This is a genomic window from Vibrio sp. YQ_11 (assembly GCF_043103065.1).
Classification (GTDB): domain Bacteria; phylum Pseudomonadota; class Gammaproteobacteria; order Enterobacterales; family Vibrionaceae; genus Vibrio; species Vibrio parahaemolyticus.
Genome location: NZ_JBICJM010000043.1, coordinates 52,399 through 110,069, shown reverse-complemented (window position 1 = coordinate 110,069; position 57,671 = coordinate 52,399). Strand labels below are relative to the sequence as shown.

Annotated in this window: 51 protein-coding genes (1 of these 51 running past the window's edge); 26 read left to right on the top strand and 25 right to left on the bottom strand. The window is 39.0% G+C overall.

Features of this window, described 5'->3' with window-relative positions; all coding sequences use genetic code 11:
- The 7 genes from ACF8EG_RS16505 to ACF8EG_RS16475 all read right to left on the bottom strand — a co-directional run.
- Window positions 1–582 carry the 5' end (the start) of a hypothetical protein gene (locus ACF8EG_RS16505; RefSeq protein WP_258486550.1) on the bottom strand. The gene continues 1,008 nt to the left of window position 1, outside the view, so 582 of the gene's 1,590 nt are visible here — the first part of the coding sequence; the start codon lies at window positions 580–582; its stop codon lies beyond the left edge, outside the window.
- A 136-nt stretch (window positions 583–718) separates the two neighbouring features.
- Entirely contained in the window at window positions 719–1,357 is a 639-nt protein-coding gene (locus ACF8EG_RS16500) for a lytic transglycosylase domain-containing protein (protein ID WP_138937620.1), read from the bottom strand.
- Window positions 1,357–1,851, bottom strand: coding sequence for a hypothetical protein (locus tag ACF8EG_RS16495; protein ID WP_138937621.1), 495 nt, complete (start codon window positions 1,849–1,851; stop codon window positions 1,357–1,359). The genes ACF8EG_RS16500 and ACF8EG_RS16495 overlap by 1 nt, the downstream gene beginning before the upstream one ends.
- A 16-nt stretch (window positions 1,852–1,867) precedes the next feature.
- Window positions 1,868–2,566 (bottom strand): hypothetical protein, encoded by a 699-nt coding sequence (locus ACF8EG_RS16490; RefSeq protein WP_258486552.1) that lies wholly within the window; start codon window positions 2,564–2,566, stop codon window positions 1,868–1,870.
- 351 nt (window positions 2,567–2,917) lie between these two features.
- On the bottom strand, window positions 2,918–4,330 hold the full coding sequence (locus ACF8EG_RS16485; RefSeq protein WP_258486562.1) for an ATPase, T2SS/T4P/T4SS family: 1,413 nt from the start codon (window positions 4,328–4,330) through the stop codon (window positions 2,918–2,920).
- A gap of 2 nt (window positions 4,331–4,332) precedes the next feature.
- On the bottom strand, window positions 4,333–5,304 hold the full coding sequence (locus tag ACF8EG_RS16480) for a type IV secretory system conjugative DNA transfer family protein (protein ID WP_025767438.1): 972 nt from the start codon (window positions 5,302–5,304) through the stop codon (window positions 4,333–4,335).
- Window positions 5,267–5,833, bottom strand: a complete 567-nt coding sequence (locus tag ACF8EG_RS16475) for a hypothetical protein (RefSeq protein WP_025767437.1) — start codon at window positions 5,831–5,833, stop codon at window positions 5,267–5,269. Before ACF8EG_RS16475 ends, ACF8EG_RS16480 begins: the two co-directional genes overlap by 38 nt.
- A gap of 80 nt (window positions 5,834–5,913) precedes the next feature.
- Between ACF8EG_RS16475 and ACF8EG_RS16470 the strand changes: the two genes are divergently transcribed.
- Window positions 5,914–6,999, top strand: a complete 1,086-nt coding sequence (locus tag ACF8EG_RS16470; RefSeq protein WP_138937624.1) for a hypothetical protein — start codon at window positions 5,914–5,916, stop codon at window positions 6,997–6,999.
- Between the two features lie 3 nt (window positions 7,000–7,002).
- On the opposite strand, the gene ACF8EG_RS16465 is transcribed toward ACF8EG_RS16470, so the two are convergent.
- From ACF8EG_RS16465 to ACF8EG_RS16450, 4 genes are read right to left on the bottom strand one after another with little or no spacing between them, the layout of a single operon-like run.
- Window positions 7,003–7,374 (bottom strand): hypothetical protein, encoded by a 372-nt coding sequence (locus tag ACF8EG_RS16465; RefSeq protein ID WP_176311737.1) that lies wholly within the window; start codon window positions 7,372–7,374, stop codon window positions 7,003–7,005.
- Window positions 7,375–7,376: 2 nt separating this feature from the next.
- Entirely contained in the window at window positions 7,377–7,676 is a 300-nt protein-coding gene (locus ACF8EG_RS16460) for a hypothetical protein (protein WP_138937626.1), read from the bottom strand.
- Between the two features lie 8 nt (window positions 7,677–7,684).
- The gene (locus ACF8EG_RS16455) at window positions 7,685–8,338 is read right to left on the bottom strand and encodes a hypothetical protein (RefSeq protein WP_176311736.1); all 654 of its coding nucleotides are present in this window, start codon (window positions 8,336–8,338) and stop codon (window positions 7,685–7,687) included.
- Window positions 8,339–8,353: 15 nt separating this feature from the next.
- Complete coding sequence (locus ACF8EG_RS16450) at window positions 8,354–10,102, bottom strand: hypothetical protein (protein ID WP_258486577.1); 1,749 nt, start codon at window positions 10,100–10,102, stop codon at window positions 8,354–8,356.
- Between the two features lie 230 nt (window positions 10,103–10,332).
- Here ACF8EG_RS16450 and ACF8EG_RS16445 point away from each other — a divergent pair, with 230 nt between their 5' ends.
- The 4 genes from ACF8EG_RS16445 to topA are packed head-to-tail and all read left to right on the top strand — an operon-like array spanning window position 10,333 to window position 22,727.
- Window positions 10,333–12,177 carry a hypothetical protein gene (locus ACF8EG_RS16445; protein ID WP_180208838.1) on the top strand — a complete coding sequence of 615 codons (1,845 nt, stop codon included), beginning with the start codon at window positions 10,333–10,335 and terminating at the stop codon, window positions 12,175–12,177.
- Window positions 12,178–12,233: 56 nt separating this feature from the next.
- Window positions 12,234–18,899 (top strand): hypothetical protein, encoded by a 6,666-nt coding sequence (locus ACF8EG_RS16440; protein WP_392419571.1) that lies wholly within the window; start codon window positions 12,234–12,236, stop codon window positions 18,897–18,899.
- Window positions 18,900–18,950: 51 nt separating this feature from the next.
- On the top strand, window positions 18,951–19,478 hold the full coding sequence (locus tag ACF8EG_RS16435; RefSeq protein ID WP_145471882.1) for a hypothetical protein: 528 nt from the start codon (window positions 18,951–18,953) through the stop codon (window positions 19,476–19,478).
- Window positions 19,479–19,502: 24 nt separating this feature from the next.
- Window positions 19,503–22,727: a type I DNA topoisomerase gene (gene topA / locus ACF8EG_RS16430; RefSeq protein ID WP_180208836.1), complete on the top strand. Its 3,225-nt coding sequence runs from the start codon at window positions 19,503–19,505 to the stop codon at window positions 22,725–22,727.
- A 38-nt stretch (window positions 22,728–22,765) separates the two neighbouring features.
- On the opposite strand, the gene ACF8EG_RS16425 is transcribed toward topA, so the two are convergent.
- On the bottom strand, window positions 22,766–23,524 hold the full coding sequence (locus ACF8EG_RS16425; protein WP_258486596.1) for a hypothetical protein: 759 nt from the start codon (window positions 23,522–23,524) through the stop codon (window positions 22,766–22,768).
- Window positions 23,525–23,589: 65 nt separating this feature from the next.
- Between ACF8EG_RS16425 and ACF8EG_RS16420 the strand changes: the two genes are divergently transcribed.
- From ACF8EG_RS16420 to ACF8EG_RS16400, 5 genes are read left to right on the top strand one after another with little or no spacing between them, the layout of a single operon-like run.
- Window positions 23,590–23,943 (top strand): hypothetical protein, encoded by a 354-nt coding sequence (locus tag ACF8EG_RS16420; RefSeq protein ID WP_025767426.1) that lies wholly within the window; start codon window positions 23,590–23,592, stop codon window positions 23,941–23,943.
- Window positions 23,944–25,152 (top strand): hypothetical protein, encoded by a 1,209-nt coding sequence (locus tag ACF8EG_RS16415; protein WP_258486598.1) that lies wholly within the window; start codon window positions 23,944–23,946, stop codon window positions 25,150–25,152.
- Complete coding sequence (locus ACF8EG_RS16410; RefSeq protein WP_180208834.1) at window positions 25,149–25,730, top strand: hypothetical protein; 582 nt, start codon at window positions 25,149–25,151, stop codon at window positions 25,728–25,730. The genes ACF8EG_RS16415 and ACF8EG_RS16410 overlap by 4 nt, the downstream gene beginning before the upstream one ends.
- Before the next feature lie 16 nt (window positions 25,731–25,746).
- On the top strand, window positions 25,747–26,343 hold the full coding sequence (locus tag ACF8EG_RS16405) for a hypothetical protein (protein WP_145471878.1): 597 nt from the start codon (window positions 25,747–25,749) through the stop codon (window positions 26,341–26,343).
- A gap of 17 nt (window positions 26,344–26,360) precedes the next feature.
- Window positions 26,361–27,782: a hypothetical protein gene (locus ACF8EG_RS16400; RefSeq protein ID WP_145471877.1), complete on the top strand. Its 1,422-nt coding sequence runs from the start codon at window positions 26,361–26,363 to the stop codon at window positions 27,780–27,782.
- A gap of 28 nt (window positions 27,783–27,810) precedes the next feature.
- Here ACF8EG_RS16400 and ACF8EG_RS16395 read toward each other — a convergent pair whose 3' ends face one another.
- From ACF8EG_RS16395 to ACF8EG_RS16365, 7 genes are all read right to left on the bottom strand, one after another.
- Entirely contained in the window at window positions 27,811–28,041 is a 231-nt protein-coding gene (locus ACF8EG_RS16395; RefSeq protein WP_258486600.1) for a hypothetical protein, read from the bottom strand.
- Window positions 28,042–28,151: 110 nt separating this feature from the next.
- On the bottom strand, window positions 28,152–29,168 hold the full coding sequence (locus tag ACF8EG_RS16390) for a hypothetical protein (RefSeq protein WP_258486601.1): 1,017 nt from the start codon (window positions 29,166–29,168) through the stop codon (window positions 28,152–28,154).
- Entirely contained in the window at window positions 29,155–30,267 is a 1,113-nt protein-coding gene (locus ACF8EG_RS16385) for a hypothetical protein (protein WP_258486604.1), read from the bottom strand. Before ACF8EG_RS16385 ends, ACF8EG_RS16390 begins: the two co-directional genes overlap by 14 nt.
- On the bottom strand, window positions 30,264–31,262 hold the full coding sequence (locus ACF8EG_RS16380; RefSeq protein WP_258486607.1) for a hypothetical protein: 999 nt from the start codon (window positions 31,260–31,262) through the stop codon (window positions 30,264–30,266). Before ACF8EG_RS16380 ends, ACF8EG_RS16385 begins: the two co-directional genes overlap by 4 nt.
- Window positions 31,263–32,435, bottom strand: coding sequence for a hypothetical protein (locus ACF8EG_RS16375; RefSeq protein WP_258486609.1), 1,173 nt, complete (start codon window positions 32,433–32,435; stop codon window positions 31,263–31,265).
- Entirely contained in the window at window positions 32,425–34,638 is a 2,214-nt protein-coding gene (locus tag ACF8EG_RS16370) for a hypothetical protein (protein ID WP_258486610.1), read from the bottom strand. Before ACF8EG_RS16370 ends, ACF8EG_RS16375 begins: the two co-directional genes overlap by 11 nt.
- A gap of 2 nt (window positions 34,639–34,640) precedes the next feature.
- Complete coding sequence (locus ACF8EG_RS16365; RefSeq protein ID WP_258517436.1) at window positions 34,641–35,165, bottom strand: hypothetical protein; 525 nt, start codon at window positions 35,163–35,165, stop codon at window positions 34,641–34,643.
- A 73-nt stretch (window positions 35,166–35,238) separates the two neighbouring features.
- Between ACF8EG_RS16365 and ACF8EG_RS16360 the strand changes: the two genes are divergently transcribed.
- Together ACF8EG_RS16360 and ACF8EG_RS16355 are read left to right on the top strand one after the other, a co-directional pair.
- The gene (locus tag ACF8EG_RS16360) at window positions 35,239–35,721 is read left to right on the top strand and encodes a hypothetical protein (RefSeq protein ID WP_138937642.1); all 483 of its coding nucleotides are present in this window, start codon (window positions 35,239–35,241) and stop codon (window positions 35,719–35,721) included.
- Window positions 35,722–35,724: 3 nt separating this feature from the next.
- Window positions 35,725–35,934 carry a hypothetical protein gene (locus ACF8EG_RS16355; RefSeq protein WP_025767413.1) on the top strand — a complete coding sequence of 70 codons (210 nt, stop codon included), beginning with the start codon at window positions 35,725–35,727 and terminating at the stop codon, window positions 35,932–35,934.
- Between the two features lie 64 nt (window positions 35,935–35,998).
- On the opposite strand, the gene ACF8EG_RS16350 is transcribed toward ACF8EG_RS16355, so the two are convergent.
- The 4 genes from ACF8EG_RS16350 to ACF8EG_RS16335 form a co-directional block, all read right to left on the bottom strand.
- The gene (locus tag ACF8EG_RS16350) at window positions 35,999–36,658 is read right to left on the bottom strand and encodes a hypothetical protein (RefSeq protein WP_025767412.1); all 660 of its coding nucleotides are present in this window, start codon (window positions 36,656–36,658) and stop codon (window positions 35,999–36,001) included.
- Between the two features lie 13 nt (window positions 36,659–36,671).
- Window positions 36,672–39,419, bottom strand: coding sequence for a TraM recognition domain-containing protein (locus ACF8EG_RS16345; RefSeq protein WP_180208830.1), 2,748 nt, complete (start codon window positions 39,417–39,419; stop codon window positions 36,672–36,674).
- A 78-nt stretch (window positions 39,420–39,497) separates the two neighbouring features.
- The gene (locus ACF8EG_RS16340) at window positions 39,498–39,890 is read right to left on the bottom strand and encodes a hypothetical protein (protein WP_145471868.1); all 393 of its coding nucleotides are present in this window, start codon (window positions 39,888–39,890) and stop codon (window positions 39,498–39,500) included.
- On the bottom strand, window positions 39,871–40,365 hold the full coding sequence (locus ACF8EG_RS16335) for a hypothetical protein (RefSeq protein WP_148299836.1): 495 nt from the start codon (window positions 40,363–40,365) through the stop codon (window positions 39,871–39,873). Before ACF8EG_RS16335 ends, ACF8EG_RS16340 begins: the two co-directional genes overlap by 20 nt.
- A gap of 97 nt (window positions 40,366–40,462) precedes the next feature.
- On the opposite strand from ACF8EG_RS16335, the gene ACF8EG_RS16330 reads away from it, so the two are divergent.
- Both ACF8EG_RS16330 and ACF8EG_RS16325 read left to right on the top strand, forming a co-directional pair.
- The gene (locus ACF8EG_RS16330) at window positions 40,463–43,099 is read left to right on the top strand and encodes a DotA/TraY family protein (RefSeq protein WP_180208829.1); all 2,637 of its coding nucleotides are present in this window, start codon (window positions 40,463–40,465) and stop codon (window positions 43,097–43,099) included.
- Window positions 43,100–43,114: 15 nt separating this feature from the next.
- Window positions 43,115–44,578, top strand: coding sequence for a hypothetical protein (locus ACF8EG_RS16325; protein WP_392419567.1), 1,464 nt, complete (start codon window positions 43,115–43,117; stop codon window positions 44,576–44,578).
- A 51-nt stretch (window positions 44,579–44,629) separates the two neighbouring features.
- On the opposite strand, the gene ACF8EG_RS16320 is transcribed toward ACF8EG_RS16325, so the two are convergent.
- Window positions 44,630–45,031 (bottom strand): hypothetical protein, encoded by a 402-nt coding sequence (locus ACF8EG_RS16320; protein ID WP_138937650.1) that lies wholly within the window; start codon window positions 45,029–45,031, stop codon window positions 44,630–44,632.
- Between the two features lie 86 nt (window positions 45,032–45,117).
- Window positions 45,118–46,590, bottom strand: coding sequence for a CHC2 zinc finger domain-containing protein (locus ACF8EG_RS16315; RefSeq protein ID WP_193286236.1), 1,473 nt, complete (start codon window positions 46,588–46,590; stop codon window positions 45,118–45,120).
- A gap of 2,042 nt (window positions 46,591–48,632) precedes the next feature.
- On the opposite strand from ACF8EG_RS16315, the gene ACF8EG_RS16310 reads away from it, so the two are divergent.
- From ACF8EG_RS16310 to traF, 12 genes are all read left to right on the top strand, one after another.
- Window positions 48,633–49,070, top strand: a complete 438-nt coding sequence (locus tag ACF8EG_RS16310; RefSeq protein WP_193286237.1) for a hypothetical protein — start codon at window positions 48,633–48,635, stop codon at window positions 49,068–49,070.
- Window positions 49,071–49,186: 116 nt separating this feature from the next.
- Window positions 49,187–49,603, top strand: a complete 417-nt coding sequence (locus ACF8EG_RS16305) for a hypothetical protein (RefSeq protein ID WP_180208825.1) — start codon at window positions 49,187–49,189, stop codon at window positions 49,601–49,603.
- Window positions 49,604–50,101: 498 nt separating this feature from the next.
- The gene (locus ACF8EG_RS16300; RefSeq protein WP_180208824.1) at window positions 50,102–50,359 is read left to right on the top strand and encodes a hypothetical protein; all 258 of its coding nucleotides are present in this window, start codon (window positions 50,102–50,104) and stop codon (window positions 50,357–50,359) included.
- Between the two features lie 71 nt (window positions 50,360–50,430).
- The gene (locus tag ACF8EG_RS16295; RefSeq protein WP_180208823.1) at window positions 50,431–50,721 is read left to right on the top strand and encodes a hypothetical protein; all 291 of its coding nucleotides are present in this window, start codon (window positions 50,431–50,433) and stop codon (window positions 50,719–50,721) included.
- A gap of 562 nt (window positions 50,722–51,283) precedes the next feature.
- Entirely contained in the window at window positions 51,284–51,724 is a 441-nt protein-coding gene (locus ACF8EG_RS16290) for a hypothetical protein (RefSeq protein ID WP_283658476.1), read from the top strand.
- Between the two features lie 331 nt (window positions 51,725–52,055).
- Window positions 52,056–52,415, top strand: coding sequence for a hypothetical protein (locus ACF8EG_RS16285; protein ID WP_180208821.1), 360 nt, complete (start codon window positions 52,056–52,058; stop codon window positions 52,413–52,415).
- Window positions 52,412–52,729, top strand: coding sequence for a hypothetical protein (locus ACF8EG_RS16280; protein ID WP_180208820.1), 318 nt, complete (start codon window positions 52,412–52,414; stop codon window positions 52,727–52,729). The genes ACF8EG_RS16285 and ACF8EG_RS16280 overlap by 4 nt, the downstream gene beginning before the upstream one ends.
- Before the next feature lie 134 nt (window positions 52,730–52,863).
- A complete protein-coding gene (locus tag ACF8EG_RS16275) occupies window positions 52,864–54,123 on the top strand; it encodes a DNA cytosine methyltransferase (RefSeq protein WP_283658475.1) in 1,260 nt (419 codons plus the stop codon).
- Between the two features lie 155 nt (window positions 54,124–54,278).
- Entirely contained in the window at window positions 54,279–54,677 is a 399-nt protein-coding gene (locus ACF8EG_RS16270; RefSeq protein ID WP_025767397.1) for a hypothetical protein, read from the top strand.
- Between the two features lie 60 nt (window positions 54,678–54,737).
- Window positions 54,738–55,493, top strand: a complete 756-nt coding sequence (locus tag ACF8EG_RS16265; protein WP_138937660.1) for a hypothetical protein — start codon at window positions 54,738–54,740, stop codon at window positions 55,491–55,493.
- 108 nt (window positions 55,494–55,601) lie between these two features.
- Complete coding sequence (locus tag ACF8EG_RS16260) at window positions 55,602–56,231, top strand: hypothetical protein (protein WP_180208818.1); 630 nt, start codon at window positions 55,602–55,604, stop codon at window positions 56,229–56,231.
- A 205-nt stretch (window positions 56,232–56,436) separates the two neighbouring features.
- A complete protein-coding gene (gene traF, locus ACF8EG_RS16255) occupies window positions 56,437–57,570 on the top strand; it encodes a conjugal transfer protein TraF (RefSeq protein ID WP_180208817.1) in 1,134 nt (377 codons plus the stop codon).
- The last annotated feature ends 101 nt before the right edge of the window (window positions 57,571–57,671 follow it).

The window sequence follows — 57,671 nt, the reverse complement described above, 5'->3', positions numbered from 1 at the left end:
AGCACGCTCTGCTCTCATGTTTTCTTTTCTAATGGCTTGCTTCGCTAAGGCTAGTTCTTCTTCGTAGAATTTAGCTTGGTCTTTTAGAGCATCTTGCTTCTCTAGACGACGCTGGTGGTTAAACTCAAGTTGCTTGGTTTCTGTTAGAGCGATTAGTTCATTCCATCCATAACGCTCTACTTCGTGACGCACATTTGTATGAACGTAATGTAAACCAGCGGTTTTAAACTCATCTGCCCAAGCAGTGATAAGAGTTTTATTTCGGACATCAACCAACACTGCAACGCCGTAAAGCTGCCCCCACTTATCGTAGATAGTGCTCCATCGTGGCTCATGCTTATATGACGAATATCGGACAGGAAATGCACGAAATCGATTATCAGCAAAACGCACATCCCACCCAGAGCCTAGAAGTACTGAATTTGATTGCTCAAAGCCATATGAGTGATGCTGTTTATGTGTCCCATTCTCTATATAGTTCGCACTCGAGCTTGGAGTGGCTAACACCGGAAACATCGCAGAGGGTGCAAGAGTGATAGCTGATAACACAATAGGCGCAATGATTTTTGTTCTATTACTCATTCCGTGTCCATTCTATTAATGATATTTATTGTATATATATTAAATTGAATCTGTAAAGAATGAAAGGTTGAAGTTGGTTCATTTCAAAAAAGGAGGGCATCTAAACGAAAAAAAACCGCTTGGTAAGCGGCTTTAACTACTGATTTGACTCGATGGTACGTTTAAAAACTTGCAATGCATCTAAGATGTGTCTTTTGTATTTGTAATGATGTCTAGGATAGTCACCCCTCTTATCGTAATGGTAGTTTCCAACTGCTGTCATCCAGTCCTTTTCTGACGGCTTTAGCTCATCATATTCAATTCTCAAAAGATGACCTGTCATCCTAATGCCAACGCATGGATCTTTACGTATATCTTCTGCTGTTAGCCTTACTCCCATATTGCGATAATCTAGAAGTCGAACATCATTTATGCCTGATGGACCATGATCTTTTGTTGTATTCGGATTCACCAAAGATCCTCCGATTGGTCCTCTTTCATGATATACAATTGCATAAATCAACCACTCCGGCACCTCGAAATATTCGCTAGCTTCAACCATACAATCTGCAAATTTTGCATAGCGCTTCAATAATGTTTTAGAAAGTATGATTTCCCTATTTCGAATAACATCACTACCAACAATCTTGCGTTGTTGCAGTGAGTTAGACCTCTCTAGTTCATGATTTTTAAAAAATGCATTACTAAAGGGATCGAGAGAACCGCTTGCGTTCGCAAGACTTACATGACATTGGAGCGTAATGCCTAACAAAGATAATGCAGTGAGCTTAAACATTAGCAATACCGATATAAATATCCGGCTAGGTCTGCCTGAACAGAAAGTACAGGTGGTAAAATGGGTTGATCGGAGATATTCAGTTCATGCCATGCATTAGCCATTTCATTGAGCTTTAGCTCTCGGTGGGCTGTACATTGTCCCTTATCAACATCTACATAAATTGTCTCTGCACTTTCGTTTACAACGAAGTCTATTGGGTATTGCCTTGAGATTCTGCTCAGTACATTCGTGAAGTGCTCTGTATCCGCACGCCAATTAATCCCCATATCTTTAAGATTTGGGTTGGTAAATGAGATTTGCATCATTGGGGCAATCTGTTCTAATGCCACGTCCAAAGGCATGTTTCTACCTCTCGCATTGACGATCTCTGTAGAGTCTGCGACTACGCCTTTATCAGAAGAATTTGAAAATGATACAGCTTCATGAATTGTTACCGCTGCTGATGCATTGAAGCTTAGGGCTATTAAGCTAGAAATTAAGATTACTTTCACGTACTGACTCCTTGAATTAAACAGCTTCTTTCAAACTGTCTATCGAAAACTTTTCTTCGCTATGGATTACCATGCCGAATTGGTGATAAACATATGAAGCCAAGTCGTTGTGGCTGACTACCGATTTGACACCTTTAGAGAACGATGTAGTAATCTCAAAAATATCCAGTTGCTTATCTATCTTGTCGACAGGAGTTTGGGTTCTTCTTGCTGTTGAAATTGATAGTTTTAGTTGTGCTAGAATTTGCTTTTTAAGTGCCAAAGGTATTGATGGGTCGAGAACTACATCAGAAACGAATTCATGCGCTGAAGCGTTCCTAACGCCAAGGACTACAACTGTTGACTTACTTAGATATGACACTAGCTCCAATTCATCACTATCTAACGTCTTATCTATCGAGAGCATGATATGGCTACATGATAATTCTTGACTGAATTTCAATGCATGGACTAAATCTTGAAAATCACCAAACTTTCCAATTGAAAGGTTCATCACAATTGGTTTATTCGCGTCCTCTGTAAGTTGCTTATCAAATGTGGAGTTTGATCGTTTGTCATAGATATTGACTAATTTCAATGAATCTCTCGTATGATGTCTGATTAACAAATCTGCTAAATAATGATTTATCAACTGACCTTTAGGAAGTCGGGAGCCAGTTGTTAAGTACATTCCACATTTTGGCAAGTTAGTATGTGACTCAATCTGCCTATTCATGATTAATAGTCCTTACCTTTTAACATTGAGCGGGTGTGGCGCTTGCTTCTTGGTGTTGGGTAGTACACTGCAGACCTTTTTCTTAGTAGGAATCCGAACAAGTCAAAAATTGTAATTCGTTTACGCATACAAAACCGAACTACAACGACTTGAACAACCATTATAAAAATGAACTTTGAAAGTCCAATAAAGTTGATTAGCGGAACAAATAATTGGAGTAGAAAAATAAAAGACTGAAGTCCAACTACCACCCAAAAAATAATGGGAAATCCCCAAAAAATGACTGTTTTCTTCGTGTTAGAACAATAGGTTTTATCAGGGTTCATTTCGAAGTCTTCATCGAGCTTGTAATCAGCCATTTTCATCAGCCCCATGAGTTTCAGCTATATGATTAAAAGTAGACTTAAGTATTTTTCCACTTTCATACAACTCTTTAGCGTGTGATAACATTGTCTGACCGTGAGTTTCTACTGCCTTGCGTATCGCATTTAACAAGTTACCCTCTGTGCTCAATATTTCCGACTTTACTTCAGGAGTAAATAGCAATGTCTCTTGGATTGGCACAACTTCTTCGCCATTTTTTGCAAGATACTGGACAATAAAAAGGTGCGCAGTGTTCACAATAGAACGAATAATTGCATCTTTATCACCACCTACTTCATTAGCAATTCGTGAAAAGATCGAAACGATACTATCGGCATGGAGTGTTGTTAATCCCATATGCCCAGACTCTGCGATTTTAGGTAATGTTATAAATGTCTCTCTATCACGAGACTCACCCAAGTAAATTACTTCCGGGGTTCGACGTAAGGCGTTTCTTAATCCATCATAGAAGGATGTGAAGTGACCAAACTCTCCCACAGAATGTTGTCTAATTGGATTTGGTCCTTCAATTTCAGTAAGAATGTACTCAATTGGTGACTCATAGGTCAGCATCAGTCTTGAATTATGTATATCTTGACGAATTTGAGTAGCAATAGCGGCACAAAGTGTAGACTTACCGGAACCTGTTTCACCAGCCACACAAACCAAACCACTTTTGGGAGTACAGTTCCTAACGATGAAGTCACTTGTACCTAGTTGCTCATGGGTAAGCGGTCGCGTAGTTAGCCGTCGCATAGTAAGTGAAAGACCAGTGCGTCCCGACGTTTCTTGATATGCACTTAAGTTTATTCGGTATCTGAATCTAACTGTCGGCTGATTTTCTCCTGGGTCATATTCAAAACCATACGCATCATCGTAATCTTCACCGGGAGAAAGTACTTTGTTAATGATTTTATCGCCATTTTGTTGATACATATGACGAATAATTTCTTCTATTTCGTTACGCATAAATCCACGATGGAAAAGCTTTATCAATTCCTTCTTGGCTTTGCGGTAGGTAAAATCTCCACTAGAGAATATCACATCATCAAATTTACCGTTTTGCTCCATTATCCTTAGCAATGTATCAATCTGATGACCCATAAATATATCTGACTTACACATTTCGATATATTCCGGGTTTTGGATCAATGGGTCGCGATAATAGCGTGGAGTGATGAATGCTAGGTTTGGATAATCACTAGCAGGTAAGCCATTTAAGAGATCGCTAAAGTCATCATCGTTATGTTTTTTGTGAGATGATTTTGCTTTTTCATCAATGATAGCAGCGAATTCCATTGAATCAGTTCCAACTGACTCAGTAGGTACACTGCTTGCTCCCCCATTTTGAGGCAATGGACTATCAACTGTCGCGAGGAAATCAGGCATAAAGTCTGTCATAACTATAGCCCCGTTCCGTATTGAAGAATTTGATGGTATCTGACAGGTAACAAATCCTCCAATACAGGAAGTTCTGGTATTACACGCCATTTTCGAAAATCATGCTCAAGCTTGGGAACTACTGATATTGATACCCATTTGTTCCCTATGTACATTAAATCGTCATCACCAGAGACAGGGTGAGAAGAGGTTTTGTACTCAGGCGCTGTGATATATCCTGCACTATGAAGAATATGATATCGTTGAATGCCTATTGAATCGAAAATAAACCTTGCCAGTTGTAAATCTAGGTTTAACTTTGCCGATTCAACGCCGTCGTGCCATCCTGATTTAAAGTTCTTTTGCCACTCTTCTTTTTGTTTTGGGTTTGAAGGTAAAAGATTTTTTGAGTATAGCTGTGGTTTTTTTGCATTGAACCTTACATAGTCACGCCAAGTCGGGATGGCATCTACAAATCTAGGTTCGCTTCTGATGTGAAACGCTCTATCTGCTATATAAAATGTTTGATGCTTCGAGTCCTTATATCTCTTTTGACCATTTGACTCCGTTACTACTGGTGGCATTACATAGTATTGTTTGTATCGCAGCATATACGGAGAAATGTCATAAATCGTATCTAAGCGTTCATATAGGCTTTTATCTTCTGCACTCAACCCTGATAAATCACCAGCTAAATTTTTCTTAAATTCTTGCTGCGCCCAATACTTTCCTGCTTGCATCCCGATTGATCTAGCTTCTTGAGCAATACCGCGAGTCATTAGGCTCTCGCCAGCAAAACTAGAACGTCCTTTAGTAGTGTATTCTGAATTTTCGTCGAAGTTGCCTTGCTCGATTTCAAAGAAATAATCATAAATATTTGAATTCGCAGACGATGATGTACTAATTCCTGCAGTAGTGACAAGCAGACAAAATGAGCAAAGTGCACTGCGTAATGATTTAGTTAGAAGTGTTGAATGAAACGAAAATTTTTCCATTTTTCATCTCTCCCATTTCAGCGGTTCCATTCATAGATAAAGCGTCTTTGTTTGGGTATATATCGATACTAATTCGACCTTTTGCTTGGTCGTGAATATCATAGATCCAATCTTGTGCACTACGCTGTCCCTTCGCTAATGTAACCCATACCGTTGTATGAGCAGGTCGTGAACCGAAATCGATTTCATAATTGGTTAAATCAGCGATGAGCTTCAATGGATCTTTGACATCAGTTTGTATGTCCCGAAATGAGATGGGCTTATCCAGACCAGGAGCAAACCTTAATCGCTCTTGCGTGATTTTGTAGATATCACTTGGTGTGGAATCCAATTGCAACAATGCAGATTGAGTCGTTAGCGTCATTTCCTTCGCTTCAATTGCTTTCGCAGAATACTTTTCTAGGGTTTCTAACAAACTCTTTTGTAAAGCAATTTTTTCTTTTTCCAATTCAGTTTGCTTTGGATTACTCGCACACCCTTGCAACAGTGCTATCGCAGCGACTACCGACCATTTCAATTTTGGTGACATTTCCATTTCCGTGTGACTTTGCTATTACATTTTATGATATACTAATTAAATCATAATATCGAATCAATCAAAGTATGATTTTGAACGAAAAACCAGTCAACCATCAATGCGACATACTTGTTCAGCACATTCTTAGAGATAGCGGCAACCTCCAAGACAATAAGTTTTGGAATGAGTTGGGATCTGACTATCAAAAGAAAGTAACTAGTTTGATTAGACAATTTGAGGATGACAGTCACACACCCGCTCTAACAGGTAAGTTCTCTGATTGGGTCCAAATTGCTGATTTTTTAGTGGTAGTTAAATCTCGCGTATTAAAGTCAGCTTCTTACCGAGCTGTAAAATCCCCTATTACAAAGATTTTAAATTACGGACTTAAAAATCAGTTTCTTGATGATGACCTTTTACGAAGTGCCCTACTAAAGCTAAAGGAGTCCAAAGGTGTTCCAGCAAACATAAAAAGTAAGTCCACCAGTGGAAAGAAAGCTCGAAGCCTAAAGCCTGATGATATCTACATTTTAAGAAGCTATGCCCGGACAAACCCTAACTACAAGTTCGCGGTTTCTTGGCTAGAATTCAACGTACTAACGAACTGTCGCCCAAACGAATTGGAAAGCGCAACATTGGTTCTGCCTTCACACTCAAATACAGAGCCATTTCTAAAGGTAAAAAACACGATAAAAAATAACAGAACGAAAGAAGCTATTGAAAGTGGCGCTCAAGATGAATTCAGACATATACCTTTAGACAACTGTTCTTTCCATGACCTAGTATTCATCGACAACTTTTTATCCAGTTATCGAGAGCGTCGGACGTTGAGTGATTATCAGGACATCTACAATACCGAACGAAATCTCCTTGGAACCGCTTCAATCAAGGCTGTAGGTAGAAGGTTTTCACTTTCACTAGGTAGAACTCAATGGGCTGCAAACGCTAAGGCTACGGACAAATCAAAAACAGAAATATCCACTTCAATGGGTCATTCCAATGAGGAACAAGCTACTAGGAATTACGGAAAGAAAGTTCATGGCTGGCAAAGAGTGCCTTCTAGAAGTGGGTCAAAGACCGATAGTCAGCACTCCCCATCTCAAACAGATTCAAAGATGATGCAGATGGGGGAGGACCAAGTCTTAGATATAGATATTGATGATGAAATGGTTAATTAGGCGTTAAGCTATTGCCTTTTGTAAGTTCAAGCTTGAATTTTCAGCCAATACCTGGCGAAGCTTAACCTTTTGACCTGAACTTAATGAGCCATAATCGCGCATATTTCTTTCTAATAATGCTAAGTAATCTTCTTTATCTTCATCGAACTGTTCTGTGTACGCCCGTTGACCACGCAGCTTAATAAAAATACCGTTCAGATTTGGGACCGAGGGTAATTCTAGGTTCTCAGGTATACATTCATACGAAAAAATAACCTTAATTCTGTCAAGGCTCACCGTATTAATATACTCTTTTGAAAATGAAACATTTAAGGCTTCACTATTACCTACGCAGTCAACAACATCAACGTCCATTAAGTACCAATTATTGCTCAAGCTTACCTCCCCTTTGATTGCTTGCTTTTATGAGCGTGGATAAACGTAAGTACATCTTTGATGTAATTATCCACTGCTAACTCAGTATTTCGTTTCGTTTCTAAAAACTCCATGTTTGCTTCAAAGAACTCATTAGTCATCTCAAGCTTCATTTCCGACATGAGAAGCATGTACATAACACCCTCACTCATTAATCGCTTTATCAAGTCCTGATATTCAAAAATTTTATAAAATGGCTCCATCATTTGAAGCACTACATTTACTTGCTGCATTTTTTGCTCAAAAGGTACTTGGTTGTCCATACGCCCCCCTATTGACTTAAGTCTGGTTTCATCTTCATTGCACCGCGCTGATATGCTGGCGTTTGAGACATATCCTCAAACTGTTTTCGGTAGCGTTCCATTTCATCCAACTCTTGTGGCGTCAATGTTGTCTCCTGTCTCCCGGCAATTGATGAAGCAACATTACTTGAGATCCCTCTCAACACTGTTGAACAAAGATTTTGTTGATTTGGGTTTGATGCAACCTTTTTCGACATATCATTTAGTGCGTCCCTCACATCGCTCGGTATAGCTTGACCAAATGGCGTTTTATTCAGGGCATTGAAAACAGCACTATATTTCTCTTCAGCATTCTCACCGAGGTTTTCTTTTAGCGTTTCCTCTATGGTTTTTTCTATATCAAAAGGCACTACCTTGGCTGGGTTTTTAACACAACCATATGTCCTGTCTTCGTTTGGCTTCAAAAGAGTACTATGCAAAAGTGCGTACATGGCAGACATAGGCAATGAAGTTGCAGCATTGTCCCTACCTTTTAAATATGGGCTATCTGATGGCAAGAGTGAATTAGCGATTTTACCAAGTCGTCGCGATCCATTTTCTACTCCTAACTTAAGGAGCTTTTTCCCTAAATGGCTAGCAATAAATTTGACACCCAACTTAGCTAGATATGGTGGAATTGCCATTATTTATGTTTCCTTCTAAAGCGTGATAAGTCTTGGTCCCGAGTTTGGGGTTCTATCTTCTGATTTACTAGGTAATTCAATGTATGGCTTTTCTTCATTTAACTCAGCTTCAGCTTGCTCTACAGCTTGTTTTACCTTTGGGGATACGCTTTCAATTTCATCAGTAAGAACACTCGTCCTCACAACATCAATTAGATTTTGTAGGTCTTGATTTGCTTCAATTACTCTTTTGTCACAACTACCCGCTAATACAAAATCCGAGCTTTGTTGATACGACTCTATACGTGATTCGAGCATGGATCTTGTCTTATCAGCGACATCAGAAGCATCGTGATAAGTAGTTAGAATTTCAGCTAAGCTATGCAAATCCCACTTTTGCTTTTGAGCAACGCTTAAGCTCATTTGTTCATTTGAAGCAGTTGTTTCAATTGTTGCTTTTTCAATAAATTCACTTAAAGATCCAGCCAAGGAATGCTTCAGGTTCTGTTTTAAATCAAATTGCTTTCCGCTTTTTGCCAATGTCAATGCTGTTTTCACTTCGTATTTTTCTTCAAAGAAATGAGATATTCCTTCTTTACCGAGGTGTTTGATAAGTTCTTTCTCAAGTTTGGCAGCATTATTCTTGATTTGAAATACTTCTGCATGTTCAGTGGCAGGGCGGTTATTTAATAGGAACCCTACTGCCGCTTGCTTATCTAAAATACGGTTAATTTGACCACGAATATTTGAAGGACCAATATCTATCTTGAACTGGTTTCCATCTAGTGATTTTTGCATTAGCTCAGTTTTGGCGTTAACTTGAGCTTCTACGTCTGAAAGTTCATCTGATAACGCGCTAATAGCTAACTTTATGACATTCATTTTGGATATGTTTGAAAGAAGATCATCGGGAATATCATTGGATGATTTGATTTCAAGGTGTGATAGTGATGTTGCTGGCACTACGCCTCTTAGTATATGAGGTTTAAAGAATGCTATCGCTTCATAAATTTCATCAATTAGCGCTTCATCTACCTCGACGTTAACTTCCTCTACCGTTCTTTCAGCATGGTTATATATTGCGAGTTTTACCTCATCAAAATGGATTGGTTCTTCTAAATTCCTCGCTATGTCATAACCAATGTTTAAATAACATTGATATTCCAACGGTGCTGAGTACTTTGTTGCTTTAAATGACTCTTGTGATGGAGATTTGATATCTACAAGAATGATCTTCCCATCGCATTCAACTATCAATTCTGGTTCTATAGATACATCAAAATCAGTGCCAATACCCGAGACTTCAGACAATTTCTGCATTAAGTCCTGTCTAACCTTAACTACAGAATACTGCTCTTTTAAACCTGCTACATAAACTTCGATTAGGTATTTCTCCATTAAGGAACCACCTAACTTTGGTCCTTTTGGAGCAACAGGATGCTCAAGAAGCAACTTTGATCTAGCTAGGCTTTCAACATCGTTATGACTAAAACCAATCTCATTTACATATTTGGAGCGTAAGTTTCGTAAGCCCTGCACCAAAGTACCTACTTCTGATGCAGCAAAGCTTGACAGCCTTTTTGCGAATTTCAATATACGGTTTGGGTTAGCTTTACAAAGAGAACATACCGCATCAAGCCAACTTTCAACTATTTCATCCGGGGTGTTCTTTAAGTGCTCCATTTGACCAATGAGCACTTTAGCTTCCCTTCTAGATTTCTGAACCATTTTCTCAAATTCATACTTTGAAGGTTGTCTTCCATCATCCATTGCAGCCACCGCCATACCAAAACACATTAGAATATACATTATGTAATACTTTTGAGAAATATCACAATAGGCATTATTTATCGCTAATTTATCACATTTGGTAACTATCAGTTTTGATTAAACCATCAGAAGTTATACAATGTATGATGAGATCGAGTTAATCGACACTCACAAGAAACATGATACCGGCAAGAGCCACTTAACAAACAAAAGGCGTGGTGCCTAAGAAATCAAGGACATAGACAATGGCAGGTTTAAAGAATCAATTAAGGTCTAACGCAAATGACCAAAAAGCTACTGATGGAAACAAACGTGAAGGTTTTTCGGGTAATCCAAAGACAATGTTTGTGAAAGTTACTGGGTTTGAATCTTTCGAAGATGTAGTAGATGGTGAGCCTAAGCAAAAATACCAATGCACCGGATATGATATTAGTGTTACTGATGCGAAGGAATTTACTTTCACTGTCGAACATGAGAAGTCAATGACTGACTTAATCAACGGAATTGAATCAAAACAATCTCCTGGTACTTATTTCCGCGAGCCATTAGACCCCAATTCAGAAAATGCCGTTGTAATGCTCAAGTCAGGTCAATCAGATCACAATGGTCATTTACATGCATACAGTGTGAAAGCTATCTCTCCTACTGCTAGCATGAGCATCGCTCCTATCACCTTAAACATCAATACTCGTCATAAGCGAGCAACTATTACATCAATCAACTCTGGAAAAGCTCTAAAAGTTGACGGTAATGACCCTAAAGGTTTGATGGATTCATTTAGAGCATTAATGGACGTAGATGACAACGTACCAATCAACGCTCGTGGTGGTGTGATGTTGCGCTTTATCCCAGCAAACGGAAAACTTGAAGACCATGCCTCATATAACTTTGAGCATCCTTACGAAGAAACCATTATCGAATTAAATAGCGGAGAGCAGGAAGTTATGCACTTACCTACTCGCACTATGGATCGATATGTTGATATTGTTAGCTCAAATCGAAATCATTCAAATAAAGCTGTCGCGGCTAAAGCCAGCGAATGTTTTGCCAATCTTCAAACCTTTATGGGTTGGGCTGCGAACCCTGAAGTTGAAGGCTTCTTTGAAGTAATTCCTACGGCAGAATACCGTTTAGGTGCCGGAATTAAAGACCGTTTATTTGAAAATGACGTAGTTCAATCGGATGATGAGATTGCTGCTGAAATTACTACGAAGCTTTCTCCTTGGGGCAAGATGCTTCACAGTCAGTTTAACATTTACAAAGACGTGACTAACCCTGAGCACCCTAGAGCACGCCAAAAGGTTGCCATTAAGACCGCGTTGATTCTTGAAAGCCTTGCCGCTCGCGACGACATGAAGTTCATTTCTGATCTTGCGCCTGTATTTAAGTTTACTAAAGGTCAACTACCACACCAAGTGAGTACTAAAGATTATACAGGTCAGTTTAGAAACGTAGCGTCACTCAATAGTCAGGACCATAAATACTTGGAATCTGATGGCAAAGTTAAAACACAACGTCACGAATACGCAATTGCTGTACGCAACGGTGATGACCTTTCTAAGTTCCGTCGTGTGGACACCAAACGTCAAGCTAACGCTGAAAGCTCAGATGCTAAAACTAAAGAAGTACAAAGTTCTAAAGCAGAGTTGCCACAACAAGATTCTCAGCCTTCAAATGATAAAAAAGCTGAATCCTCACAAGCAAAAGTGACTAAAACTAATCCTGCAAGCCCTTCACCAACAAATACTGTTGTTACATCAAAAGATACCGTAAGTGCCGCTGTTGCTGAAAGTAACGAATCTACAACTACTAAAGCCAAATCCGAAGGTTCACAAACAAAATCAACTAATTCTACCATTGAGTCAAGTAACTCAGTATCCGATGCGAATGAAGCATTTGCACAAGCTAAAGATGCTGATGTCGACCATCTCCAAGAGGCTCCACTCCCTAACTGGATTGAAGATCATCAAGATGACATTCAATTTGACGATTCGATCTTCGATAACATTGATGACTCTTTATTTAGTGGCATGGGGGATGGTTTTGAAGAAGAACTAGATCCAGAGCACCCAGGCATTTCCATGAATTAACCACTACCCTTGCCCACTTCTGTGTGGGCATTTGTTACTTTTAATAAGGACCAATTATGTCAACAGAACAAAAGGTAGCCTGGGTAGATGCATCAGCTCATGATGTAAAGGTTCTTCCCATTAAAATACCAAAGACCGGAAAAATGATTCTGGCTGTTTACGGTAATATCAGCCTTGAACAGAAACAAGAGCTAACAAAAAGTCTGAGATTTAAAGACTTACGACGTAATTTTCAGTCAATCAACCCGAGTATCGACTTCTTAGGCGTACCGTGGACTTTACCCAACGGTAAGCCATACGTTACGCCAAAGTTCATTGAACAAATCGCAAATGTGTTCCCTCAAGCAAAGATGCGTCAGATGGATAGCATGGAGCGAAACACCCATTGGATTGGTATGCTTAAAAGTGCCCATCGTGATGGCATTTATAAAGTAGCTCAAAACCCTGCTGTCTCGCACCTTCTAAACTCAAAAATATTCGTCGGTGCTAATGTTAACGGTCGACAAGTATATCGTACTGAAGAGGGAGCTAGATTCATTGAAAGACCTAATGGGGATATTATTTTACGTAAATCGGATAAGCACCCTTCTTCAGATTTCTTATACCACGATCTAAGTAAAGCTCACTCAATCCGTGAAGTCGGAAATATCCTTGCCACTGAATACATTAATAATGGTGGTTTGAATGCCGCTGATGTCGAGCGTGTGATTAACGCTTCATTTAATCCACCCAATGAAGCCACAAAAGGATATGGACGATTATTTTCCAACGTTCTTGATGGAATAAAGACGGAGTTGATTGGTCGTATTCGAGATGAAAAAGCGAACGAGCCTATCGATTACACTGGCTTTATCAATGATACAGAAGCATTATTCCGATTGCCTAGCACACCTACGAAATCTATTCGTAATATGGATTCATTTGGTAAACAAGACAATATGCATTTGTCACTAATGGCTCGCGGATTTTTAGGCTTCGTGGAGAAAAGTGGTCCCGTAAACAACGTCGAGGTCGTGGGTGAAGATGCTGTTGCACTAAATACATACATTCCAACTTCGGTGGCATCGACACTTGTTGTCGATAACCCAAATATCAATGATCAATTGGGCTTACATAGTTCTCGAAAACTCAATATCGTTCAACGAGATCTAACCAAAACCTCAACGAGCAAAAGTGGTGTTATCATTGCAGCTTCAAATGATTCCACCAGCGACAATACGCCCGAAATTATTGGTGGTATCACAGTTTCTCGCCCTGACCACAAGTTAGCAATGCGTACTTTGATGTCTAGTGGTGAAAGTGCTCACACTATGCTGGTCATCAACAGTGATCATAATGATTTGGGTATTGTCACTAATGAATCTATGCCACTTCATGAATATATATTTCGAAATTTTGAAGTACTTGGAATGGTTGATGTTGATAAAGATATCATTGGTACGAAAAGTGACTATGCATCAAAACGTATTTACTTTACAGGTGGTCGAAGGCTTATTTCTCTTACTTCGACGCCCCCGCGTAACATCAATAGCATTGATGATATCGAAGACTTGTTCAATTATTCTCAGTCGTTACATGAAAAGCTTTCCTATAGTGACAAAAAGCTTATTACTGAAGAAGAAGCTAAGGTTTCAACCAACATTTCTGAGTTGCTTACCTATTATACTGAGAACCAAATTGAAAGTAGTAAGCATCAGCTAAATGAATTGCAACGTCGATATGTGCCTATGACAAACATGAGTCGTGTTAGTGACGCTGTCATACCACTTCACATACACGATGCGATGAAAGTTGTTTATCAAAAACTCGTGACTGATGTTGGCAACCCTGACCATTTCATTTGTAAAGAAATGGGTTGGACCCCTGAACAGTTCACAAACGTTCTTGATGCCACTCAGATCGATGCTCTAATTCTAAGTGTATGGAACGCGAAGCGTAACCAAAATGAAATCCTTGCCGATGCTGCCGGATTAGGTAAAGGGCGTATCCTTGCCGCATTCATGTACTGGGCAATCAAGCAAGGTGAAACTCCTGTATTCATTACCAAGGATACTGGGCTAATCTCTGATATTGTTCGTGATTTCCGTAACATTGGAGTATGGGATGAGATAAACCCATTTCCAATTGCATCAACAGAGATTAAAGACTTGGCTAACGAGAAGCCATTATGGACAAAAAACGAGTTAGATTCTCTCGCAAAAGAACATAATTTAATTGGTCAATTTTCTAAGCCAGAAACATACCATGCTCAAACGGTTGAAGAAAAAAATAATAGGACACCTCGCCGCGTTAAAACAGTCAACAAACCTTACAAACCTATTGATGATAAATACAATATCATCTTAACCTCCTATTCTCAGATGGGTCAGTACTTCAATAAAGAACACCCTTCTATGAGAATTGGTACAAATGCAGCAAAACGTAAGACAAAGAATGACCAACTTCTTAGGTCTTTTGCAACTCGCGATTCAATGGCTAACAAAGCACGATTAGTGTTTGACATATTATCGAAGTCAAAAAATCCAATTCTTGTTATAGATGAATCACATAAAAGTACTACTGATTCACTTGGTGCTATCGTGATTCATGGCTTTACTCATATGCTGCTTAAAACTAAGCCAGATTCATTTATTCTCCGTTCTTCAGCCACTGCAGCTAAATACGCTGAATCAGCAGCCTTCATGGTTGACGTGTTGGGTCGCGATCGCATGACTCAAAGAGAGGCTTATAATGCTTTGTCTAACGGTGGTTTAGAAGCCTATACAGTTTCTTGTGCCCGAAATGGTGGAATGATTGTACGTGACCATGATCCAGGTACTCGCAAAACTATTAATCTTCTTGACGAAGAACGAGTTGAACGAAACCGTCTTGCAACAGACACATTGGCGCGAATATTAAATAAAGGCGCGGATTTCACCAACTTCCAAGCTGCTTCTTACATGAAAGCAACCTCTCAAACAACGAAAGGATCGGCAGGTGACTTTGGTTTTACTAGTCCGATGAATCTATTAGGTGATGATTTTAATATTGCCCTATTAGCTGATTTTGTTGCAGAGCGTTGTTTAAAATCACTTAACGAAGGTAATAAGCCTGTTGTCGCAATCGAAAAAACTCAAGGTACTGCGATGCAAGGCTTATTCGATATGATGCTTCAGGAATGGTACGAAGCCGATCCGGTTAATCGTGTAGATCTTAGTCGTTCCGAGATTCCTAAGAAGTTTCAGCTTGAAGAAATGCCAACCTTTAAAGAAACATTGAAGCGTTGGCTTGAAAGAGAACAATCGATCACCATTACTGAAGACATGACACAAGAAGACCTTGAAGAGTGGCGTATTGCTAACAATAAAGGTCCAATGGATACACCAAAGGTGATGAAAAAGCGTGTCCGAATTCATTGGCGTGACCGTCTAGAACCATCACACCCAGAGTACTTAGAACTTCATCGCTTGAATCAAGAAATCCTTGATGAAATCGAATTGATGCCAGACTTACCTTTATCACCTATTGACCATGTAGTAATGGCATTGGAAGAACATGGATATCGAAGTGGTGAAATATCTGGACGTTCAATCTCTATCCAGAAAGACCCGGATGGTACGTTATGGCTTGTCAGCGCAAAAGTTGGCGATAATAGTGAAGCAATCATAGACTTCCAAAGTGATAAGTCAGATGCCATTTTTTATACAAAATCAGGCACAACTGGTATTTCGCTTCACGCTGATATTGACCTCGAAAGGCAATATGGGATCGATGTACGTCCTCGTCATGTCTATGGTTGGTCAACTTTTTCTGATATTGCAGACGAAGAACAATCTGCAAACCGTGCTGATAGAAAAAACCAAAAATATCCGGCGCAACTATTCCGAATGATGACTGGACTCCCTCTAAATGAAGTTAAGATACAGAACGTAGATAGAAGGCGTCGAGATCTTACATCTTTGCGTACAGGTAGTAGTAAGTCATTCCGCGAGTTTGAAGGAGGTTCATTCATCAATGAGTTTGGAAGTAAGCAAATTCAATATTTCCTGATGGACAACAAGCATTATATTGATAGGCTTCGTCTTTCTTCTGAAATGGCAAATAAACTCCGCGCAGATCAACTAGTTGAGTCTAAGTCAACCAACAATAACAATACCTATATCAACAAGATTTTTGGTCGCATGTACTATTTAACTTGTGCAGAGCAAATCGATTTCTTCGATAGCTTCCGTGTTCATTACAACGCTGAATACAATAAAGAGTTAGCGCAAGGTAGAGATCCAATCAACACAACTACGATTTTGGCTGACATCGTTCCTATTCGAGAACAACAAATTTCTGGTGGCATAGATAAAGACACTTATCATAACGAACTTGACCGCCCTCTTTATGCTAAGTTCGTTGAACTAAAATATCAGCCAGTAAAACTCGATTTAGAAAAAGTACTGGAAAGTATTGATTTGGGTAAAGAGAACTGTGAGTGGTCAGATGCTAATGGTCGAATCATGGCTCTTGCATCTGATATGCATAAAGCTGGAATGAAAGAACAGTTCTTAAAGACGCTTTATGAGCATCAAACCAGTTTATGGGAGCACTGGAAAAATCCACCTACTTTTGAACAGGCAATTGATAAGAACAGCGAAAATAGTTCTGATTTTCTGGTAACTGAAAATGAACGGTTTGACCTGATTCAAAAATTCATTCCTCACATTAGAATCGGAGGCACATACAACACCCTTCGTGATGACTATCTAGTCATCCTCGATGCTCATCTTAGCAAAAACTACGACGATTCAATGGCTTTATGTGATCAATGGTCAGTGTCTGTGGCAAGAACTGAGAACAATGCAATTGAGAGAATTTCGTTCCGTGATCTTATGAGTACTTTCAATCATAAACCAGAAGAGATGAAAGAAGCTTTTGATGGTGAGTTCACTCCTGAACATGAAGCATACGATACATTTTTGAATAACTCGATCGAAGGTAGAAAAGAGCGTCGTTGGATACTTGATGGCAACCCTCTTGAAGCCTCACGCTTAAATTCACTTGACCATGTAGAAAAAATTGGTGCTATGCAAACGATTGTCAGTTCAAACGGTGACATCAACTTGTGTTTAGTAGCATCTCCTACATGGACACTAAATAAGCTAATGAATAAAAAGGTGAATTGTTCATTACAAACATTGAAAATTGTCCGAGATGTAATTGAACAAAACCGAGTTAAAAATGAATCATTTGAGTTCTATCACAACCTTTATGACGCCAAGACCAAACCTGACTATATAGTTCGAGTTAGCTCTAAAGTCGGTAAAGAAAACTTTTCTATTCACTTGCCAAAGAATGTCACTCCGCGTGATAAGCTGAACTTGAAGTACCTGGTTGAATTCGGAGTGAAAACAACTAAAGATCATTTAATCAATGATGCCGAGATTGTTCGTAATACGACTCTCATTGAGGTTCATCGTGATTCAGTTGAGGTTGCATTTGAAGCTATCCAATCTAGAGGCTTCAACTTAGCGATGACACCAGAAATGGCAATGGAACTTCAAGAAACTGTTCATGAACAGCACAATGTAGACACAGCACTATCTAGCCTACTTGGGCAGCTTCATAGCGAAAAACAGAGCCGCTATGAACAGGAACTACAGTCACAAATCGAAGATGCTTCTTATATCGATGTCCCGGCTCCGGAAGGGATTAAATCCAATGAGGCAATTGATAGTAACCACCAAGACGAAACCTTAGCTTCTGATTCAATCAACAACTCGAAAATTGAACCAGTAAATGAGAAAAATCAGATTGATGTAGAAGAAGCTATTTCTACTCAAGATGATGAAGACGTTGTTTCGAATACTATTTCAAACCCTGACCTTGATAACGTTGAACAAGAAATAGTTGTTGAACTAAAAGAACAATACGACATGGTTACGATTAGTGATGGTAGATATGTTGTAGACAATATTAATGTCGAGGCTGAGAAGGTTACTTTCGTTAGCCGTGATGGTTCTGAGCGCTTCGTGTTTGATCGTGAAGAACTCGATGCTAATGGAGTTGCTATAAAAGGAATACATGATCCAAATGTTATAAACTCGACTTCGCACCCACTTATTGCGGAGCTAACTAGCCTTGTATCCCAATTGAACCCTTCGAAATGGTTTGATTCAAAAGGTCGTGTGACATTTGATATGTTTGATGATGTCTATGACTCACTCATCAGTGCTGGTAAACCTGCTGAATTAGCACGTATTAAATCTCAAGAGTTCAAAAATGGCATTGCAATGGGTGAGTTTACTCTTGCTGATTTCGGTATAGAGATCACGGATAAGCGAGATGAGGATATGGGTATCAGCGATTTCGTACCGGCTGAAACAACCCCCTTAAGTCAAGATAATATTACAAATGAGTCAGAGCCTCATAGTCTCGATAGTAACGAAGCTATGGATTTTACAACTAGCTTTAATCCGCCTGAATCGGGCGAAGATGTAAATACTGTCGCTACTGAGATGGAGCCTGATTTTTCATTTGAAAACTTTGAAGCACCTGAAGTACCTGAACCAAAAGCTATCAGAAGCCAAAATACGGAAGTTCTTGACGATGAAGATGAAATGTCATTTGAGATCGAGCCAACGACACCTAACCTTGAGTCATCAACCGAAGCGTTTGAAGACCCTCTGGGTTCTGTATTGGCGAATGCCGAAGTTGAAGACGAAGAAGATGACATGAGCTTTAATTTCCAACCTTAATGCTAGATGCGCCCTTACTAAAAAGGGCGCAAACCTATAAAGAGTTAAAAAATGCATAACATTCAAACTATTTTCAAAGCTTTTAATAAAAAACAAGTATTCAGTGATTTTATTGAACAACTGAACGATGAAGAAGAATCACTAACTTCAACAGAAGAATGGATTTTAGACGGTGTACGAGTTACTGACATATCACCGCTTGTATATGTCCATAGCTTTATCGAGTCCGAACCAGACTTTAAATCAATCGAAAGCAGTATTCATACAATCGTGAACGAACAACCTGATTCAGTTACAAATGGGTTAGATCTAGCATTCTTAAGCACTTTGTTACCTAAAAGTGGTGAATTAGAAAGTGAGTTTTCTAATACGTTCATCGAATCTACCCAAATCACAATCGACCTCAAAATCACTTATTCAACAGAAAAAGATGAGTTTCAATTCGTTGTAAATGAAGCTGGTAACATTTTGTTCTGCACCCAAGAAGGTCAATTAGTGGATGTAGAAGTAGCCATCCGCACATTTCTATCAATCGCTGAGCAAGCACAAAAGGTTTTCGAAAACCCAGAAGAGATCTAATCATCCCAAATTGGAGTATTCAAAATGGATTTGGTCATTGTAGAGAGTCCAGCTAAAGCAAAAACAATCAATAAGTACCTTGGTGATAACTATCAAGTTCTTTCATCTGTTGGGCACATCCGGGATTTAGCACCTAATGGTTTATCTCTCGATGCCAACTTACATCCAATCTACGAAGTAATGGAGGACAAAAAAAAAGTCGTCGCTAACATAAGAAAAGCTTTGGCAAGAGCAAACCAAGTGTATCTAATGACTGATGCTGATAGAGAGGGAGAAGCCATTTCTTGGCACCTCCGTGAAGAACTAGGTTTAAAGCCAGGTCAGTATAAACGTTGCGTATTTACTGAAATCACTCAGTCTGCGATTCAAAAGGCTATTCAAAACTGTAGAGATATAGACATGAGCATGGTTGAAGCTCAAGAAGCTCGTCGAGTTCTAGATCGGATTATCGGTTACACTGTCAGCCCGATAATGAGTGGTCTGTACCAAGCTCCTTCCACTGGTCGCGTGCAAACTGTAGCAACAATGCTGGTGGTTGACCGCCAAATTGAAATCAATAAATTTCAACGCAAACCCTATTACGATATTAACCTAATTTTTAATAACAAAGGCGCTAACTGGTCTGCAAAGCTTGAGTTAGATAATTTGATACGATCTGGAAAATTCGATAAAGAAATTATTCAGCTAAATGACTCTACGAAATATAGGCTGGTCAATCCTAGCTTTGCTTATGCCATCGAAAAAGTGATGTTTAACACTCAAAAAGTGGTAGTGTCATCGGTTTCAAAAACACCAAGAACTCGGAACCCACCTCCCCCATTTACAACCAGTTCGTTGTTACAAACGGCATCAGCTAAACTTGGTTGGGGTTCTGTTAAAATCATGCAAGTAGCTCAAAAGTTATATGAGTCCGGAATAATCACTTACATGAGAACTGACTGCCCCAATCTAGCTGATGAAAATATCGAATTGGTCAGAGCTGAAATACTTGCCTTACAAAAAAACAATCCTGATTCGTTAAAGAAATCGCTTTTGCCATCAACGCCAAATCGATTCGCAGCAAGTGAAAACGCTCAGGAAGGTCACGAGGCTATTCGTCCTACAAAGATGAATTTTACAGCCTCAAGAATCAAAGACGATGATGGAGCTGCGCTATATGATCTGATTTGGCGCAGAACAATGGCTTGTCAGATGGCTCCTATGGAATACGACCTCAATGAAATAGAACTACGTTCATTAAAGGCAATCAAGGGAGAGCATTTGTACTTCAAAGCTTCAGGCAAGTCCGTCACATTTGATGGTTTTATGCTTGTATATGACGACAGTGAAGATAGTGAAGATAAAGCGGCGCTGCCTGTTGTTGAAAAAAACTCAGAGATTGTCATTAATCGAGTGGAAAACGATAATAAATTCACTCGCCCCCCACCGCATTATACAGAACCAACTCTGATTAAAGAGCTAGAAAAAAGAGAAATTGCCCGTCCATCAACATACGCTTCAACCGTTAGTACCATTATCAAACGTGGTTATGTTGTTCGAGATAAAAAAAACCTTGAAGCAACTCGTACTGCAATGAAGTACATTGAAAACATCAGAAATGATTTCACTTTTGTTGATTACTCATACACAGCGTCAAGTGAGCATAAACTTGATAAGATTCATCAAGGGCAGCTTTCATTCGATCAATTTATCAACGCAGAGAATTCTACTTTAAACGAAGATATTGATAGGTTTTCTCAAAATCACTCGCAAAAGATGAGCACTTGTCGAAACTGCGGCAATAATACTTTGATCAGAAGAAAAGGTCAGGACAAGTCGACTCACTATCATTCTTGTTTCAAATGCATGGCGACCTACCCTGACCTTAATGGCAAACCTCATTACGACTATGAACCACCCAAACTTACCGAACATAAGTGTCCACGTTGTAAGGTCAATAACCTTAAACTCTATTCAAAAAAGCCAGACAAAGAACAGCGTTGGTTCGGATGTAGCGACTCAAACTGTAAGACACTAATACCTAGTACCAGTGACACTTGGAATAGTAATCAACCAGTTCCCGACATCGAGCTGTGGCAAAGTAAGCATCAATATCAATGCCCTAAGTGTCACAAACAAGGAAAGAACAACTTTTTAGTATTAGCGGCAAGAAATCCAGATAAAGATTACAGAAACTATTTTTGTGAACTCAAAGAGAAGTGTTTTACTTTTGTTCGTTGTACAGAAGATAGTTGGAATACTGATAATCCAAAACCTGATTATAAGCACTACGAGCTTAATCATACACACCAATGCCCTGCGTGTAAGAGAAGTCACCTTAAACTTAATAAGGCTAAAACTAAATGGTACTGTGGTCTAGGTAAGGACAAATGCAGTACATTTATCAACAACCTTCAAGATGAAAACTTAGAAAACAAACCTGATATTGAAGGCTTTTTAAGAGAGCTATCGGAAAGGATTACGTGCCCTAAATGCCAAAAGGGATATTTAGTATATGGTAAAGAGTACGGGAATTATTTTTGTAGTGCCAAATGTGGTGTATCAGTATTTGCATGTGACACACAACCGCCCACACCAGACCTTGATGAGTACAAACAACGACAACCATGTTGCGTAAGTGGATGCAAAGGTCAAATAGTAAGAACAAGAGATAGAAAAAAATATCGCTGCAACTCTAAAAATTGCGATGCTATGTATGATAAAGCATCTGACGGCACTCCTGATATCGAAGGGTTTAAAGCGAATAAGTTATGTCCTAACTGTAACAAGGGCGTCCTTATTCACTCTAAGCAAAATCATAATTTCTTCTGCAGTACAAAATGTGGAGCATTCATCAATGAATCTTCGAGTAACCCAGAGTTGCCAGACATTGCTGAGTTTAAATCACGCCCTAGGTGCGTCGTAGACGGATGTAACGGTCATCTAGTGTTAACACGCAATGCCGACCAGTTCCGATGCTCAGAGCGCGGGTGCGGTACATTTCTACCGATAGTTCCTGGTGGCTCTACGCCAGATTACGCCAAGTTCGAGTCTGACAAAGCCGCTTTACGAGCTTGCCCTGAGTGCGAATGTGTTTCTCTGAAAATAAGTAAGGGGAGTCCCGATAAAAAGCCACAATATTTTTGCACATCTAACATATGCCAAAGTAAACAGTTCACAACCTTTGTGCCAATGGCTCATGATGGCGAACCAGATTACGAGTCATATGCTCAAAAAAAACGTGACTGGCAAGAAAGAAACTCTAAATAAAAAAAACCGCCTTTAATGGCGGTTTTTTAACTAACTTGTTATTCAGCTAACAGTTCAGAAATTTTTGACTGAGTTCCATCGTCTTCTGGGATACATGCCAAATCGATCATTGCACGATACCCATCAAATAAAACCCGCCAGCCTTTGGTTTCATTTTCAATTGTTATATCAAAAGGCTCTATCTGTGATTCTCCAACCGGATAGAGCGGAGTATGAAGTAAGAAAGGCTTATATGATTCTTTACATTCAGGATACGGGACCAACTCTTCATTGACTAGAATGCGACCATTTTGCGGAAAGTTTTCTGCAAAGTAGCTGTCTTTAGGTACAACCATATCAAATGTATTTCGAATCCGGTATCCAAAGCGATTAGCAGTGTTTAGCTCGACAACCTCTTTCGTGAACCCTGCAGATTCTTTCAAGGCTGAGTAAAATGTCTGTAGATACAAATCAGCTTCCAACTTGCTTAACGCGTCTTTAAGCTTTGCTACAGAGTCCACATCAAAAAGACCATTTGAAGAGTCCATATTGAAAGCAACTATGTTAGCAAATCGCGGATATTCAATCGCTTTAAATTGTATAAGTTTAAGGTCATCTTCATAAGTACTAGTTGATAACTCTATTTTCTTTTTGTTTCGCTTTTCGTTAAGCAAGAACTCTGTTTTTACACTTTCAGCAACTGCACCATCAATTACATTTGCGATCCTTTCATAGTCAACTTCTTGCTGACCGCAACCGCTAAGTACTACTGTGCCTAGACTCGCGATTACTATTGCCTTTATGGTTTGATTTTTCATTGTTCTAACTCTATTATATTTCACTATAAACATTTATATAGTACACAAAATGATGGAATAGTGAAATGTCAAAGTCATTCGCAGTAAGAGCAAAAAACGGCGATTCAAAATCTGCAGAACTCATTGCAATAGTAACATTTTGCTCATTGGAACAACTCAACGGTGTACTTAAAGAGCTATATCAAACTAGAGAAGGTATCGGACAAAAAAAACTTGAATTCGCAGATATGGGGGATGGATTTGTTCTCCAATTTAACAATTCTCGGTTCAAGCCGGAGAATCTATACATCACCAGTCCAAATTTATTACCAAAACATAAAGAGAAACTGGTTTTTGGTGAATGGATGTCATTGGATTTAGTGAAAAAACATATCTCTGCATTTGAAGTAGCTAACCGAATTGCAGCAAACATGGAGTAAATGATGAACATTACTCGAAGTGAAAAAATGATACTTTCCCTTGCGACAGTAACCCTCTTACTCATAATTTCAAACAGTATTACTGGTTATTATTTATACAAAGAATACTCTCAGTTCCTGATGGATACAGACAGTTCCCAAAGACATGAAATGGTTGTCAGTCGCTATACGTCAGATGTCTACGCTAAACCTTTAAATGACGATTTTTATGAATATTTGCGACCTGATGGCAGTAAGGCACTGGCTTTGAAAGACGGGTCATACGTTTTCTATGGTAGTAATCTTAAAGTTGACAAGGTTCTTTGGGGTGAATCAGGCTTTGTTGAAGAAATTCATAATGTTTACTCAAACACATCCCAAAAAGCAATTTACGATGGGTACAAGAACGAAGTAGTTCTTAGCAACTTTGGTACATTAGACAACCCTAAAACCTATTCAGATGCTAAGTACCGAGAAAAAAAGGAGATACTTCAGCAAGACTACGCTAATAGGCTAAGTCAATTATCAGAAAATGAGAACCAACAAAATCTTGCCATAGCCTCAAAAAGCAATTCTGCCTCACAAAAAATGAATAACTCTAATGCGAATAGCAAATTTGCACCACAAAAAGAGTTATCGATTGAATCTAAGAGTAGCGTTAAGGACACAGCCTCATTGTTACCTGGGGCAGACTGCTCGATTCACTACTGTAAAGAAGGAGATTTACCAGCTTACCCTTTGCCTATTAAAGCTCTAAAATCGATTGCTTCACTTCCTAAAACAGATCTATTGCCATTCTTTACAGTTGGAAACACAAGACATGGTGTGGATTTGACGGTTATTTGGGATGTCGATTGCCCTAAATGTGCAAAATTTTATAGAGATGTATTAAATCCCCTCATCAAAGATGGCAAGTCCGTAAGATTCCTCGTTTCAACTAACGAAGCTTATGATGACATATCACCGAGTAAATGGAATAAAATGGCTCAACTTCTATGTGATGTGGAACCAATACAAATCATCAAGAAAGATAAGCTAAACCTTCCATACCTGCCCCAGCCAAAGAGTGAATGTGGCATATCCACCATCCAACCGAAGGTAAAGGCACTAAAACAAACATTAGCTCAATTTGGTTTAAATGGACCAACACCAGTGTCTTTTGCACGGAAAGGGATGCTATATGGAGCAATTTTCAATTTAGAAGAAACTAAACGGTACATAGCTCAATGAAAAAATTATTAACTATTACATCTGTAGCCATATTACTCAGTGGTTGTGTTACAAAGCCTCAACCAACATCTGAATACAATATCCTTGACCCATTTCAAGTAGCCTCAGATTACTTACTGAACTCACGCCATTACACAACCAAAAATGGCAACGTTGATTTTAATTATCGCGAATACCTGATCTTCCAAAAGACCAATAGTGCTTCACTTTTCCATACTGAAGGTTGGGAACAACTTATCATCAAAATGGAAAATACTGTTGATGAAAGCGAGATTACACGTCGGTATAAACTAGACGATACAATAAGCCGTACTTGTTGGGCACAAAGAAATGATGCGCAAGTTAGTGTTCAATCAAATGGTATGCGTGCAACGGTAAAGCCTAACTATATCAACGCTTGTGTAAGTGAAGAACTTGGTCCGAACTATCCTCTCTTTACCTACAGTTGGACAGATGACCCCGTATTAGGTCAATACTTAACAATTACTAAACCAGCCGATCACTACAATGATAGGGATTATCTCTGCAAACTGAAACGTGAAGGCTATCATTTCGATATGCACCTCTACTGCAAGTGAATGGATGTAGGTCACTATGAGCATTTTGAGCGTTATTCGTAAGATAGTCAGACCTTCATTTGTTGGTACATTTTCAGATGATGCGTATAAAAAAGTTGGTCCCATGACGGCTCCAAAACAATTGGATTTTCGTCAAAAGCAATTTGAAGAGTTGCAACATGGAATGGAACATGGTTATGGCAAGGTTTCACATGGAATGTTCCTATTCACAATTGCTAATTTTAAAACATCTCCTAATACAATTTATAGAAAGTATCGTCGTATTAGAAAACAAATGAAGTTTATGCTCATTGTCGTCGGGATAATGTTTCTTTTGGCTATGAATCAGTTTATTGATTATCTACTTGGGCTTTCTAATATAATTTCCTGCATTTTATTTGCCCTATGTTTCTTGTTTTCCTTGGTACACTATGCAAATCATGCCCATAAAGCGAAACAAATTGCAATTGGGTGTATTTTCCCTCCAATTTATATGTTCCATCCATCAAATCATTTTGACTTCGAAAATTACCTTTACGACTTGAAAGGTAAAAAAATTCGACAACGGATAATTATAACAAATGAAATGTACAAAGAGGCGGTACATGCAATTGCACAGAGTGTTGATGATTAACTTGTTAGGTTCCTACTATGGCAGATAAGTACGAGTCTGAAACTTTCGATGGTTACATGCTGGGCATCATATTCATTATTGCTCTAGTATTTGGCATGTTTTTTTATATGTTCCCGATAATTTTGATTGGTCCTTGGGCACTGTTTAGGGTCGTAGAGAGTTATTTATTTGGGCTTTTCTCAGACTTGCATCGGGATCTTAGAGTTTACCTTTTAAACACATCTTGGCTTAAGATTGGCTACAGTACAGCTTTTTCTGTTGAGCGAGAACTAATGTTCCACTCAACTTGGATTTACTTAACTATCTTCTTAAAGCCTGTAATCAATATCCTAAGAAAGAAAACTGTTCGCGATAGACTTAGCAAAAGGCTTAGTTTAGAAGATATTCTGGAACAAGAAACGCATGTTTGGCGATATAATCGGTGGCTAGTTAAATTCAACCCATCAGAGGAAACTACCAGCGTTACAGAGGGACGTTTTGCCATCCGCGAGAGTTTATTTTCAGGTTTAAAGAGAACGCAAGTCATTACAATTGATCGTTTAAAGAATAAAGTAATTTACGATGAGACGCTTCTAAAAAAAGTTTTCATTAATCAACTACGCTATCCAAACAACGGCATTGACAACCTGACACAATTGCAAAAGCAATTGTTTTGCGTTTTTGCTCTACGAGAACCTTCACTTAAACCAATTTTCAGTAAATCAGAAAGTTCAAGCGCCATGTTAAAACGGTCGATTTTAAACCTTGTACTATCACCACTAAACTTTGCATTTTCACTATACCTGAATAAAACCGTTCTAGATTATGCACCAAAGCCTTTGAAAGTGATGCTTGAAAAGTGGGAACGAATGCAAATCAATGATAACGAAGATTTACGAATTTTTTATTTGGGTGATATTTCATTTGTTCTTTCAGGCGAGTTGGACGCGTCAGTATTACACTGGCATACAGAGAGAATTTTCGAAGTTGCTCGGACCAACGAAGCAATCCAATCGCTTTCAAAGCAGCACGCTTTTGTCGAGACGTTCTTAAGAAGAATGCTTTTTGAAGCTCGTGATTACGGAAAGTTACCCCCTAACCACTTTTCATGGTTAAAGTTGTACGACAGAACGCTTTGGTATGCCCTAAATGACGAAATGCTTCCTAGTGGTTCATTCGAATCAATGGGGATTAAGTCCCATTTTGAGCTGGAATTGCAGTCTGGGCTTCCTGAGCCATTCCCACAAGTTGAACAAGGCATGATGCTTGTTAAAGGCATAGCAACAAAAATGACGGTTTCTGAATTTGACCATATCAAGGTTTACATGAAGCATCCGTATAGCAAGTTGTACCCTTATGACCCCCATGTGCCGTATCAAGCGCATTTACAAAAACTGAAAGACGACCCTAGCTATGAACTCAAAATATTTAAAATTACACATGGGATTGTCGATGATTAAAAAAAACGGGCTTGTTGCCCGTTTTTTTTTAAGCGCTAAGTAAAATATTTTCAATATTCAACCTGACCTGGTAAAGACCATCATTCCCTAGTAAAGCCAAACTTGCTTCTTTGATGCTGCTACACTCATTTTCTAAAACTAAAGTGTCCTTTTCAGAAATTGTAACAAGCCCCTCAAGTCGCGAATATAATCCTTTACGGGACACAAGACCTAATTGGTTGCTACCAAATTCTTTTACAAGTTGGTTAATATTGCCCATATGTCCATTGCAAGTACACGATAAGACTAACCTACCCTCTTCAACCGTTAGTGAGTAATTTTCAAGTATCAATGGCTTTGAATTCAGCATTTGAAACCTAATCTCTTTGACTACATTACATTAGATGGTGATTGGGATGCATTTCGTTTTGAAATGAATTGAAACGGGTTCATATTGTTAAATTTCTCTAATAAGTCATCTAAAATTTCGAGAAGTGCATTCTCTTTTGAGTCATTTTCTTCAAGGTTTAATACTCCATCATTTGTAACACTTGCTTGTGGGGCATTTGCAAACACGTCATAAAATGGATTTGGGGCATCCGTTTCTGGATGGGACTCCATTGAAAGTTGCTTCGCTAGTTCAATTTCAGAGTTAATTCGGTTAATAGTATCCATATTACAAGTATCAATATGGCTTCTTGAATCACCCATTTCATTTTTAAACGTGGCAAAATCATTTGCAGCTTCGCAGCTACTTTTGAATGATTCTCGTGCAGCATTAAACTCACGTAGTTTAACAGCCAGATCTGGGTTTGAACCGATTGTTTCAGGTATCATTAAATCATCAACAGTGAGTTTCTTTTCACTAAGCATCTTATTCAACGCTGCAGATTGGTTTTGTAAATTGATCCGGTTGGCAGTGAGATCAAGATAAACATCCTTGCCATAGTTAGTGCTCTCTTCAACGCGTCGAATCAGATCATTGTCTTTACGTATTTCATCATTAATCTTTGATTTCTCCGTACCGCCTTTAAAGTTGTCCCAGAGTTTTCCCAGCGTTGCAAAAGGATTAGATTGACCAGACCCACCACCAGATTTGGCATTTTTTTGTTGCTCTAACATATCTTCAGCATCTTGCATCGTATCGTGAAGTTCTCGATTTATAGCAGGATCATTTACACGCAAAGTTCGATTGAAAATATCGATAGCTGTTGGTTGATACTCCTTAGCAACTCCATCTCGCTTAAGGAGGCTTTCTTTGATATCGGCAATGCCATCTTTATTCAAACGTGAAAAGTCTTCATTAGATGCGGTTGCAAGTCGTTCTGCCGTAAGGTTTGCACCACCATTAGCAGCCACATTATTAACATTAACAGCACCGTTAGTATTATTTTTATCCATTTGCATTGTTAGCTCCTACTTGGTCGATCAGCTTTAGTGCCTCGAGTTGAGTCAGTTGATCGAGTTTCTTCAAAGTCATGATTGCTAGCTTGTTACTCATAGCTAAGTTTTTGTTCATTTCTGCAGCAAGAGGTACGGAGTCGGCATAACTAGCTAGATCAGCTCTATATGTTTCATTACCGAAAGTACGGTCAATTTCCTTTTCAAGAAGTGACATATGGGATTCTGATGCACCTGGCGTTACAACTCTGTCAGCCATATTTTCCGTTAGTACCATTCGAGCTGTGGCAATCGTATTTACCTTACTAACCTGTCTCAAATATCTTTTCTGATTAGAAACTGTTTCAGTGCTTGAAGGTAGATCAACTGTGTCCATTGCTGAATAAACAGCCATATCAATCTTATCTTTAGCCGTTATACGCTCATTTGCAGTTACAATATTTTTCCCCGAAACTAAAGGTGTTTCGAGTAATTTGGTAAATCCAAAGTCGTTCGAATATTTTTTAATTAACTCATTACCATTTAGCTTAAAGATCCCTTTACCGGGAAGCGCCTTCAACTGAAGGTAGTCATCTGCCATATTTGCTACAAGGTTCCCTGCTAACTCTCTTGAAACATTCGCAGAATCCACAATACCAATTGCATTTTGGTCACTTTCACACATTTGAGGGGGTGGTTCTGTCGCGGCGCTTATACGATCATTTGCAACTTCTTTTGTAAGAGCTAATTGTGTATCAAATCCCTTCGTAAATGCTGCCGTCATTCCACCTGTCGCTTGGTCATTAAACAAGTTAATAACCGATGAGAATGCTCCCATTACCGCCGAAATCAATGGTTCAAACATCTCAGCAAACTTTCCAACCAGCTTATTCAATATTCCATCAATTCCTGCATGGGCTGGCGATGAGTTAAGCATTAAAAACGCTCCAACTGCCGCGAACAGACCGGCTTTTTCTGCACCTCTATTTTTGGATTTGGTTGATTTGGACTTCGTACATGCTTTAGAAGATCGACTAGAGTCCGTTTTATTTTCCTCTGCGTCAGGGTCGTCTGCACGTAAGTACATGCGCAATTTTCTGAATTGATTTAAAGTCCATTTAATCATGATGCTGACCTGCGTTTTTTCTGAATAGATGATAGAGATTGGACGGCTGATAAGGCTTCAAGAACCATTAACCTCTCTTCTGCCAATAATGCTTGATGTTCATTGTGAATTAGCTGCCCGAGTTGGCGTGATGCTTCTGCATACATACCTGTTTCACCACCAGCAGCGATTAGTTCCTGCCTCCAATCGTTACTTGCGAATGTGTTAATTGATTGAAGATTAGAAGCATAGCGTTCATCCCCCGCTAAAAGAGCGCTAACAATGTTTAGCCCCTGAAATGCTAAAATTCTCCTGGCTTCATCACTGGCACTTTGGTAATCGGCAAATCGCTTGTTTGTATATGACTTTCTTTTTGCAAGACTCCCACCTATCGCACGAAAGCTTGTCATTAACTCATTTCGTTCTTCTGCCGAAATTTTGCGACTCCGCGAGTTAGAGTCGATAAGAGTTTTTATGTCTAGAAAGCCCGGTTTTAACCTAAACTCATTACTTAGTGGTGGTGGTTCCAAGCAAAATTGATTTACAATTTGGGTATCGCGGTATTGATATTTTTGTTGAGTAAACCCTATCTCTTGAAATGCACACAACCTCGGTGATGGTTCTGATTGCCTTGCTACTTCAATTTTGTCTGCTTCTGCTTTTACTTCAACTTTCTTGTCATACCCCATCAACAAAGTGTTTTGAGAGCCAGTGTTCATCGATCCCCAAAGTTCAGCGATATAATCTGCAGAAAACTCAAAAGACATAATGGTAGGTAAACGACAAGCTAACCCTGATAGCTCGCCATAAATCTTGGCGGCTGTAATAAAAAATGCATTAGCTGGTGGTGAAGTAGTTACCGCAGCAACACCGACTGTTGCCGCTGCACTATAAGAAACAGATTTTCTTAAAAACTGTCTACGGTTTGCATCTATGTTTTCCTGATTTTTCAAAGTCTTAACTTTTGAATCAGACAGTCCGGATCGAACATTAGAATTAGGATTTTCTTTATTCACTTAAGTCTCCCTACGCTCTATCTCTAATGCGGAGTTTATTGCTGAAATGCTATTTCTAAGCTTTGCAATTTTCATTCTTTCATGCTTGATTCTATTGAGTAGAGCTTGTTGGCTATTGACGTAGTACAAGACAGGGGTAGGATCTGAATAACTGTTCAACTCTTTTAAATATCCTGGTTCTAATGCCTTTGATTCCACTTCAAGTAAGAGTGCTTCTGCACCGCTGAAATATGGACCTCCATCAGATATTGCTTTCTGCGCTTTATTAGCCCCAGCCCCAAGTAAAGTGGTCCTCATTGCTTCCGTAAGAGACTTTGAACCAACTCTTCTTGCCATCGCATACGAAAGACCTTCAATTATGATATTCGCTTGTACTGCCTTTGATACGTCTCTGAAGTTTCTTTTCTCGATTGCTAAGCTCCCTTTTGCGAGATCTTCATCAACTTCAGGATTAACACCCTCTTTCCACTTAAATGCATCATGGTCTGGGGAGCGAACTATATCCGCTAATAACAAAGAAAATTCAGATTGAGCACCAGAAACACTTGGAAAAGCACCAGTACCAAAAATCATCGACAAGTTCTTAAGGCTAATTACTCCTTGCCCTTCAGTAGTAGTTTCAACCAAATCTATGTATGAAGCTCGGTAATCACTGATGTTTGGAAAGTCGGTTGAATAGAAAATCTTTGATTGTCCAGTGGCGATATTGTCCATATTTGCAGTGCTGGCTTTAATTGATTGAACAACCAAGCCGCTTTGCTGAGTATCTTGACAGACTCTTGGCGATGTTTCCGTCCGTCGCATCATGACATTATCTTGGATCGTCTTGTCAAAGTTCATTTCAAAATCAACTGAATTTTGAAATGTTCCGCTTAACAGTCCATTTTCTTTTGCTCTAGATTCTTTAGTAACATCTGTATATTCGTTCCAAGCCTCTATGAAGTTCTTGTAGTATCGGTTTGCAATAAACATCATTAGAATTTGCCCAGCTTTGTCTAAAAACTTCTCTAACAACTCTGTTGGCGACAGACCTAAGAAAGCATTTGCATTGGGCGACACCAATGTAGCGATTGTTCCTACACTCCCTCCAAGCATCACTGCTAAAAACTTACGCCGTTTTACTGGGTCTAGTTTATGTAGCTTTTCCAGATTAGGATCTTGTTCATTCGACATCTTTATTAAACCCCATCGAAATATGATTCACTTCTTCTTCACTTAAACCAGGCTTCAAATCGCTAGTTTTTTTGAAGTTAAGATTGATGGATTTGTGCCCTAATAAATTGTTGTATATCTTTTCGGCATTTGAATGAAACAAGTAACATTCCTGACTCATTGTTCTATTGAACTCGTTGATAATGTCTTCAGCAGATTTTCTGTCTATATCTCCAAGGCAAAATCTCTTGTCAGATCGAGTTAAGGTTTCATTCGCTGTACTAGACCAAATTCGTTTAAAAATCTTCAATGATTGATCTAACGCTGTCTTAAACGAGAAAAATGAGCTTTCTGCATTTGATTGAATTGGTGAGTCTCTAAAGATGTTATTTGAGGCTTTTAGAAGTGAGTTAACTACATTCAAGGCTACGTAGCCTTCATGTATTCCCCAAGCAAATGTTCGGGTTGAAGAAATTGCTTCTATCGAAGCACAAAGTAACTCCGCATTGAATCTATGATTTGTTGGCTCGATTTTCAATGCACGAGCAATCATCACTATTTGCTCGTTAACTTCACGTTTAAGGTATGGGTCAAATCCGAGTTCACATAGGACTTTGTCTGGGCTAACCCTTGGCGTTAATGCCATGATTGCAGCACCTAAAATTGCCGTTAAGTAGTTTTGGTGAGCTGATTCCTCAAGTACCGGAAGATGCGAGTTAGCATTTTTAAATGCGTTATACACTTTCCCATAAAATCCTGGCATCAAAACATTCATATCGGGCTTTATTACTTGACCATTAGCGCCGATTTGATCCTTATAGCTGACTAAATGCCTGAATCTATCTTGGGCAATATCGCACACCTTAAGCGTCGTTCTTTGGAGCATAAGGTATCTTTGAGCAATATCATTGGGTAATAGACCGGGTTTGATAGATGATATGTAGTTATCTATTGAATTATCTATATTCAGCAGTAAGTGCGTCGGATATATTTCACTTTCGTGCGCTTTTACCCCATGCACTAAACTTCCTGTTTCTGCCTCTAGAAGTTGACGTGTAACAACCTCAGTACAGAATTTCAATCGACTTACTAACTCATCTAGGCAATCCCGAGTCGTTGAAATAATGAAACCAAATGATTTCTGGTTTGAATCGTTTTTCAATGACTCAATACAAATGTTGATGATATTTGCTTGGAATGAAGCCACCTTAGAAATGCATGATTTCAAGAGCATGTTGTAATCAGATTCACGTTCACAACCGACAGAAAAGTAGGCAAATAAATCAATAATCCTATCTTCGAACATTTTCCTTATGGTGTTTCTGGAATTGCCATCAACTATTACTGACCTGTCAGAATGCAAGGCATTGAAAACCTCGCTCCATGCCATTGAAACAGAGTAGTAAAAAGACTCTTCATTTGATGTTTGCTGTTCGCGAAAAGGGTTATACAACCGGACCTTATCCATCCGTCTGTCTATGTAGGCTAAGGTTTCAGGATCAATATCAGTTAAACCAAGTTGGTTTCGAATGTTTAGAATTCCTGGATGATTAATGTCGCCATATATACCTAGTAAAATTTGCGTAAACAATTTTGTCGACTTTTTAGCTTCATAGCCAATTTCAACAGATCGAGCATATATAAGAGAGTTAATTCCCCAACTAAGCCTATAAGAGTATTCACTAGCACTAGACTTTCCTTGAGCCTTGTCCCTTTCGCTTACTTTATTGAGGTCACATACTGTCTTATGAAATGAAACGATAAACTCTTTTTGAAGAAGGACTGTCTCACCAATGGCATTTACAATGCCATCTTGGAATTGATCCATCATCGCTTTGTTTCGAACAATCGTTCTACCAGCGTTTGCTAATTCTGCATTTATCATATATGTCAACGTTTTCAGTGACTTCATTTGCAAAGACTTGATCTTTTTGCTCGTTATTTTTGAGTCTTCTTTAGCATTTGCTGAGTCAGAGGTTTGCAGTGATGCATCAGTTAAAGCATGTTCGTATTCTTCAATCATTCCAAAACTTGCAGGTTCGGGAACTTCATACGCATGTTCTTCTTGAGAGAAAAGAGAATCAAATTCCTCTTCATAACTTTCATCATCATTTTCGTCACCACTGGCATACGAGTTAATTATTAACTTCTGTTTTGAATTAGTTGCCGTGGGTGCCTTATTTGCATTTAAAAGTAGTTCATTCAGAATTGGACTATCATTCATTTCTACACATCCATGCTTCGCTGGTAGATTTCTTCTGCCACATCTTTTTGTAAGACGTGCGGGACTGGTTTGTGAACAACCGTGCTAAACGTTTCAATTGATAGGTGAGTAACAGAGTCTTTTAAACTAACGGCTTCATTACGCGGTAATTGTTCGAAATATTCATTCCATGCATCAACAAGTGGCTTTATATCGATACTAGGATGATTCCCTTCCATTACCGATTGAAAATCAATATGAAGCACCTGACTTAGAGCATCAGTCACGTATCTCATCATTATTGACTTATCATCAAATTTTGGGCTATCGACGTGTATAAAATCATGCTCGCCTAAATCATTTTTAAAGTTTTGGAAAGGTATCAATGGTGTACCGACTGAAAGCACTGAGTTTGCATTAGCGTATTGCAAAACAATCGCCTTAAGAACTGTGATATCGGCTTTACTTGCAGGAAAGTTTTCATACTCCAACGCAAGTTTTCGCTCTATGTGATCCATTACGACATCAATTGCCAGAACATTTCGCATCGCCGCTATCTCTCTTTTAATCATAAAGTATATATTGTATCATATGATAACAAAATTATGTAGAACGATGATTATGCCTGATACGGAAGAAGAATTGGCGGTTAAGCTACTTAGCTTATTCAAAACAATGCAGATGGATAACTCTTGTTACGTACAAAGTGAGTCTTACGGCGAAGTGGTTTATGTAAAGGATGGAGGATGTATGCTTTTTGAACTCGATGAGTTTACCAAGCATCGCTTGCCAACTGATAGGGTTCTCGCAGTTCAATACCCTAGTTGGCTCTCAGACTTTGCATTACATGCTGATTGGATACTAACTCCAACTCGATGTGCAGCAATGATTGTTATTAAAGATTTACGTGTTCTGTTCGTGTTCAACAATGAGATTACCCCAGATGAAGACGAATTTGATAGTATGCTAAAATACAAGAATCAATGGAGTATCTACGTTACAGAGACAAAAAGAAAATTACCTTTTGCAATTGTAAATCGACATTGCAGAAAGCTCCATCTTGCAAACTCATTCAATCAACTATTCAAGGTGGGGAGAGTCTAACTCATGAAAATCAAAGTATTAGCTAGAGGCTATAACTCCCCAGACTTTATGAAGTCATTAAAAAATGATAACAGCTTAGATAGTCTCATAGATCGAGTAGAGAAAATTGTTAAATCTGATATGCAACAAACGCAAGATACAGCAAAAGAAGAGATAAGCGCTGCTCAAAGTTTTCGGGACGAAAATGACTCTAGTAATGACTTCAAAATGTAATCGTGCATTAAAAAAAGAAAAGGCATACTAGTAAAAAGTATGCCTTTTTTGTGTCTACTTAATTCTATTTGTTCAATGGAACTACTTTTGAGTCGCTTTTCTCATTGTTCTCAAGAGACTTTGGTGCTGTAGCGTTTTCCTGACCAAGTAAGCTTTGGGTATTTCCCCTACCAAATAGCTTATCTCTTAACTCATTTTTTTGAATATTAGCTTTGAACATTTGCATCGCTAAGTTTGAGACAGGTGACTTACGATTACCATTTGCATACATCACAACTACTTTATCAGGGGCTAAATATCTCTCGCCCTTATCAGTAATTAACCTAACTTTAAACCCGCCTTGGTCTTCAAGTAGACCAGTTATGCGCATGTGATAACTTTTCCCAGCAATTGTTGCGACTACAGGAACGTTAAACCATTCAGGTTTTAAGTTAAGTGTCGGACCAAAAGTAAGGTAGTTTTGTGCAAATGAGTCCATGTTTAGGTTTTGGACTGGACCACAGATAAGGCTCATTGTTACGTCAGAATATGATTTGGACGATTGGATACTTTGCAGTGAGATACCATATTTTGCAGCGACCTCTGAAATGCATCGCTTAACATCCTTGTAGAACTCTTGAAGCTCATTTTCAGAGAGAAAATCAACATACTCGACAGCGTTTTTGGGAGTTTCAAATAGTGACTCATCGACGTGCTTTAGATTAATTTTGTTTTCATTCAACATTTTGCGTTTTCCTTTATTGATTTGACTCAAGTATTGAGTGAATTTCACTTAGAATATTTACCGTTCTTTCCACGTTTGTGGTTGGAGAAGGCAAACGCGGGTGTACAACACTCGATTCAACATGAGATAGCATTTGATCAACATGTTCACTTGCAACTTGAACCTCATCCTCTGTTACTGGTGAGTTTTGTAATTTCGTAGCTTCTTCTTTAGTTATCGTTCCGTTTCGAAGATCCATATCAATACGTTCTAGCTTATTTGTTCTAACAGCTAGCTCTGTCATGCTTTGACTGATTTCTTCACGACTTGTACCGTTATTTTCTAAAGATATATTAAGTAAACTTGCATACTTTTCTCGCTTGACCTCGTCTATGTCAGACTTCGTTATTTCGATGGCTTCTTCCTTGTTGAAACCAACATCATCGTCTAACCCTATAGCGGGATCTTGAGATAGAGAATCTTCACGGTCATCATCATCATCTGAAAGATATGCATTGATTTCTTCTTCTGATGGTTTTTCGAAATGCTGTGGTTCTTCTGATTCTGCTGATGAACTTGCTTGTGGTTCTTCATTTGAACTAGATGCAACTTCGTTAACATGTTCTGCTTCTTGTGCGTTATTTTCAGAACTATTAGTTTTGTCTTGATTGGCTGGCTGCTGTGTCTCGGTTTCAGTGGTACTTTCCGGTTCCTCATAACTTACAGGTTCTGCTGACACATCATGTTCAGAAAAGTCATCTTCTAATGCATCATATAAGCCATTAATACTAGATAGTAAATCTGACTGCATTGTCGCGTAGGACGCAAAGCCGTATGCAAATGCTTCAGTGAGTGATGAAGTGTTGTTCTTACAAATTTCTACACGTTCCAAAATGTCTGTAATTAAACTAACTGAGTCTGTATCAAACTCCATTTCGATTTCAGTAGTAGTAGCCCGATGAAAAATCTCTTTCATCTCTAATTTTGCAAGTTTATAGTTTGTTATGAATGACACGTCATACGGTTGCCACGGCACAAATTGATTTAGTGCCAATTGCTTCATATTTTTTGGCACCATTGTTGGACCATCAACTCGATGTAACTCATCGATAGCAGTTATATATAACTCACCTTCACGTAGCTTTTGAATCTCATGGTTATCTAATCTATCTTCCTCTACGTATGAGGCAGAACTGTCTTTAGACTTTGTGGACATACCCACTGCAGAAATTTCAGCGCGGTCCCTTTGCCATACGTAGTGCTTACCAGCTAGTTTTTGGTATAACTCCCGAGTCTCATCATCAATAATTCGACCAGCAATCTTGATGATCGTGTTACCCATTACTGTTTTCACCGTTTTGGATACTTCCTCAGAAAGCTTGCCCATAGCTGGTAAGTCCTGCGCTAGATAAGCTAGACAGAAACCTAAAGATCGACTTTGCGCACTTGCTGGACCTTCTGATAGATCGAAGTACATACCCACTTCATCCATAACATTTATGTAGGGGTATGAACTATTTGTCGGTCTTGTTTCTATATTTCGCTTTGCTTCCCCTTCAATTTGGTGTCCAAGCGAACGCCCCATCATTGCTTTTCGTGAGCTGAGTACAATTCGACCCATTGAAGCAACACTTTGCGGCGAAGCTTCGAGTGCTGGCAATAGAGCAAGCAATACACGATCAGTTAAGACGATCGCATCTTGGTTTATGTCACCACTCTCACAGCCAAAGATTTTTGTGTAATCACCGGCGAGCATGTTACAAACCAATATGATTTGCATAGAACAGAAACCAAATTGATCATATACCTGCGTACTCTTTACAGACTCCCCTTTAAGTAGAGTTTTAAAGTCACCAGCCGAAACCCCAGGTAGTGTTTTAATAAATCCGTATATTTGCTTATTTACTTGCTCTGGTATCTTGACATTATTGAACTGTTCTAATGGTTCGGGCGAAGCTAACAGACCTGCACTTTCAACGGTTAAATAATCAATTAGAGTTCCCATGTTAAGAAACTGAACACGCTCATCGCGTAGAAACACCAACGGACCTAACAATCCCGCTACCAAAGCATCCGCACGTTTAGCCCAAATATCCCCATCACCAGCCAGTAGTGACTTAAAACTTTCAATACATGATGCGGCAGTACCAGTATCAAGAATATTGAACGTATTAGTTGTAATGTGACCTTCATATTCATCCCAAGGGTTACTATCGCCTTGGATATAGTTAATTAGAAAAAGATCATCTAATCTGTTAAACCGATGGAGTAGAGAGATTTCTTTATGGGCAAGGTCAAGGTCTGCTTTTCCATCGACTAGTATGTACCCAGCCCCAAAAATAAGGCTGTTTACGTTAAAAATACCAATCATGGTAAAAGTCTTACCACTACCCGTCGCTGCTAAGAAGCTACAGTGTTGCTTTACTGTTCCATTATCAAACCAGCACTGAAGGTTGTTTTCTACTTCGTTCCCAAAATAGACTATCCCTTTTGCACCACGATATGACTTCGAGCCATCTTGCTTTTTGGCTGGGTTAGGGTTGAATGGATCGTAGTTAACTCCGCTAGAAGCAGGTATGAAAAATGGCATCTTCGGAACTTTGACTTCACGTCGTTTTATCAATGCAAACGACACCAAACCAAAGATTAGGAAGAAGAATGGTTGGATAAGATAAATGATCAAACTGGCTGGGAAGAGAACCAATACGTTATTTGAATTAAAGAATAATCCAAGTTTCTCATCTAATGTTAAAGGACGCCGCTGCAGTTCAGCTTTGTCCATTATGTGCTTACGACCTTTAGAACCCACTATCTATTCCATATGATGCTGAAAATTGAAGAACTAACTAACAACCTGCTTCTATTCAAAGCTCGAGAAGAACTCATCGCCACCCTTGAGGAAGTCATTATTTAAGTCGTAACCTACTTCAACTCCTACATCATATTCATAGTCATTCGGAATACCGTACCAATCTGTTATATCCTTTGTGTTATATCCGCATAGCAGGTCCATTGACGGAATGGAGGCTTTAAAATCATTGAAAATGTCAAAAATCCCTGATGCATTGAAGATTGAGTCAAGCCCACAGTCGTGTAAGAGTGAAGGTACTTCTGACATTCCGTATTTCTGCATCTTTTGCTCGTGAAGTTCACTAGGTGAACTACAAACGTCTATAGACGCTGCCGCAGAGAATGAAGTTGATAACGCAATCAACACACCCATAGATGTTTTTCTAAAATTCATAATTTTCAATAGCTTCCATAACAAATTGATATTGATTTCGATCAGAAAAAATCCGCTGAAATATCGACATTTTGGATAAAAAGAGAATTCTACTGACTAGTGTTCTCGCACCAATCACAACAGCCTCATCATTCGATTGCAGTAATTCAGTTGAAATGAGTTTTTTGGCTACTTCTGGTTCGAGATTTACAAGATCACCAAACAACTTGATTGCTCGTGGGAATATAAGTTGAGCTTGTAATTCGATGACTTCCTGTTCAGATATTTGAGTAAATGCCGTTCTTAATGCAGTACTCCGACCTTCGTCTACGATTTCTTGGAACAACAACGGATTGTCCTTAGATGTTGTCTGGGCAACACCAGAAATCATATTCAATGCTTCTTGTACCTTTTCTTCATCATCACAAGTCCAACTCTCAATGCCGAGGACGTACTGCATGGTTGCTTTGATTGGTTCGTCAAAGTTTTGGAGCCAACTTTCCACATCGTAATTGCTAATCATTTTTTAAGTTTAACATTTGCTAGATTACGTTTAATATATACATTATATGTGGATTTAGCAATTTACGGAATTTCTTAAAATGACCAATATGAAGCGAGCTTTTGCAAAACTTATACCTTTACTGGCTTTAATCTTGGCTTCATTTCAAGTAATTGCTGATGACAGTGACAATGGTTCCGCTCCTACTCCAATCTTGGAGCACGAACAGATTACGAACGGTACGAGTGCCCAAAAATCGATTGAAGCATTCCAAGCAGGTGCAGTAAAAGACAATCTAAATCGAAAAATTAACCGTGAAACTGAAGCATTGAAGCAATCTGGCGTTGATCTGCAAACACTTGCTGAAGGTACAGAGGAAGTTTACGACTACAAGGTTAGCCCTTGGTGGTTGCCTGATGGCTTTTTTGATGGTCCTAGCCAATTAGATATGGGGTACATAGCACTGCGATATGTATTTGGTGAGCCAGTAATGAAAGCATTCGAGTCCGTAACAGGAACCACGTTAGATGATCGTACTCCTGTTACCGATCCGAATTACAGAAATACACTAGGTCTTTCATACGCTCAGATGATGAACACTTTGGGCATGATTCTAATCGGCGGTGTTCTTATTGCTTACGTTATAGGATTTTTCGTTAAACGTTCATTAGAAATTGGGTACTTAAAGGGTGATGAGAAAGAGGAAACTGTTTTCGGTTTAGTTCGTGGCTCAGGTGCAATGATAGGCTCTGTTCCTATTCAAGCATTCTATGGGCTATCTACTTTTCAGATGACAACCATTTGCGCCGTAGTCATTGGTTTAGGGATGTCTGCTTCTATCATCAAGTTCTCAGTCGGTAACTTATTAACTCCCTCTATTGTTGCCACCCAATATCCTGCGGTAAATGAGTACATTGATTCCATGCTTTATGCAAAGGTCTGCGTCACAGCATTGGAAGAAGAACTTGACTCAAAAACTGATGAAAGCGAACCAAACTCTCGCGGTATCGATGGGACATACTTATACCTTGAGTACCAAGATCGATTAAGCCAAGGTGTATTCTTTGAAACAAGCACTTGGGGAGGTCGTCAAAACTTAAAAGCCATAGAGAAACAAAACCGGATTCATAAATACTATTTTGGTCCTGATGCTGAATGCGGATCTGGTGTCTTGGGAGAAATACATGACAAAGATAACATTGGCAGAAGGTTTGATAATGCCCATGAAGCTATAACGTCATATACGGAATCCGAAATGGGTCGTCTCGCAATGAGTTACATCCGCGAGCTTTGGCAAGAACTTGAACCATTTGCCACCAATATCAATAAAGAAAACTATGCCAGCTTAACAACTATTAGCGACGGCAAGGAGCTACCACTCAGTATTTCGGACTCTAAAGCTTATGCGGCTCTTAAGTTTAAATACTCAAGGAAAATCGTTACGGCAATTGACCGTATGCTTAAAGATTTCTACGATTCACCTCTCATAATTCCGACAAGAGGCAGGACACCAGAGGCTACAACAACCATTAATGCCATGCGCGATGATATCGCATCAGTAGGCATGTTCGGACTTGGCTCATCATATACTTCACTTGCACAAATGCAGGATAGCTTCAGTGACCCAGTCGAAAACAGTTTTAGACCAGTTGATTCAGTAACCTTTAAGAGTAATCGGATCTCCTGGTACAGCTTCTATTTTACTACTTACTTATCTTTGCTAGATTTCTTCGATAACGACGATGAAAAGTTAGTCAAAATCCAAGAACAGTACAAAGCGTTCATTTCGTCACCTTACGCTTCTGGGTCGCAAGATATTTTGACCGCATCAGTAAACCAAATTACCGAAACTTCACGATTTGGTATTGTAGAGGCTATTGTAAGAAAGGCTGCAGTATCAGCATTTGCATATTTAGCTACAGGTGAGCTTGATGGGAGCAATCTAAACTATGCTGCTACAGACCCAATACTACAATTACGAAACATTGGGCGAACTGTACAAAACAGTGCTTTAGCATTTTGGTTGATGCCTAGTTTATACGATATGATTTCAGGTAATTCTACAGACGACAGTCAAAATGACTCTGAAGTAGGTGCCGACAGTTTCAAATCCGGAGTTCCCGGAATAATTGTACTACTCGTATTAAGTTTATTTACTTGGGGATTTTTTATGACAAACATAATCCCCTACATTCCCTACATCATGTGGACTATTGCTTGTTTTTCATACCTATCATTTGCAGTAATGGCTATTTTAGGTACTGGCTGGTGGGGTGGCGGTATGACCCTAAAAGGACAGCAAGCTGAATCATACATGGGACGTTCTCAGGAAGGTATAAACATTCTAATCAGTTTGATTATCCGACCTCCACTAATGACAATCGGTTTCTTCATGGCTTTGGTTTTAAACAAAGTTTTAGGTTTCATTGTCAACTCAACAATTCAACCTGCAATGATTTCGGCAAATGCGGGAATAACCAACCCCATGATGCTGATTGGTCTTTTCATTGTATCTTCAATTGTTCTAACTATCGGTATCTACAAAAACATGACACTTATTTGGGAGCTTACTGATTTGTTCATGCGTTGGATTGGTTTGGACAGAGATCATCTTCAAGAAGATGGCGCAAAGAATGCCCAAACTCAATTCGTCTCATCGGGTCAAAGTAGTTCTTCTCAAATGAATCAAATTATGTCTAAAGCAACGGCTAAACAAGGTCAGATACCATTTGCGTAATAAGGATTTAGAGAAATGGCACCTAAACTAGAAAACCAAGAAGTACATGAAGAGGACATCGGATTTGAATTCAATCCTGACGAGTTTGAAGATGAGTCATTAAATGATAGTGAACTTTCCCCACTCGCCAAAGAAGATAGCAATCAACAATTCGCTCCGGCTATGTCAGACCTTCTAGACATGATGAAATCTCCTGAAGCTAAGTCAAGTAACGAACGAGAGTTAGGAGTTAACGCACCCACTGGTTTAGAAGTAAGTAACAACCCTGAACTTACCCAAACTACCAGCGAAATACCTTCTTCTGATTCTACAGAACAAGAGAAAACCGTTTCAACTGTGGAAGCGGAACAAGAGACAACAGCGAATGATGCAGATTCTCGTTCTACTGTTGCAAGCGAAAGTTCGCAAGATTCTGTTGAGAATGGAGAGCCATCACAAGATGACCTAGATGACAAACAGAGCCAGAAAAACAAAGAAAGTAAAGTTACTTTCGTAGAGCACGGTTCGAATGAATCAATGGATGAGACTTCTTCTAAAGACTCCGACTCAGAGTCTGTAACTGTTCCCAAGAAAACTGAAATTCAAAAGGATAATGAACCTGAAAAATTAACTGGGGTAAAAGAAGATCAGTCGCTCTTTGAGCAAGACTCTGTGCTTTATACAAATCAACCTACACAAGATGTCCGTTCTACCGTTTCAGAAGACTGTTTGTCTACAAATGAAGATACCAACGGGATTGCTCCGTTAAACATAGACCAAGCTTATATTGAAAGGTATCGTGGTAAACGCAATATTGCTAAAACCGTTTCTATCTTCGAGAACAAGCAGGTTTCTAAACTCTTGCTCGGTAATAAAGTTGACTACAACATCGACCACAACAATGGAAAGGCTACTTTTGAAATAGAGCTATTCAGCGGCAACCCTTTAAAACGACAGAAAGATAAAATTGTCGCGACGGAATCTGATAATCATCTTGAATTCGAGGGTGATAACCCTAAAGAGCAAGCATCTTTGATGGTAAAGTATGCCAAAGAGCATGGTTGGAAAGATCTCGCTGTGTGGGGGACAAAGGAGTTTATCTCGGAAGTCAAACGTCAAGGCGTTAAGCACGATATAAACTGTCTTGTTGTACACAGTAAGCGTGCAGCTCTGGAAGTAAAAGTTATGCCAAAGGTTGTCGATGATATCCCATTAGTTACAAAGCTACCCTCTCGTATCAAACCAGCTAAGCCATTACAGTCAAAATCGCACAACTCTGAACCAACAAGCCCAACTTCAGATGTGACAAGTGAGCAGTCTACAATTAAGAGTAAGAATGCAGAGCAGGTAAATCGAGTAACGGCAGACAATAAAGCAAGTTTACCTATCAGGTCTAAAACCGAAGCTTCTGTTAATGAGCTAAAAGCTTCGGATGAGCCAGAAATTGCAAGGAAACCCCTATCTCAAAGGTTTGTTAACAACGGACCATCTTTAGGGTAAGTAAAAAGCCGACCATCTGGTCGGCTTTCATGTTTTAGAGGGGAGTTTTAATTAAGCGACTAGTGAGTCATTCAAATACATGGTTTCAATAAACTTGCCAACGTTTGTCGTGACGGACGTTAAACCCAAAGTTTTTGGTGCGAATTGTTTAGCAATGCCCTCATCATACAAAACAAGTGTATAGTCAGAAGCCGTCGCTTTACGTTGAATACCAAAAACAAGTGTATGTTGCTCTTTGGATCTTGACTCATGGGTCAAAATAACAAGAACGGTTCCCTCATTTTGAGGATTTAATATTCTATTTACATAGCCTTCGAAATCAGTTGAGTTAACGTCTAAAGATGGCACGGTATCCATTAAATACGCATCGCCTTTATGAGTGCCGCAATAGGCATTAAAAATCTCATTGATGTACTCAAGCTTAACATTGTTGATGATTTGTGTACCGTCCATATGCCCCTCTCTCATGCAACTGTACTGTATCAATGAAGTTAATATAAACAACCAGAAATCAAAACTGCAAATATTATTCAAAATAATTAAGACATTGATGGTGTAGATTCTATCTTTGAACGCAGCTCATTTGCTTTATGTTGAACATCGAGGACTAATGCGACCTCTGCTCTAAGGTCAAAATACGATAGAGCAGACTTGACCTTCTCGCTCCGTTCATAACCATAGTTAAGTACTAATTCCTGAAAATTTTCCTTATCTTCCTTACTGACTGACCCCAGGTTAAAGTAGTTCTTCAAAAAGTCGTTTACAGTGGTTAAGCCACTGACCTCTAGCTGAAGTAAAGAATCCGCAAAGACTTCAAGATTTTCGTTCGTGTATCCATCATAAACAATCAAGTTCTTAAGTATTTCTTTTAATGAATACAACTCTTCTTGAGAGTCAATGTTCTTCAAGTTTTGGTAGCAGTATTGCCACAGTTTGAATTTTGTCTCTCCGTTATCAAACGATAAAGTGGCTTCATATGGTTTGTTGGAAACACGACTCATCATCTCCATCAAGCTCTTTCGATTCACAGAGTTTTCAAAGTACTCCTTAGAGCATTCAAAATACATTTCATCCTGCGGGGAAAGCATCATGATCGAATTCATCTGATTGTATGAAAGCGTAGAATCAACAAGAACCACGTTTAAATTATCGTTTGATATATGTTCATTGTACTTATTAAGACTGTCTACTACTGTGAGCACTCGATTATCGAGCTGCATACGCTCAACCACGCTGAGAAGCGGAATTGAAACAGAATGCTCTGGTTCAAAAGCTTGTGGAAAGAAACCAATAAACTCGCCGGTACTATCAAACACCTTAAATCCATTGACTTCCATCGTAGCTAATTCAGTTGCTGGGATGGTGTGAACTGATAGGTCATCGTTCATAAAGTTTAAATCTAGCCTTCTGATTTTTACCATTGGTTGAAGCGAGAAGGTTTCGTTTAACATCCCTAATTTCTGATTGTAAAAATCTAGATTCTCAGTTGCTCTTTTCAACTCGGGCTTCGACTTAATGCACTCAAACCAAGATTCTTTCTTTAGAGGGTCACACCTCATAAATCCATTGATTGCGTTGTTGTTTAGCGCTAGGTTGTAATTAACGATATCTCGCTCATGATCAAAGCTAGCTAATTTAAAGTGCTTGTACATGTTGGTACAAAAAACAGTCATATCTTTACTAGCTGAAAAGGACTTTACGTCGTCTCGATAACTAAGTTTGTACCCTATTTGGTCAGCGACATATCGAACCGCTTTACCAAAAGACATACCATGCCCTTTTTGTAAGGCTTCAAAGACATCCCCCCCACCACAATCATCTGACCAACAATGCCAATGTTGATGATCATCGTTAACTTCAAAATTATCCTTAACTCCATTATGAAAGGGGCATGGACACTTTAAGCTTGTTCCCTGCTTCTTATAGCTTCCTAAATTGAACTCTCTAGCGAGAAATTCACTTAGAACCACTCTGGATTTTATAGCCTCTATATCTTGATTAGAAAAACTCAAAGGTCCACCTCCGCATGTACCAACCTAGTCTTGATTGATTATTTTACCAGCCTGCAAACCACACCATTTTACACTTACATCAAATATTGTACATTTTAATAATGTGACCTGATTAGTGTCATGCGACGAGTTTCTACGAATCCGTATCATTCAATGGACCAAAACATGATTAAAATCTAGCTTTCCAAGCTGATTTTAATGGTGATTTATGGTGAATTATGCATGTATATGGCAGTTAGGCTGTTTCTAAATCAGCCATGATTTCAGCATGTCTCAAATATATGCCTAAATATGCCTTTTAATGGTGAAACATGGCTCTACACACCCTAGTAGATAGAGAGATATAGTTTTCCAATCAGACTTTTCAATCAAGTTATGGTGAATTATGGTTACTTATGGTGAATTTAGCCCGTACACAAAAGAACCAGCATAAAATCTATAGATTAAGGCGTGGAATACCGTAGGCGGGTGGAAAAATGGACTTACTAGAAATAGCTATTGATGAGAACCATACCTCTCTATCAAATATTCGGTTGAAATCCCCTCACAAAATAGAGACTAAACAGCTCAATGTAATTAGTGATTAACAAACACACTGCTTCGTTGTCATATTCTGCCAGCTTTAAAAGGCACTTACTGGTCCCCCCTCCCCTTTTAATATGAATATTTACAACAACACGGTCCGTCGGCATCAGTTTCTCTGTACTTGAATCAATAAAAGCGCCTGTATTGCAAAAGACTTCTAAAGGCGATCCAGTGAAGCAGTTATATACCTTTTCAAGATTAACCAAAATATAAAAAAACGTTGCGAAATAAGGATCGCCCTTAAGCAAGTTAGGATCACTTTAACTAAACGACTAATTACTGAAAAAGTTTTACTTGCAATACTAGGTGTTTTTTCAGATTTAAGTGACCAACTTCTCAATTTTTGGGCGATAGCTTTTATAATTCCTTTATATAACAATTACTTTCACATTAATTACAATTAAACCCATTATCCGAAATTTCTGCTTTATAATCTTATTACCACAATTATTTAAATTAACGCATCACTTGAGCTATCAACTTCAATAAGTCGTTAATCCTACATTTCTGGTCTACTTTCCACTCGTTTCATACATCGCAATCTTCATAAATCTCTTAATCACAGATTTCAGATTTATTCAAAATAAACAAGAATATTTAGATTATGGACATTCATAGAGCGACGTTTTTTCAGCATTAAAATGACCAATATCTCAAATCTAGAGCATCAAAAAACCTAATTAATCGAGCGGCATGAAGAAGAAGGTGCAAGGTGATACAAAAATTAGGAAAAATAAATCAGACGTTAAGAAATTGGTGATTGCAATCTTCTAGATCACCGCCACCAGCACCAAAAGATCTAATTATTTAATTGAAAGAAATGTGATTTAAATCACTAAATAAATTTTTGTGAAGCGAGTTTTTTTGGGGGGAATTAGTTATTAAAATCATTGCCCTTAATAAACAATGACTTAGATTGAGGTGTATATAAATTCAACTATTTTATAAATAATGGTTGCGAATAATGTCTTTAAATTCAATGAGTTATAGTGAGTGGAGTTGAGTAGGAAGAATAGGAAGATAAAAGTTGGCGTGACGTTTTTTTCAATAATCAGTTGAAAATAAATTCAATAAAAACATAAAGTTGCTAACTTTTCATGGCGTATCATGACATGTTTAACTTATCTCTCGAGGTGTACCACCTCTTTTGTGTACATGCGTTCACTAACTAAAATGATACAACCATTTTTCTGAAAACTGGTCGAAATCAAAGTAAATAAAAACAGTAACTTAGCAATTAAATAGTGTCATTATTCGGCAGGGTAATCGTTGTGTAATCTTCTCAATACGCCGAATTAGTCCCTACATTTAAAATTTAAGCAGATTTTTTTTAGTTACACAACCACCAGCACGAATATGAAACTTATGCAGTTTTAAGTTCTTATCCATTGATTCAGGCACCAAAGACACATTTTGTTTGTTTAAGCTGGCGCTTCAATTCAATGAAGGATAGTGATATGCATATTTGTAAAGTTGACAACACGCTCTGCATTCAAACGACCCACCAGAACTCTCTAAATAAATCGCAATTAAAACCACTTACTAATGGTGAGATTCATGATCAAATCGAAGCGGTACTTCGTAGCATTGAAATTTCATCCGGGCAAAACAACTCAACTACCAATGCTCTTGCGTTAGCAGAATTCTGTAGCCTTTTTGAGATTAACCCTACTGGAACTGAATTCAACTATGACAGCCTGTGTGATCTACATGATGGAGAATTCACTGTACTAACAAAATTTGGTTGCTGCGAAGGTGAGTGGATTACAATTTTTGTTCAAGATTGTAAATATAAGAATCACCGATTTGCCTCTATTAAGTACATCACTGGCGATATCGATTTAGTTGGACAAATAGGTATTGAGATTTACAAAGCCTTTTGGCGTTCAGTTTAAAATAATTCACCTCAAGCCTTCGGTTTGAAGGCTTTTGTCCTATTGAGACATGTTCCACCAGAAAATTACCCGCCGAATGTTATTTTGATTACATCCACCAGCAGATAGGAACAGACATGACTTTAAATACTAAAAACACAATCCGAACATTAGATAGCGAAGGATGCATCCTTAACAATTCAGAAGTTGTTCGCGAAGTTGTTTGCTTTCTTAGTTCAATCGAGGTTGTTACTAACGATAACCTGACTACAAACGCTTGGGATGCTACCGAAGAAAAATACTCAAACGCAAACTCTATTCTTTCACCTGATGAGCAAATAGATGGAACTCTACCAAGCCCACATTGTAAATTTTTAGTTGCCAGTGCCTACCTGGGTAACACATCTCTTCAAATTGAAATTTTGCGCCGAGACAACTACACCGGTAAGTATTCTTCCTATATGACACTTACGTACCGTATGCTCAGTTTTGAGCAAGTACATCAGATCACATTTAAGCTCTACCAGGCATTCAACAATCGCCTCTACCTATAACGCGTTCTTGAAAGAGGTGTTTAGCACCTCTTTCTTAGTTTCCTTTTGACTGAAGCACGCAGCATTTCCAAAAATACTTTCCTTATTCATAATCGACCGTATTAACCTCGCACATGAACTTCTTTCTTATCTACTCATTTATCCACTTTAAACATCCTCTCTAGGCTCATACTTACCACATAAGTAACAAGCGGAGATAACCATGCCTTGCGTAAATTGTAGAGAAATGAATAACAACATATGTATGCAACGATGCGTTCCACCAGTAGAGGCAATGACGCAACACCTATCTACTGTTTTACCAGCATCTAAAATGGTAGAGCTTAGAAAAGAGAGTGAACTGTTAATTGCAGCAGTTTATAAACAAGCTACTAATCCGTCTTAGTTGACGTTAAACATACTTTGGTCTTATCGACTGATGTAGTCAGAAAATCAAAGTCGACGAGCCTGATAATTACTTCCAACAAGAAATCATTTTCCATTGTGAGGGAGTTATCAATGAAACCTAAAATGACCGTTAAAACTGTTAATCAGCTACTAAACATCCACCAGCAGGTTAACGTGTCTCAGAGCAATGGAAACATTGTTATCACACAAGAGATTGATTCCAGCACTAATAGCCCTACTACAGTAAGTAAGTTGCTAGCAGAGTCAGTAACAAGCTGCATCGGGCGTAAAGCTTATAGCACTTGTAGTTATCAGCGTTTAAAGGGGAAATCTCGATTAGTCGCGCAAGCAATTATCCCTTGCGAATAGCCCTATATGGCGCTTACTTCTAATAGTTAAGCGCTCTAATCAAATTCACCAGAACCAAACGGAAACTTATTATGACCACATCATCATTAAATAAAATTTACTTCGTATCTGTAAACATTCGCTTGGGCGAGTATGAGAAATCAGTTGAGACTTTTCGAGAAGCGGCAAGTAAAGGTGATGCTGAATACGATGCGTTGTGTGGTGAAACACACAATACAGCCCTAACTAGAGAGGAATACGATCGAGGTACTGAGTGGTGGGATGATTACATGGTTTATTCAGCATCAGCTTACGAGGTTCCTGCCGAGTTAGCTCTTACTCTTCAAAAATTCAACCAGCACCCACTGTCTTTAATTAAGTAGTCAACTTTCCTTATTGGATGCCCTACAGTGGCATCCAATATAACTTACAAATCAAAGGTAACAAGTTCATGACCTGTTCGCCCCCTTCCTTAAGCTATTACAGAGCAAGAGCAAATGAACTCTTAGTAGATTTAGCTTCATCAAGTGACACGGTTAAAATTACAGAACGAAATGGACGTATTGTCATTAAGCGTACTACTAGAACACAAACAACATTTGATAACATCCGACAGGAAACCCGGCGTACTATAATGCAAATCTTTGGGGTGGACTCACACGTTGTTCCCTATCGTTCTATTACAGACAACAGTGAACTAACAGTTGAAGCCTATCTTCTTAGCTAAATTAAGCCAGCCTTAGTGCTGGTTTTTTATTATCAATTTCATATACAGCCATCCACCAGCACATGCTTCTACTTGTCACGTCTCCCCCACATAGCGCAAATGTCTTAATGATTCATTTTATATGCACTTACTTGTTCTATTTAGACAAAATCTACTCGTTAAAACACCAATTTAAATGTAAGGAAAATAGTATGGGCGTTCACTTTGGAGTTAGCTATTTGGCAGTATTAGCACATGACTTAGAAAACATCATGTTGGGTATTGCAGATCACTATCCTAGCGCAATGGATGAAAGCATTTATGAGCCATTGATTGATGATAAATACACATCACTTGGTAAAGTAGAAGTCTATCCTAGCGAGAAGCAAGCGAAAGTGGCTGTAAAGAAACATCTACTTCAACGCTCTCATATTGAGATAATTGCTCAAATCTATGCTCTAGAAGATACCAAGCTCTCATTACAGGAGTATCAGTTTGAACTGAAGTCGCTGGACAATAATGTGCTGGATGATCAGATGTATCAGGAATTGGTTGATTATTACGAGAAAAAGATCAGCCTCACTAAGTCTAGTATTGAGACTCTTCAGTCTCAGCTTTCTGCTTTAAGAAAACAGCGAAATCAAAAGATTGTTATTAAGTACCCTTCTGAACTCAATTAACTAGCATCTCTTTAACCACCAGCCACCAGCTACAAAGTTTGTGATTGGTGGTTTCTCTATTCGTTCTTATCGACCCTTTTAGAATCAATCAACCGCTTAAATGGCATCATAATTACCACATCTTTTAAATACCTTGGTGCTCGTAATGAAAGTATCTAACGAAATAAATGTTACTGAAGAATCAACCAAACAAACCTCGCATACGAATGATGCAAGCAAGTTAAGCCAAACCGACCTTGGTTACTACTTATGCAACTACTGTAACGCACATAGTGAAACTTGCTCTTGTAATAACTACCTATCGAAAAACTGATAACAATCCGAGGTAAAAATGACCATTTATCACACAGACCCAGTCCAAAGCCAAAACCATGTTATTGACCCAAAAGTTTGGAATGAAATTTTCTCTGACTTGAGTGCTGACCTTTACATGTCTGTATTAAAGCACGTCCCTTTAAACTTTATGCAAGTCAAAGAATTTTCTCTAAATGCACTTGCTGAGCTTAAGAAAGTAGATTCAGCGGTTAAGCATGACAGACCGCATCATGTAATTCATATTCTTTCTGGACTCGTCTCTGCTGGTTTAGTTCAAACAGAGTCATATGAGGTTCGAGAGGCACCCTATTCGCGTTTAGTTGGCAGTGTCCTAAAGTACCGTTTAACAGACAATGGTATGGAGATGTTGAAATGAAATATCAAGAAATAAATGGCGTTCTTCATGTTTGTTTTGAGTGCAAATACGACTCTACATTAGGACCAGGTAAGTTTATTTCACTGGATTCTTTGGATGGGATGTACTGTCTTCTATTGTCTCAACTACGAAATAGTACAAGCAGCCCTTACGCGCACATCAAGAAACTCAACATCAAGCGCCGTAGAGCCTTAATCTATATCAGGAGGGTGTTGAGAGAGCGCTACAGTCGCCCCTTACCTTTAGATGCCGTCAAAGGCTATACAGTAAATAATCACCACGCGAAGTTAAAAGGCTATACAATACTCGGCTAAACCATACAATCCGAAGTTAAACGCTTCGGATTGTTTTTAACCTTCCTCATTCCTTATCGACTGTTTTACCCATCATTAGCTGTATTCCATCTGGCAAACTGAATGCATAATTTAATTCATTGTTTAGGTGTATTATGAGTTTCAATCAGTCTTTCCCCTTTCTTGAAATCTGCGCTGGAATTTCATCATTCCATGTTGCAAGCCAATCAATTGAAAATATGGACTTTCACTGCATCGGTGCATCAGAGGTTGATGACTTCTGTAACACTTATCTAGATGAACAAGGCATCAATATTATAGGCGATGTTAAGTACCTCGCACTGCATGAAAATGATCACCCATATAGTGAAATCTGTCAGAATGAAGATATCCCTGCTTGCGAGCTAAATAATGACATTAGTTCAATAACAATGAATGACCTGTTAGAAGGTGTAGTTGAATTTCCTAGGGCATTAATTTCCGGATTTCCTTGTCAGTCATTGTCTTCCGCTAACACTAGTGAAAGCAGAGGCATCAATGGACCTAAAAGTGACTTATTTCATGTGTTAATGGAAAAAGTTGAATTATTAATGCCTGAATTAGTTATCCTTGAAAACTCAAGCAACTTTACCTTTGGCGGTCTTGAGCTTGCGGTTCAACAATTAACTGACCTTGGCTATAAAGTTGAATGGGACGTGGCAAGCTGTACTGCGTTCGGATATCCGTACTATCGTCACCGTTGCTTCGTTATCGGATATAATATTTCGTCACCATTGTTTCATACCCCAACCAACGTTTTGGATGTCGTAGCTCAAAAGTTTGCTACCAAACAGCCAGGGGATGTGTTCCCTTTGATGGAACATCACACGCCGGATCTAATTGACCAAATTTGCACATTAGAAACGAAAGGCAACTTCCGAAGACATCGTGTTGCTGCTCTTGGGAACTCGATTAACGTCGACCAAGCAAAAGCCATTTTGCAATCAATCGCTGACCTATACGCCGAACCATCACTTCATAGTGATACGGTTAACACCCGAAATATTCCTTGCAGTTTAGACGAATTAGAAGTCCATAAAAAAAGCGGCTTTAAAAAATTCCCATCAAGAGGATATGCATACAAGGATCAGGTTTTCTACGGTGAGCGAGATTTAAACCTAAATCCACCATTAAATCAGTTTAAGCACCTCAGCATGATGGCTAGCCTTATAAGAAACGACCATAAAAATAACTTCTCTACCAGTTCAAGATTGAACAGACCTGGTTCACTTGGTGGATTGGTCGGTTTTTTTATGAAGGAGCTAGGTTTTGACGAAGGTGCGATAAACCCTCCGTACTGCGAAGCATTCATGGGGTTTCCACGTAATTCAACAAAAGTAGAATCGAAGTTAATCCGAAATAAACTTCTTCCTTGATGATGCCTTTGGGATGGGAGGAATAGCAATTGCACGCTTTGCTCCCCACCACTCTCATAATTTACTTTTCTCTTATTCACTGTTTTATACCCAACCGAACTCAACTGATTTGGCATGATGAATTTGTCCAGACACATCATTATTAAGGAAACATCATGTCGGTTAGTACAGAACTTAAATTCACATCTCAACCTTACGAATTTATCGGTGGTGAGTTTCACACACTGAGTTTGGGTGATGTTGAGCTTTTATCTACCAACAACAAAGAAACGGCAATTAAGTGGTTGGGAATCTTTGAAACAACAAGCTTAAGTGACATTTTCAACGATAAAGTTAATGAGCGACACGGCTTAATGGTGCAGCTTTCATGTGCTGGCAGTTCTAGTCTTGCCAAAAGCTACTTTGAAGCACGCGCCATTCGAGAATCATTGATTAATGCCTATATTGATTCCTTCCCTGCCAATAGCGCGGCAAGAATGTTTGCAAAAGGCAATGCTCCACATAATGTTAGCGACAGCCTCTTTGAAAAAACCGGTTGGCGTTTCAGTCAATAGCCACCAGCAACAGGCGAGCGTATAGCTCGCCTGTCCACCAGCAAGCTATAAGAGCAAATTATGTCCTATACAGAATTAAAAAAGTTAAGTGCTTTGGAGTATGTTGATGACAGTTTAGCCAGAGGATTGGTACAGCGCTTCACTCGCAATGTCGTTGAGCATACTAGTCGCAGCCCCAACATTCATCGAGATAATAAAGCAAATGCGTTAATCAACGATCTGGTTCAAGGAGCAGTGCCACCAAAACGATATGATCGACACTTTAAAAAGCTAATGAAGGAATTAGGCTATCGGCATTATCTGTTACCAATGCTTTCTCCAAAATTTAGGGTTCGACCTCTCGGTGTTGTTGCTTCGTTAAGGATAAGCGAAGACACACATGGTGAAGAATATGTTGTTGTTGAGTTACTTGGTGTGGCTTACAAGAAGGGTAAATACGGGCTAGTTGATCTTGGTAGCAGCTTCAAGATCCACATATCCTCAAGTCATGTACTTGAACGTTGGTTAACAAGGCAACAGAACGGTCATATATACCAAAGCATTGAGAAGTTCATCAGCTCAATCTGTTGTTGTTGGTTGAACATATTGCTTCACCATACCAAGCCTTTAGAATTGCTGATGCCTCACCATAACGCAATTGCATTAGCTAACGAAGGAATGCTGCTGGGTGAATTTGTCACTGAAGAAAAGAAAACCATCTTTAAGGCAAACACTTACATTTCTCCAAAGCTCGTTAGAGATTTCAATACCGAAAACTGCCTAAACAAAGATGTACCTTTAGGTATTCAACTTACCAATATCAATTCACATTCGTAGTTCTTGGTAGTTAGGTTGCTTTTTGTCTTATTTAGAGGTTTAGTCAAATAAGGCAGAATGCAGCCCTTTATCATTCAATTGTCGTCCATACCTACCGGAGATAATTCAATGACAATAAACCAACAACTAGACCCATCCATAACTTACTCTTTATTTGACGCCAACGGTGAGCATTGTGACCTCATCACTCCGGACTTACTTGATGAACTAGGTCTTCCTCACTCAATATGTGACAACCAGTTCCAAGCCCTAACAGAAAGAGAAAGGCGTTTACTTTGCTCCGGCAGTGGTGTTCGCTTATTTGATGGCACTTGGATGCGTTACCTCCGACTTGTCCTTAAGGACTCTAAGCGCTTCATTAACCTATCCGATGACGATCATGACTTCCAAGGACATCGACAAGACGAATTACACCAAAACTTAGACAAAACTGAAAAATCATTTTCACAAATGGCTTTAGCGTTTGGTGTCGACTTGAATAAAGACGTTTACTCAAACGAAGAGAGAGGTTCAATTAACCAATATTGGCTTGATTTGTACGTACCAATCGAAAGGTTCGAAAAATTGAATACAACCGAGCAAATGCTGTCATTCTTTAATCAATGCGATTTCTCGTCACCAGAATCTATCGATATTGCAATAGATGCCGCTATTAAAGAAAAACCTGAAGACCCAGGTTGCAGAAAATGTTCAGCGGTTCGAAGTGAATGGTGCACATGCGGAGTCGTATTAAGTTAAACATTACAATGAAGGGACTTTGTTCCTTCTCTTAATATCAACTTTTAAATGAATCAAGTTCACATAATTAAGTTCTTACTTTTTTATCCATTACACAAGCCACCAAACGAACAACTCAAACAAATCACAATTCTCTATTAATTGATTTTAATGTATACACCTTATGCTGTAATAGCCAATATTCAACAAGAGGAATATTGGTCATATGAAGACACATTTAAGTAATAGCCTACCGTTGGCATTCCTATTGGCATCCACTTCAATTCATGCGACGAACTACTCTGTAGATGCCCGTAGCATGGGTATGGGTGGGACTGGCGTAACAACTAGTGATGCGTTAACAGGTCCGTTTATTAATCCTGCAATGATAGCTGTGAACGCCTCACACAAAAGATTTGGGCTAATGCTCCCAGCGTTAGGTGTAACAGCAAGCGATAGTGATCGTACTCTAGACGTTGTCGATGAAATCAGGGCTAAATATGAGCATCTTGTTAATACTCCGTCTTACAAAACGTTGTTTGAATTAGATGAGTTACTTGACGACCTTAGTGATAATCAAGCTGTAAATGTAAACTCTACCGTAGGTGTCTCTGCCGTTATTCCAAATGATCGCATTGCCACCAGCATTTTTGGGTCAGTACAGCTTGATCTCATTTCGTCTGCAGAAATTGCGACAGGTTCAAATCCATTAGACCGCTATAACCACTCGACAATGGTCTTAGCTGGATCAGGCATACTTGATGTAGGTGTATCTTTTGCTAGGGAGCTGAAATTAAAAGGTCACAGTGTCACCATTGGCATTAGTCCTAAGTATCAAGAGTTACGAACTTATTCAATCTCAAAAGAGTTAGGTGATTTTGATTTAGATAACTATGAAGACTCTGAGAAAAAAGATGCTCGTTTTAACATCGATGTAGGTGCCACATGGATGCTAGGCAACAAGTGGCGCTTTGGCGTCGCCGCTAAAAACCTAATCCCCTACAGCATTGACACCATTGATAGAATATTTACTTATTCGATATCTCCCGAAGTAACGCTTGGCGCTGCGTATATTAGAGATTCTTACTCTGTCGCCTTAGATGCCGATGTTACGAAGTTAGAACGATTTAATATCGAGTCTGACGATACTCAAATGATCAGAGCCGGAGTTGAGTTTGATGCGTGGAGCATCGCTCAAATTCGCTTTGGATATGAATCAGACCTTAAGAGCAATCTTGATGACTCTATATCTGCAGGTATTGGTCTTAATGTTTTTGATAAAGGGCTTTTTGATGTGGCAGCTCAATATGCAGGTGAGAATCAAGCTGGCGTATCAGCAAACATGACCTATAAGTTCTGATAGCTCGCGGTTTTGGGGGCAACGCCCCCAGCTTAAGCCACTTTCTTGTTTGACCCTACGTGGTCGATGAGTTGAATGAGATCTTTATTTGCCTGATCTAC

Coding starts and splice junctions, on each gene's coding strand:
- ACF8EG_RS16500 (WP_138937620.1), bottom strand. CDS start 1,357: ATGTTTAAGCTCACTGCATTATCTTTGTTAGGCATTACGCTCCAATGT.
- ACF8EG_RS16490 (WP_258486552.1), bottom strand. CDS start 2,566: ATGAATAGGCAGATTGAGTCACATACTAACTTGCCAAAATGTGGAATG.
- ACF8EG_RS16485 (WP_258486562.1), bottom strand. CDS start 4,330: ATGACAGACTTTATGCCTGATTTCCTCGCGACAGTTGATAGTCCATTG.
- ACF8EG_RS16480 (WP_025767438.1), bottom strand. CDS start 5,304: ATGGAAAAATTTTCGTTTCATTCAACACTTCTAACTAAATCATTACGC.
- ACF8EG_RS16475 (WP_025767437.1), bottom strand. CDS start 5,833: ATGTCACCAAAATTGAAATGGTCGGTAGTCGCTGCGATAGCACTGTTG.
- ACF8EG_RS16460 (WP_138937626.1), bottom strand. CDS start 7,676: ATGGACAACCAAGTACCTTTTGAGCAAAAAATGCAGCAAGTAAATGTA.
- ACF8EG_RS16455 (WP_176311736.1), bottom strand. CDS start 8,338: ATGGCAATTCCACCATATCTAGCTAAGTTGGGTGTCAAATTTATTGCT.
- ACF8EG_RS16450 (WP_258486577.1), bottom strand. CDS start 10,102: ATGGCGGTGGCTGCAATGGATGATGGAAGACAACCTTCAAAGTATGAA.
- ACF8EG_RS16445 (WP_180208838.1), top strand. CDS start 10,333: ATGGCAGGTTTAAAGAATCAATTAAGGTCTAACGCAAATGACCAAAAA.
- ACF8EG_RS16440 (WP_392419571.1), top strand. CDS start 12,234: ATGTCAACAGAACAAAAGGTAGCCTGGGTAGATGCATCAGCTCATGAT.
- ACF8EG_RS16435 (WP_145471882.1), top strand. CDS start 18,951: ATGCATAACATTCAAACTATTTTCAAAGCTTTTAATAAAAAACAAGTA.
- topA (WP_180208836.1), top strand. CDS start 19,503: ATGGATTTGGTCATTGTAGAGAGTCCAGCTAAAGCAAAAACAATCAAT.
- ACF8EG_RS16425 (WP_258486596.1), bottom strand. CDS start 23,524: ATGAAAAATCAAACCATAAAGGCAATAGTAATCGCGAGTCTAGGCACA.
- ACF8EG_RS16420 (WP_025767426.1), top strand. CDS start 23,590: ATGTCAAAGTCATTCGCAGTAAGAGCAAAAAACGGCGATTCAAAATCT.
- ACF8EG_RS16415 (WP_258486598.1), top strand. CDS start 23,944: ATGATGAACATTACTCGAAGTGAAAAAATGATACTTTCCCTTGCGACA.
- ACF8EG_RS16410 (WP_180208834.1), top strand. CDS start 25,149: ATGAAAAAATTATTAACTATTACATCTGTAGCCATATTACTCAGTGGT.
- ACF8EG_RS16405 (WP_145471878.1), top strand. CDS start 25,747: ATGAGCATTTTGAGCGTTATTCGTAAGATAGTCAGACCTTCATTTGTT.
- ACF8EG_RS16400 (WP_145471877.1), top strand. CDS start 26,361: ATGGCAGATAAGTACGAGTCTGAAACTTTCGATGGTTACATGCTGGGC.
- ACF8EG_RS16395 (WP_258486600.1), bottom strand. CDS start 28,041: ATGGGCAATATTAACCAACTTGTAAAAGAATTTGGTAGCAACCAATTA.
- ACF8EG_RS16390 (WP_258486601.1), bottom strand. CDS start 29,168: ATGCAAATGGATAAAAATAATACTAACGGTGCTGTTAATGTTAATAAT.
- ACF8EG_RS16385 (WP_258486604.1), bottom strand. CDS start 30,267: ATGATTAAATGGACTTTAAATCAATTCAGAAAATTGCGCATGTACTTA.
- ACF8EG_RS16375 (WP_258486609.1), bottom strand. CDS start 32,435: ATGTCGAATGAACAAGATCCTAATCTGGAAAAGCTACATAAACTAGAC.
- ACF8EG_RS16370 (WP_258486610.1), bottom strand. CDS start 34,638: ATGAATGATAGTCCAATTCTGAATGAACTACTTTTAAATGCAAATAAG.
- ACF8EG_RS16365 (WP_258517436.1), bottom strand. CDS start 35,165: ATGCGAAATGTTCTGGCAATTGATGTCGTAATGGATCACATAGAGCGA.
- ACF8EG_RS16360 (WP_138937642.1), top strand. CDS start 35,239: ATGCCTGATACGGAAGAAGAATTGGCGGTTAAGCTACTTAGCTTATTC.
- ACF8EG_RS16355 (WP_025767413.1), top strand. CDS start 35,725: ATGAAAATCAAAGTATTAGCTAGAGGCTATAACTCCCCAGACTTTATG.
- ACF8EG_RS16350 (WP_025767412.1), bottom strand. CDS start 36,658: ATGTTGAATGAAAACAAAATTAATCTAAAGCACGTCGATGAGTCACTA.
- ACF8EG_RS16345 (WP_180208830.1), bottom strand. CDS start 39,419: ATGGACAAAGCTGAACTGCAGCGGCGTCCTTTAACATTAGATGAGAAA.
- ACF8EG_RS16330 (WP_180208829.1), top strand. CDS start 40,463: ATGACCAATATGAAGCGAGCTTTTGCAAAACTTATACCTTTACTGGCT.
- ACF8EG_RS16325 (WP_392419567.1), top strand. CDS start 43,115: ATGGCACCTAAACTAGAAAACCAAGAAGTACATGAAGAGGACATCGGA.
- ACF8EG_RS16320 (WP_138937650.1), bottom strand. CDS start 45,031: ATGGACGGTACACAAATCATCAACAATGTTAAGCTTGAGTACATCAAT.
- ACF8EG_RS16310 (WP_193286237.1), top strand. CDS start 48,633: ATGCATATTTGTAAAGTTGACAACACGCTCTGCATTCAAACGACCCAC.
- ACF8EG_RS16305 (WP_180208825.1), top strand. CDS start 49,187: ATGACTTTAAATACTAAAAACACAATCCGAACATTAGATAGCGAAGGA.
- ACF8EG_RS16300 (WP_180208824.1), top strand. CDS start 50,102: ATGAAACCTAAAATGACCGTTAAAACTGTTAATCAGCTACTAAACATC.
- ACF8EG_RS16295 (WP_180208823.1), top strand. CDS start 50,431: ATGACCACATCATCATTAAATAAAATTTACTTCGTATCTGTAAACATT.
- ACF8EG_RS16285 (WP_180208821.1), top strand. CDS start 52,056: ATGACCATTTATCACACAGACCCAGTCCAAAGCCAAAACCATGTTATT.
- ACF8EG_RS16280 (WP_180208820.1), top strand. CDS start 52,412: ATGAAATATCAAGAAATAAATGGCGTTCTTCATGTTTGTTTTGAGTGC.
- ACF8EG_RS16275 (WP_283658475.1), top strand. CDS start 52,864: ATGAGTTTCAATCAGTCTTTCCCCTTTCTTGAAATCTGCGCTGGAATT.
- ACF8EG_RS16270 (WP_025767397.1), top strand. CDS start 54,279: ATGTCGGTTAGTACAGAACTTAAATTCACATCTCAACCTTACGAATTT.
- ACF8EG_RS16265 (WP_138937660.1), top strand. CDS start 54,738: ATGTCCTATACAGAATTAAAAAAGTTAAGTGCTTTGGAGTATGTTGAT.
- ACF8EG_RS16260 (WP_180208818.1), top strand. CDS start 55,602: ATGACAATAAACCAACAACTAGACCCATCCATAACTTACTCTTTATTT.
- traF (WP_180208817.1), top strand. CDS start 56,437: ATGAAGACACATTTAAGTAATAGCCTACCGTTGGCATTCCTATTGGCA.